A 57671-nucleotide genomic window follows, 5' to 3' on the forward strand; every position below is an offset into this window, starting at 1 on the left:
GGCCCGGTCCCGCGCCGGGTGGCCGCCCTGCTCGCCCCGACCCCGGCCGACCGCTGGCCCACCCCGTGGAGTCGCCCCGGCGCGGCCACCCTGGTCGCCCTCGGCGGCGCCGCACTGTCCACGTGGGCCACCTGGGACGCGGCCATCGACCTGCACGCCATCCTGCTGACGGCCGACCACATGTTGTGACGCATGCCGGACGCCCGGTCGGTACGTGGGAAGGTCCGCCGTCGCGATCGAGAAACCGAACCCCGGTAGCGGTACGTCCCGGCCGAACGCGTAGGCCGCCCGCGCGGTGTATCGGCCGCCCTTCGGCTCGGAATCGACAGTGATCGTGCCCTGGCGCGGATCGATGATCAGGTGGACCGGGATACCCATGCGCGGGTAGTCACGCAGCTTGGCCTCCCAGTCGTTCTCCGGATTCGACCGCGACACGACCTCGGCGGCAAGCCGCAAGTGTCGACCGGCGTCCGCACACTGTCGGCGATGGCGGTCAACCGGTCGACTGCCGGTCCACATGTCGGTATGTGGTTGACCCGCATGGGCGTCTGTGGCCAGAATCCATCCCGTGGGGATCACGGGGACTACGCGGACAGCCGGCATCGCCGGTCATGTCGTCGCGTGCGTGATTCGTCGGCACCGGATCACCCACCTTTCCGTCCCGCCCGGCACGAGCTGTCGCTAGGGCGTACGCCGCTCCCGGTTTCGTCGCCTCCGCCACATCCTGGTCGACGGACCGTCACAACGCCGGACCGCCGATGTGCTCGGCGGTCCGCGGCCGCGTGCGCCCGCTTCGGATGACGTCTTCCTCCATCTGAAGGTCGAAAGGGACACCCACTCATGACTGCCATCACCATCGCCGTATCGCCCGTCTCCGCCCGAATAGGGGCCGTGGTCGAGGGAGTTCGCCTAGGCGGCGATCTCGACGCGATCACCGTGGACACCATCCGCGGAGCACTGCACCGGCACAAGGTGATCTTCTTCCGCGGCCAGGACCACCTGGACGACGCCGGTCAGCTCGCGTTCGGCCGGCTCCTCGGGGACCCGATCGGGCATCCGACCGCGTCCGCCGACGGCGACCTGATCGTGCCGATCGACAGCGACCACGGCGTGGTCGCCGACCGCTGGCACACCGACGTCACCTTCGTGCCCGCGTATCCCCTCGCCTCCATCCTGCGCGCGGTGCAGCTGCCCGACGTCGGCGGCGACACGCTGTGGGCCAATACCGCTGCCGCGTACGAGGATCTGCCCGCGCCGCTCAAGGCGTTCGCCGACTCGCTGCGGGCGGTGCACAGCAACCGCTACGACTACGCGGCGGCCGACCCGGACAAGTTTTCCGAGGCACAGAAGGACTACCGCGAGCTGTTCGAGTCGACCGCGTACGAGACCGAGCACCCGCTCGTGCGCGTACACCCGATCACCGGTGAACGCACGTTGCTCGCCGGGGCGTTCGTACGTCGGCTGGCCGGCTTCGACGCCGAGGACTCGACGGCGCTGATCGAGTTGTTCCAGAACCACGTCACCCGGGTCGAGAACACCGTGCGGTGGCAGTGGCGCGCGGGCGACGTGGCGATCTGGGACAACCGGGCGACCCAGCACCGGGTGATCGGCGACTTCGTCGGTACGCGGCGGCTGTTGCACCGGGTCACCATCAACGGCGACGTGCCGGTGGGTGTGGACGGGAGCAGCAGCCGGGCGTTGCAGCCTGCGGCGGCGTAGCTGGACCTTGCCTGCGGCGTGGGTCGGCCATGCGGGGCGGCCATGCGGCATAGGTCGGCCATGCGGGGCGGCCATGCGGCATAGGTCGGCCATGCGGGGCGGCCATGCGGCATAGGTCGGCCATGCTCGGCTTGCCGTCCTCAGGCGCCGGACGGGCTGATTGCCCCGGCCTTCGGCCGAGGTGGCCTCAAACGCCGGCCGGGCTGGATTTCGGGCCCGGCCGGCGTTTCGGCGCGCGGGGCGTTTCGGCGCGCGGGGCGGTCAGTTCGTTTTCCGGGGTGCCGTCAGGCGGTTGCTTGCTCCGTCGAGGAGTCGACGCAGGTCCGCCTCGCGTGGCAGTGTCGCCGGCAGGCGTTCGCCGTAGGGCAGTCGGGTGCGGGCCTTGCGCCACAGGCGGTCCGGGAGGGTCTTCGGGTCTTGGTGGTAGCGGACCTTGGTGAGCAGTTGGCGGGCCTCGGCGTCGGCCGGGTTGAGGGCGAGGGTGACCGCCAGGTGTTCGGCGGCGGTGTTCCAGCGGCGGCTGCGCGCGGCTCGGACCGCGTCGTTGAAGTGCCGGTCGGCCAACTCGACGAGGCCCGCGAGCGCACCCAGGTCGCCGCCGCACGCCGGGCAGCGCTCGGTCAGGTCGGCGATCCGGCGGCGGCACAGGGGGCAGGTGATCGCAAACGCCATGTCATTTCTCCAGGGAGCTCTTCGGGAGCCGCAGCCCGATGTGCGGGGAGCCCTCCCGGATCTGTTCCATCCAGCGGTCGGCCCGGGCCCGCAGCGGCATGATCCGACCTCGATAGATCTCCACCAGCCGGCGATTGCCCGCCGCTTCGTCGCGCACGTCCACCTCGGCGGCGTCCTCGGCGATGGTGTCCAGTTCGCGCAGGTAGCCGTCCGCGTCGGCCCGATGCCGGCCGGCGGATGCCTGGTCCATCTCCTGGATCGAGCGGCGCAGGTACTCGACCTCCTGAAGCACCGCGACCTGGAACTCGGCGGCGGTGAACTGCTGCGGTGAGCGCCCGCCGTGCAGCATGCGCTCGGCCGCGTTGATCCGGTCCCGCACCGCCTCGTTGGCCAGGTGCCAGTCCATTTTGTTGCCCGCCGCGTAGGCGGCCCGACCGGTCGCCCGCAGGCCCGGGATCGCACCGCGAAAGCGCTCCGCCTCGGCCGGGTCGTGGTCCACCAGTCGGTCGGCCAGCCGGGCCAGAAAGGCCAGGTTGTCCTCGAACTCGCCGATCGCCGGATTCAGTGCGCTGCCCGCCGGGGTGGCCACCCGCAGGCCCTGGACCAGCGTCTCCGCCTCCAGAATCTTGTGGTGTGTCTTGCCCGCGTCGACCCGGTCCCGGACCAGTTCGGCGATCTCGGCGAGCAGCCGGTCCAGCGCCGGGCCGACCCGGATCGCGTCGGCAGCCGGGATCGCGTCCCGTTTCTCCGCCCAGCCGGTCAGCACCTGGCGGTGTCGCTCGGCCAGTTCCGGCCAGCCCGGGATCTCCCGACGCGGGATGTCGATCACCGCGCTGCCCTCCGCGCCGATCTGCGGCAGCCGTGCCTCGGCCCGGATGCTCCAGCCCGCCTCGAATTCGAGCATCACCTCGACGGTCGAGCCGACCGGCACATCCGTCGGCAGATCCCGGATCGAGACCTCGCCGATCGGCACCAGGCCCTCGACCAGGCCGACCCGCAGGCTGGACCCGTGCGACGCGGTCTCCAGTCGGAAGTCGGTGCGGTAGGGCACCATCGTCCCGGCCCGGACCACCACGTGCAGGCCGTCCACCAACTCGACCGAGAAGTCGTGCGCGAGCACGTCGCCGGTCGCGTCCGAACGCGGCTTGCCGTCGGATTCGATCAGCAGCTGCCGGGCCTCGATCTCTTGCCCGTTCACCACCACCTGCACCGTGAAACCGTTCTCGCCCTCGCGCAACGGCACGTCGGCGAACAGGAATCGGCCCTCGGCGTCGGCCGTCTCGGCCAGCTCTACGCGTCCGTCGTGCGAGCCGAGCAGTACCTGCGCGCCTGCCGGCGAGGCCAGGCCCGGGCCGGCCAGCACCCGACCGCCGATGTCGGTCTCCGGCGGCAGCGCCTCGGGCCGGTCCAGCTCCAGATGTCCGCTGCGGCTGGGCACGTTCGCGGCCTTGAGCGCGGCGCCCAGCGCGACGCACAGGTCGGGGTTGAGCAACCGGGGCCCGCGCCCGAAGTGTTCGGTGAGCATCGTGGCCACCAGCGGAATCCGGGACGAGCCGCCGACCATGACGATCTCGTCCAGGTCGGCGGCGGTCATCCCGGCTCGCAGCAGCGCCCGGTCGCAGTCCTCCAGGGTGCCGCGGATCCGGTCCGCGATCATCTCCTCGAACTCCTCGCGGCGGATCGGCAGTCCGATGTTCATCGGAGTGCCGCGCCGGTCCTCGCAGTACTGGCTGACGATCTCGGTCTCCGGATAGCGGGACAGGTCGTGCTTGGCCCCCTCGGCGACCGAGAGCAGTTGCGCCTCGACCTTCCCGTCGGCGGGGTTCTCGGTGTCGATCGCGAGGTCGTACTCGGGCAGTTGGGCCGCGATCCAGGACACGATCCGGCGGTCGAAATCGAACCCGCCCAGGTAGCGGTCGCCGCTGAACGAACGGTTCTCGAAGCCCACCTCGGGATCCCAGGTGACCACGGAGGTGTCGAACGTGCCGCCGCCGAGGTCGTAGACCAGGAACGTCTGCGGCTCGGTCAGCTCACGGGCCCGCTCGTGGGTGTAGGCAAGAGCCGCGGCCACCGGCTCGATCAGCGTCTCGACCACTTCCAGGCCGGCCGCCTGTCCGGCGCGCGTGGTCTCGTTCTTGGCCCGGGTCTCGAAGAACGCCGGCACGGTCACGATGGCGCGCTCGACCGGCACGCCCAGGGTCTCCTCGGCCACCTGCTTGAGGTGGCGCAGGATGTGCGTGGACGCCTCCAACGGGGTCAGTCGCCCGTGTCCGGCGGTGACCACCTGGTCGGTGCCCATGTTCCGCTTGAAGAACATCGCCGGCGGCGCACCCGGCAGCCGGGCCTTGTTCTTGGCCAGCTGGCCGACGATCGCCCGGCCGCTCGGATCGATCCACACCGCCGACGGCGTGGTCGGCGAGCGGTCCGGGTTGGCCACGATCAGCGAGTCGCCGACCGGCCGCAACCGACGAGCCGCGATCAACTCCTCCTTCCCGGGGATCTCCGCGTCGGCCGGTATGGCGATGCACGAGTTGGTCGTGCCGAGGTCGATGCCGACCACGATGCTCATCTGGTGGTACCGCCTTCGTCGTTCGCGTCGTTCGCGTGGTTCGCATCGTCCGAGGAGTCGGGATGCGGTGGGGCCGGCTCGGATGCCGCCGGGTCGGGCGCGTCGGCCGAGTGCTCTGCGTCGGCCGACGAGCGCGGTGCGGCCGACGCTCCGGACTCGGCCGTCCCCTCCTCGGCGGAGCCCCGCTCGCCGCGCACCGCTCCCTCGCGCCGGGCCGGGATGGGCACGAAGCCGAGGACGACCTGGGCACGCCGGATCACCTCGCCGTCGTCCAGGAGGACGCCCGGCCGCAGCGTCTTGGCCACGATCATCGCGCTCTCGTCGCCGCTGTCGGGCGCGTGCGCGACGTCCACCCGAGGGCCCACCGCCGTGTACGCCTCGCCCACCGGGTCGTCGAACCGCACGCCGGCCCGGTCCAGGGCGGTGGCGAACCGCCGGGCGATAGAGGCGAGTACGGCCGGCACCGGCTCGCCCTCCAGGCTGCCGCGCAGTTCGTGCAGCGCGACGGCGGCATCCGCCGCCAGCCCGGTGTACCGCTCGTGCGTCGACTCCAGCCGCTTGCGCATCTCCTCACGGCCCGCCTCGCGTTCGCGCGCCGCGCGCCGCACCACGTCGTAGACGAGCGCGAATGGCGGGTCGAGCGGGCGCTCGGGGACCGGCCGTTCGCTCTCGGTGATCGCCATCGGGTCCGCCGCGGGATCCGCCGGATCCGCCGCCGGGTCCGCCACGAGGGGGCCCCGCTCGGGTGTCGCTGCCATCAGTGCGCCCCTTCTTCCGTCCACAACGGTACGAACTCGCGCGGCGCGGGCGCCGGCACCAGGCCCGCGAGCACGCGTCGATCGATCCCGATCCTGGCCGGGCCGGTCGACTCCGGCGGGTCGATCTCGGCGAACTCCTCGGCGAACTCGGCCGGATCCGGCCCGGGCTGCTCGGGCCGATGGGTGAGCAGTTCGGCGAGCAGCCGCCCGGCCGGGTCGGCCAGCGTCTCCTCCGCCGCGTTGACCTCGGCCGCACCGAGCACCCGCCCGTGCACCGGGAAGCGGTCCGCGCTGCGGGCGATCCGCTGTCTACGCTTGCGCACCCGGGCCTTGATCGCCGCCCGACCGGCCAGGTCCGGATCCAGGTCCAGGATCTGAAAGACCGTGCCCCGGTAGGGATTTCGACCCGCCTGCCAAGCCCAGGGGTTTTCCCGGGCGTTCTCGTTCGCACTGCTGCCCATCGGCGCTCAACTCCATTCGGACGTGCGCGCCGATGCCAGGGACAGCACGACCCCGCGGAGCGCGTTGACGATGTCGGCATGGTTCGCCTCCGGATCGGCTGCCACCTCGTCCGCGAGTCGGCGGGCGGTGGCCAGGTCGTCCGGCAGCACGGTGTGCAAATTGATCAGCACCCGCGCCATGAACAGCCGCCCCCACGGCCCCGGCGCCGACATCGCCAGCGCCCGGCGCAGCGCGTCCCGGACGTGGCCGTCCGGCAGGCCCTGTCGCTGTCGGGCGGTGGCGGCCAGGGCCCATTCCTCGGCGGCGAGCTGCTCCACGTCGCGGTACATGTTCTTGACCGCGAGGTCGCGGTCGAGTTCGAGCGCGCGCAACAGGTGCCGGCCCGAGCGCAGTGCGGCCGCTTCCAGCGCGGCGGGCTCGGTCGCCGGGCCGGATTCCAGCTCGCGCACCACGATCCCGCACCAGTATTCGTGCCTGGCCAACTCGACCGCGAACGAGCCCTCGGGGGTGCCGATCTCGTCCCAGGCCGGGAGCACCAGCCGGGCCACCCGCTCGACCAGCGGCTCGATCTTTCGTGCCCAGCCCGGCGCGGCGACCACGATCTCGATATGTCGCCGGGCCGCGTACAGCAGGGCCCGGGCCAGCCCGAGGTTGCCGGGGTCCACCGCCAGCCACGAGGCGAGCAGCTCGATCACCTCGTCGAAGCGGCCCTCCTCCACGTCGCGGGATGCCTGCGCCAACACCTCACGCACCAGGTCGGCCCGGGCGCCCAGGATCGCCGAGCGCGGGAAGCCGGACTCGCGGACCAGGTCGACGTGCGAGCGTGCGCGCAGCGGATCGTGGACGCGGTGCTCGGCGGCCAGCGTCAGGTGCGGCGCGAGCAGGTCGCGAGGCAACCGCTCGCGCACCTCCTGCACGGTCGCCGCCGGCACCTCGCTCCCGCCGACCGCCTCCAGGTGCTCGTGCATCCGGTCCCAGAACGCGCTGTCGTGATAGAGCTCGGCCCAGTGCGCCAACGCCCGCTTCCAGTACGGGAATGCGGCCTCCGCATCACCGGCCGTCTCAAGGTCGTAGGCCCGCGCGTGCAGCGCGACCGCGAGATGGTGGGTGCGCCACGAGCCGCCGCCGCTCGTCCACAGTTCCTCGGCCCGCGCGCTCCAAGGCTGCGCGTCGCCGCCGCTGCCCAGACTCGCGTACGCGTCGCCGTCCACCGCGTCCGCGCCGACCCCGTGGGCGCGTAGCCCGGCGGCGAACGCGCGCAGCGTCGCCCGGTCAGTCATCGCCGCTCCCCACCACGAGCGTGTCCGCCGCGACCCGGACCCGGACCGAGGTGATCGACCGGCCGGCCGCGTCACCCTCGTCGAGCAGCCGCAGGATGCTCGGGACCACCGCGTTGACACAGCGGTTGACTCCGCGCGCGGCCTCCTCGGGCCGGCCGCGCCAGGCCACGGTGGCGATGTGCGCGGCGGCCTCGTCGGTCCAGCCCAGTTCGACGCCGATCTGCTCGCGCAGCCGAGACGCGAGCCGGACCAAGCCGTTCTCGGCGATTCCGCGCAGTTCGGTGGGACCGAACGGCGAGTACAGGATCACCTCGTCCACGCGGTTGAGGAACTCGGGCCGGAAGAACCCCTCCATGGTGCGCCGCAGTCGCGCGCTCGCGGCGGTGTTGCCGGTGGAGCCCTCAGCCAGGATCGAGCCGATCAGGTTCTCCACGCTGTCCACGTCGTCCTCGACCGCCTCGGCCGCCGAGTGTGTCGCACCCAGGTTGGTGGTCAGGATCACCACCGCGTCGTGCGCCTCGCGAACGGGGCCGGCCGGATCGCTGATCCGCCCCTCGTCGAGCAGCCGCAGCAGCGCGTCGAGAACACGTGCGTCGGCCTTCTCCACCTCGTCGAACAGGAAGACCCGGCGCGGGTTGTCCCGCAGTCCGTTGGTCAACTTCCCCTCGCCGAAGCCGACATAGCCGGGCGGCGCGCCGATGAAGTTGTTGATCGACTCGCGCGCGCTGAACTGCCCCATCTCGAAGACCAGGACGTCCTCCTCCGAGCCGTAGACGACCTGGGCGAGCAGCCGCGCGGTCATCGTCTTGCCCGATCCGCTGGGTCCGCACAGCAGCAGTGCCGCCCGCGGTCGGTCGTCCGGTCGGAAGCCGCGGGTCAGCGAGCGCTTGATCAGCTCGATGTGGAAGGCCAGTCGCTCGACCACGCTCTCCTGGCCGATCAGCCGGGAGCGGACCCAGCGCACCGCCTCCTCGGGGGAGAGCGGTTCGGCGGCTCGGGTCGGCTCGGGCTCGGCGGGTTCGCGGTAGTAGGTGTCGGCGAAGCGGCGCAGCCGGTCCAGATCCAGGCCGATGTCGCGAAAGAACCCGGCCGCGAGCCCGCTTGGGGTGTCCAGGAGCGCGGCGAGCAGGTCCCGCTCGGTGATCGGGCCGGCCGCGTCCGGGTCGGCGCCCGGATCGGCTCGGGTCGCGGCGAAGGTCGCCGCCCGGCGCAGGGTCGACCGCAGCGACTCGTCCGGCCCGACCGGGCCGGTGCCCGGCGCGGCGCGGCCCCGGGTGCCGGTGAGCGCGATGGTCTGTTCGCGCAGCGCCCGCACATCGCGGCGCAGGAACAGGAAGGCCTGTTCGAGCAGGCCGCCCGGGGTGGTGGCCAGCGCGTGCAGCAGCAGCGCGATGCCGCATCGTTCGTGGCCGAGACCGGCCGCCTCGGTCGCCATCATCGCCAGCACCCGGCGGGCACCCGGGCCGAACGCGGTGGGATCGATCGACCCGTCGGGCCGCAGCACCTCGACCGCCGGGCGCGGCACGGCCACCTCCGCCTGCCAGGCGGCCAGGTCAACCCGTCCGTAGCCGACCAGCAGGTCCACCGCGCCCACCTCCAACCGCGGCAACAACTCGGCGAGCAGCGCACGTTCGTCGACGTATCCGGCGTCGGCCGCGGCCGTGAATGCGATCCGCAGGTCGGCGGTGACCGGCAGGCCGCCCAGCAGGCCGGCGGCCGACCGGCCGAGCGAAGCCGACTCGGCACCGGCTCGGCCGGCGGGCCCGCCGCCGAGTCCACCGCCGCCGAGCAGGCCGGCGGCGAGCACGTCGGGCGGAATGCCCTGGCGGTCGAACAGGCCCGCCGCGCGCCCGCCGTCGATCCGGGCCAGCGCGATCAGCGCGTGCGCGACCTCGACGGTGTCCGCGCCGAGTTCGCGCGCCACCGCGGCGGCGCCGGCGAACCGGCGGGTCGCCGCGAGCAACGCGCTGTCGAACACCTGCTCCGGCACCCCCAGAATGTCCGTGTCCACGTCGTCTCCCCCGCCTCACTCGCCCGGCCCGCCATGCACGTCGCGCCGTTCACGCCTCATCGCCGTCGAGCAGTCGCTCGGCCAGGTCCGCCCGGGCCCGGGCCACCTCCGGCCTGCCCGCGCCCAGGGCGCGTACGCCCGAGGCCAGTATTCGGTACGCGGCGGCCGTCGAGACGGCTTGGCCGAGCCGCCCGGCGCGCAGTTCCGGCGGCAGCGACTCCACCAGCGCGGCGGCCAGTTCGGGGTCGGCCCGGGTGACGCGATGCAGCACCAAACCGGGGCCGAGCGGGGTGCGCCGGGACCAGGCCGTGCCGTACCGCTCGAACAGGTCGCGCGCGGCGCTCGCCACCATCGCGTCGTGGTCCTCCAACGCGCCGAGCAACAACCGCACGGGCCACGTGTCCGGGTGCGGCCCGCCGGTGTCCTCGGCCTCTCGCAGACCGCGCCGCAGCAGCCGGACCGCGCCCATGTCGTCGCCGCGCTCCAGCAGATCCGCCGCCGCCAGGACCAGGGCCGCCGGCGAGCCGGGTCGGGTGCCGGCGGCCGGCCGGCCGTCCCGGGCCGCGACGGCGGCCCGGTGCAGCTCGCCGTACTCCGCGTGGTCCGGATCCAGCATCGCCGCCTCGTACAGAAACCGGACCGCCCGGCTCGGGTCGCCACCGACCAGCTCCCGATGCCCCTCGACGGCGAGCCGACGGGCCAGGCGCGGGGCCGCCGCGGCGCACCCCTGCTCGAAGGCGAGCCGGTAGCACGTACGGGCCTCGGTCTCCTCGCCGCGCGCCGCCGCCCGATCGCCCAGCACACACGCCCAGTCACCGCGCCCGGTCGGCGCACCCGGCGGCGCGACCACCGGCAGCAGCCGCCACAGGTCGTGGTCGGGGTGTCGGGAGGGCTGCTCGAAGCGCTGTTCCAGGCATTCCAGCACGCGCGTGGTGGCGGCCACCCGCCAGTGCCGGACCGGCGCGCGGGGGTCCAGGGCGCCGAGTACCTCCAGGAGCGCGCGCTCCAGTGGACGCGGCCCGTTCGCCAGCGCCTGCTCCAGAGTGCTCCAGGTCTCGGCGAAGTTGTCGCCCGGCTGCACCACCCACCAGCGCAGCACCGCGTCCAGCGCGCGCGGGTACCGACCCTGCGGGTCGCGCGCGAGCACGTCCGCGAGCATCCGCGCGGCGGTCTCCGGCTGCTGGGTGGCGACCGCCTCGACCTGACTCTCGATCAGTCCCCGGTTGCGGGCCACCTCGGCATCGGAGGCGTTGGCCAGAAAGTCCCGCATCGCGACGAGTCGAGGCTCCACCCCGCCCTCCCGATGCGTGGCCATCCGGAACGCCCGCACCGCCCCGGCATCCGACATGGCGTCTCCCCCGCGAACACGACCGGCACGACGGCACCGGCCGCGACGACGTACAAGCAGCACGGTACTCGGCCACACCAACACCAGGGAGCGCACCCGGTGAACCCGTCCCCGTAACGTGATCGTCACCGATGGTGAGACCCCTCGCACCGGAAAACCCGGGTGAGAGCGGCCCCGAACATCGGGTAGTATTTCTCTCGCAGCAAGCGCCGCTAGCTCAGTTGGTTAGAGCAGCTGACTCTTAATCAGCGGGTCCGGGGTTCGAGTCCCTGGCGGCGCACAGCGGCAACAAACAGAAGGGCCCGCCGGTTTCCGGCGGGCCCTTCTGCTTGTCGGGCGGCTTCGCCGCCGGCTCGCGAGGCACCACTTTTTCTTTCCCCCGCTTCGCTCCTCCAAGAAAAAGCGGCCCCTCGCTCGGGACGGTGTGTCCCTCCGCTTCGCTCCGGGCCACACCGTCCATGCTTGCGGCTCCGCCGCTCTCCGCGCTGCGCGCGTCGATCACTTGGGTGGGCGCGGGTCGGGGGCGCTGACGCGCCGGGAGGGCTGCGCATCGTGGTTGGGGCGGCGTCGTGGGGTCGGGCCGTAGAGACCTGCCGGGCGGTCGATCGGGCGGTCAGCCGATGCGGCCCTTCCAGACCGACTCCCGGGCGCGCGAGATCGCCACGAACAGTTGCCTGCGCGCCAACTCCCGGTGTTCCGCCAGGACCGCCTCGCTCGCGTCGGCGAAGCCTCGGGCTCGGCCGGTCCGCACCGAGGCGTCGTACCTGGGCAGGAACACGTGCTTGAACTCCAGCCCCTTGGCCCGGCGATAGCTGCCGAGCTTGATCGCGTGCGCTTCCACGCCGTGGTAGCTCTCCAACGCCAGGACCGGCAGCCGGGCCTTGGTCAGGATGCGCCGGTAGTGCTCGATGTCCTTGCGGGACGGGCACAGCACGGCCGCGTCGCCGATCGCCCCGGCGTCCGCGAGCGCACGCAGTGCGGCCACCAGCGCGCCGTCGTGCTCGGCGCCGGTCGGCCACGTGCCCTCGAAGGTTTCGCCGTCGTGGTAGGTGAGTTCGACATCGCGACGCCCGGAGAGCCGATCACCGTCGAAGTCCTCGAAGTCGTCGTCGGCGACCACGGCCAACGCGCTCCGCAACACCCTCGCCCGGTTGCGATAGTTGACCCGCAACACCTGGCCTCGATCGCCTCGGATGTCGATGCCCGCGTCGGCCAACCGGAACCCGCCCGGATAGACCGCCTGTTGCCCGTCGCCGATCAACAGCAGACCGTTGGGGGCGTCACCCACCAGAGCGTGCAGCAGCCGCACCCCGACCAGAGTCAGATCCTGCACCTCGTCGACGATCACCGAGGTGTAGGGCGTGCGCCCCGGCTCGCGCCGCACCTCCTCCAGGGCCATCCGCAGGACGTCCCCGAAGTCGTGTACGTCGCGCTCGATCCGCAACTGCTCGTACAACCCGTACAGCGCCCAGAGCGCCTGACGGTCCGACCTGCGCAGCAGCGTCTTGCGGCCGCGCCGAGGCAGCGCCGCGTACTGCTCGAAGTCGGTGATGCCGCGGCCCTTGATCACGTACTCGATCTCGTCCTGCCAGTACTTCGGCGAGGGAGACAGGTCGGGGAGGCGGCTCTCGCGACGCAACCGCAGCCAGGCCAGGCCGAACGCGGTGTCCGCCGTGCCGCTGTCCAGCCGAACGCGGACACCGCGCTCGGCGAGCAGCTCCCGCGCCCAGGCATGCAGGCTCCGGAAGTCCACCCGCTCGGCGACCCGGGGCGCCATCACCCGGAACAGGGTGCCCTGCACGCGCGGCAGATTGTTGGCGAAGGTGACGTAGAGGATCCGTCCGGTGCTGCGCTGGGCGAGGTGCGCGGCGCGGTGCAGGCCCACCACGGTCTTGCCGGTGCCGGCGGGGCCGCTGATCCGCGCGGGGCCGGACCAGTTGCGCCGGACCAGACCGACCTGGTCGGGATGCAGCACCGTCATCCACTGCTCGATCGGGCCCCGCCGCTCGGCGTCGAGGGTGGCCGTCAGCAGCGCTTCCCCGTCGAACAGGGCCGGCTCCTCACCGATCCCGCGGACCTCGCGACTCTCCCGCCGATCGGGCTGCGGGATCGTCCACCGCCGGTGGTGCGGGAAGGCTCGGCCCAGATGCTCCGCGACGGCGCGTACGGTCGCGGCCGTCAGCTTGTGCGTGGCGCCGGCCATCGCGGGCGCCGCCTCACGTTCGCCGAGCAGCCGGACCCGGCCCAGTCGTCGATCGAAGGGGTGGCCGGCGAAGACGATCAGCGGTTCGACGGCAATCGGCGCCAGACCCAGCTCCTGGACGGCGGACTCGGTGCTCCGGGTGGCGGCGAGGAGGGCGTCCACCACGTGCTCGCGGCTTCGACCGTCGACCCGAAGACGTCCGTCGACCGGTTCCGGAGCCGCCGGCCCGTCCTCGACGTGGATCACGAACACCCCGCCGGGACCCACCGCCAACAGACCCGCGGGCGAACTCTCGGCACCGGGCCACCGCCGGTCGATCAGCAACCGCCAACCCTGGCCGGTCAACACGAGAAGTTGCGCGACGACCCGGCGTTCTCCATCCGAGCCGGCCGACTTCCGGGCCTCCCGCTGGGCCGCCGCGGACCGCTCACGAAGCTCCCGCTCCCGCTCGCGCCGCCGCATCACGTCACCGGATGACACACCGCACCCCCGTCCCCACGACGGGTAACGACTGTAGTCCGCCCCACGCCACCCCGGTAGCCGCCCGCCACCACGCGCCCCGCGACGCGAAGGACCGGCGCCGCCCGTCAGCCCTTGCGCAGCTCCTACCGAATACCCGTGTCTGCGCCGGGCGACCGATGCGGCCCGGCGGGTCGCGGCCGGCGAGCGCTCGATCCGGGTCCGGGCGGCGATCGGCGGCAGCAGTCGGGACGAGGCCGCCGAACTGGCCACGGCGGTGAACGCGATGGCGGGCGCGGTGCGGGCCCGACTGGACGCCGAGCGCCGGATCACCGCCGACATCGCGCACGAGTTGCGCACACCGCTGACCGGGTTGAGCGCCGCCGCCGACCTGCTGCCCTCCGATCGGCCGGGCGAGTGGGTCCGGGATCGGGTGCGGGCGCTGCGCTCACTCGTGGAGGACGTGTTGGAGGTCGCTCGGTTGGACACCGCGACCCAGCGCGCGGATCTGACCGAGGTACCACTGGGCGCGTTCGCCGCACGGCGGGTGGCGGCGACCCCACCCCCAGGCGCGTCATCGCCCCCACCCCACCCCCGCGACGCCGCCCTACCACTCCGGCCGCCCACCCCGGCGCGTCAGCGCCCCCGACCCGGCCTCACCCAAGTGATCGACGCGCGCAGCGCGGAGAGCGGCGGAGCCGCAAACTTCGACTTCGTGACCCGGAGCGAAGCGCAGGGACACGAAGTCACGAGCGAGGGGCCGCTTTTTCTTGGAGGAGCGAAGCGGAGGAAAGAAAAAGTGGTGCCTCGCGAGCCGGCGACAAAGTCGCCCAACAAGAAGGAGCGTCCCGTGAGTGGTGTGGTCGGGTTGTTGTTGGCGGCCGGGGGTGGGCGGCGGCTCGGAGGACGGGCCAAGGCTCGACTGAAGCATCAGGGGCGGCCGCTGGTCGAGTTCGGGATCGGCGAGTTGTTGCGCGGCGGGTGCGACCGGGTCGTGGTGGTGCTCGGGGCCGAGGCCGAGACCGTGTTGGCCGAGGCCGATCTGGCCGGCGCCGTCGTGGTGCGCAACGACGACTGGGCGAGCGGCATGGGTTCCTCGCTCGCCGCCGGAGTCGCCGCCCTGCCCACCGACGCCGAGGCCGTCGTGGTCACCCTCGTGGACATGCCCGGCGTGGGCGCTCCGGCCGTCGCGCGCCTGATCGCCGCGTCCGGCGCGCCCGAGGACCTGATCGCGGCGGCCTACGCCGGAAAGCGCGGCCATCCGGTCCTGTTCGGCCGCGCCTGGTGGTCCGAACTGGCCCGTACGGCCGAGGGCGACGCCGGTGCCCGGGCCCTGCTCGCCGAACAGCGCGCCCGGCTGCGGCTGATCGAGTGCGCCGACATCGCCGACCCCTTCGACATCGACACGCCCGCCGATCTGGACCGACTCGACCCCTGAACGGCGTACGGACCCGGCCCACCCGGGCCGGGTCCGTACGAAGTCTCATGCGCGGCGCCGACCACGCCCGGTCACCGCCCGTTGCCGGCCACGTCCCGCACCGACCACCCGGTTGCCGGCTACGCCTGGTTGAAGAACCCGTCGTGGTTCTGCTGGGACGGGTCGCCCGTCAACAGCCGGGCGTCGGCCGGCATCAGCAGGAAGACCCGCTTCGCCAGCCGCTCGATCGCACCGCGGCGGCCGAAGGTCAGCCCCGAGGCGAAGTCGACAACCCGCTTGGCGTCCGACTCGTCCATCGCCGTCAGGTCGATCACGACCGGAATGTCCTGCCGGAAGTACTCGCCAATCGCTCTTGCCTCGTGGTAGCTCTTCGGGTGAACGACCGCGATTCGCGTGCTCGGCCGAGCCGGTGCCTCCGAGGCGGCTGCCCGCGCGGCGAACACCTCCGACGCCGGCACCACGCTGCCCTCCAAGGCGCGCGAACGCGACTCCTCGGGCTCGTCGTCGTAGACCCAGTGCGATCCCGTGTCGTCGTCGTCTGCGTCGTATGTACCGGTCTCGTAGGCACCCGCGCCGGTGCGGTACAGGTCGTCGTCCACGTCCCCCGAACCGATCCCGAGCCACGAGCCGGCCTTGCGCAATGCGCCCATGGGCACCTCCGCGTCCGCTCGTCCCGGCCCCGTCCGGGCTATCTCGTCATCCTCCACTCGACCGAACTGTATGCGAGTGCCGCGTCTGGCGCGTCGAACGACGCGCCTATAAACGGACAGATCATCCAAGCAACCTCGAACGGGCGTACCCAGTGCGGCTTCTGACGTCATTTGAGGTCTTTATCCGCGCATTTCAAATCGAACCGCATCCAAAGTACGAGCGCACCACTCGAACACGGAATTCGTACTGACGTACGAATAAGCAAAATCAAGCCGCCCCGCCCCGAAGGAAACACGGCCGACCTTCGCAGTCGTGCGCGGGCCGCCGGTCCGCCGGGACAAACGGGGACGGACCTCTACCGGTGGAGCGGGGGCAGGTCGCACACTCGGATGCGACATCTTCGGAGGTGAGCATGGATTCGCCTTTCCGCATCGTGCGGCCCCCTCGTCCGCTCGAAGAGCCGTATCCCTCGCGGTCCCGCATCAACGAACAGGTGGGCGCCGTCTGGGAGTGGGGGATGCGCGAGGATCCCGCGGCGGCCATCCGGCTCTACCGGCAACTCGGCGAGGTCGCGAGCCGGGTGCTGGGCAACACCGATCGCGACACGCTCAACATCCGCCGGGCATATGCCCACTTCGTCGGTCTGGACGGCGATCCCCGGCGCGCCGCCCAGTTGCTGGCCGGCCTGATCCCGGTCGCCGCGCAGCATCTGGGTCCCGGCGACTGGGTCACCCTGGACATGCGGCTGTGTCACGCCAGGTTCACCGGTGAGGGCGGCGAACCCCCGCACGCGGTCGCACTGTTCACCAAGCTCGTGGCGGACATGACCCGCGCGCTGGGCGCCGAGGCGGAGAGCACGCTGACCGCGCGCAGCTTCCAGGCCCGGTTCACCGGCGAGTCCGGCGATCCACTCCGGGCCGCCGCGATGTACGGCGCGCTCGCCCTGGATTCGATCCGGATCCTGGGCGCCGACTGCCTGGAATCGCTGGTCGCGCGAGCCGGCCACGCGGTCAATCGCGGCCTCGCGGGCTACCGCAGCGAGGCACTGGCCCTGTACGGCCCGCTGATCGTCGACTTCGCCCGGGTGCTGGGTCCGGATCACTCCGAGACCCGACAAACCCAGGTCTGGCAACAGTATTTCCGAGGGGGAAGCACCTGATTGCCCCTTCCGGGCGGTGGCTGAAGTGGCCACTCCCGTACGACCGGAACGGGGAACGGTGGTCATGGAAGCACTGCGCGACGGGGATCCGACGCGGCTCGGGCCGTATCGGCTGCGCGGCCGGTTGGGCGAGGGCGGGATGGGCGAGGTGTTCCTCGGCACGTCCCCGAGCGGGGTTCGGGTCGCGGTCAAGACCGTGCGCGCGGAGTTCACGACGGACCACGGCTTCCGGGACCGCTTCCGGCGCGAGACCGACGCGACCGGCGACAACGCCGCCCACCTGTTCGCACTGCGGGTGAAGACCGGCGAACCGGCCTGGCAGGTCACGCTGCCGGCGCCGGTGTCGTCCCGGGTGGTGTCGGCGAAGGGCAACGTCTACCTCGGGCAGTGGCAGCGCTCGGACGCCCCGAAGCCGGCGGCGTCGGTGGTCGCGTACGAGGGATGAGCCCGGGGGTCGGCGGAGGCGGGGCACGCGGGGAGGGGGCTTGCGGCCGAGGAGCCGGGGGGCGTGGCGACACATGAATGCGCGCGAACCGGGAACGGGCACGAAGTTGCGAGCATGCTCACTTCCTCGCCGCACCTACCTTTCACCGCCGCACCTACCCCCCGAGACGAGGAAGCATGGCCGAGTTGGGACCCGTCGACGCCATCGTGTTGGGATTTCCGGGCCAGCGGCTGACCTCGGCCGTGCTGGACGCGTTCGAGTCGGTCGAGGAGCGCGGCGACGTGCGATTGATCGACGCGCTGATCGTGGTCAAAGACATGGCGGGCGAGGTGAGCAGCCACGAGGCCGGCGAGTTCGAGGGGTTGCGCGACGTTGCGGCGGAGTTGGCCGCGCGCGAGATGCCGGGCCTGGCCGGGGACGAGGACGTCGACCAGATCGGGCAGGTCATGCCACACGACTCGCTGGTGGTGGTGCTGTTCGTGGAGAACATCTGGGCCCGCGAGGTGGCCGCCCGGATCCACGATTCGGGCGGCCGGTTGCTCTCCTACACCCGGTTGCCGCAGGCCGTGCTGGACGATGCGGAAGAGACCCTGGCCGGGACGCCCGACGGCACCTGAAGAAAACGAATCGTGCCGACCCGGTCTTGCGCGCAGAACACACCACAGAGCCGCGAGGTCCACTACGAGGGCAGCGGCGCGGGCAACGCAACGGTGATCGTCACCGAACGTCTGGTACCGCTTCCCACTGGCCGGCGGCCGAATCACCGACCTGAAGGACCACCCCGGTAGCCGCCGCGCGACGATTGTGGCCACCGCGCACCCGTCGGGCCATGACGCACCGTCACGAGGGCGCCTTCGCTTCGGCAAGGCGCCCTCGTCGCACGTCCACCCAGGTCACGGGCACCCTCATGACGGGCGGGCGAGCAGCCGGGAGCACAATGCGACCCGGGCGGGTGCGCCGGCGGGGAGGGACTGCAAAATGGTCGCGGAAGCGGAATTGCCCGTAGCCACCGAGGCGGCTCTGAAGGACCTCACGACGCACGGTTCGCATGAGGACCCACGCCTGAACACCGAATGGGGTGACCCGGACTCGCCGTTCCACTACGAACTCCGCAGGACCGAGAAAGGGCCGAGGCCGGTCTCTCGTTGACCCTCCCGCTCTCCTCCGGGCCCGCTCCGGCGAAGGGGTACAGCGTCACGCGGATTCGGTCGGGAGGCCCGCGTTCGTCCAGTCCTCGATGCCCTCGGCGTACTTGCGGACGTTGGTGTAGCCGAGGTGGGTGAGGCGGTCGGCGACTTGGCCGCTGTTCGGGCAGGCGGGGTTGGAGCAGTACGTGACGATCACCGCGTCGTGATCGGGCAGCAGGGTCGGGGCGAGAAACCTCGTCCCCCGGCGCCCGCTACCGCATCGGCGCCTACCGCTTCTGGAACCCCCACGTGACGAGCCCGCGCCGCGGCGCACCCCGAGCGGGACTGACGGGCCCCACCGGCGCCACCCCTCGGGCATCGGCCCTCGGGCCGGAGAGGCGATTCGTCAGCGGCCGACCGCCGTCGCCGAGCGCGCCCGCCAACTCTCCTCGTACGGGATCCGCGTGCCAGGCGTGTGACCCGCGTCGAGGTGCGCGAGCAGAGCCTCGATGTACAGGTTTTGCCCGTCAGTACGCATCGGGGCGACCTTCGCACCGGAGAACTTACGGACGATGCCCGCGTCGGCGTCCGTCCACAGTCGGTCGACGGCGAGCGCCAACCGATGGAGGAGGTACTCGAACGTGCGTCGAGAGAACTGGAGTTGCGACCCGGCGGGCGGTTCGAGGGTGGGGTGGGCCGTGAAACCGCGCAGCTTGACCAGGGCGTCGACCTCGGGGATGACCTCACCCTCCTCGGCCGTTTCCAGGTTCTCCAGATGGCTCAGCCCGTTGCGCAACCGCTGCGTGACACCCTGCTCGGTGCGCTCCGAAACGCACCGCCCGACGAGTTCGGCACCGTTGAGCGACAGCGACGCGGCGGCGAGATACTGCCCGTGGCTCACCAACAATCCCGCCGATGTGACGAATTCGCGCAACACACCGGCGGTGTACAGGTACTTGCAGGCGTACGGCGGTATCCCGTACCGCACGGAGGCCGGTGCCCAGACCTCGGCCTCACCTCGCGGCAGCGCGTGCCGGGTACGGCGAATCGATGACTTCATGGCCACATGGGTACCGGTGCGCGCAATCCCCGGACAACCGGATTTCCCCACCGGACCACCACCGGGACAGCCGATTCGGCCATGCCCGACAGAGCCGACTCGGGCCCCTTCGAGGGTCACCACCTCCGCCGGTGCTTCCGGGGTGCAACCACGAGATGGGACCGCCGGCCCCCGGGGCCCGGCCGCAACGGCCGACGGTCCAGTCGTGGTGGACCAGCTCGGCGACGAGCCCCAGGCCCCGGCCGCGGTCGAAGCGGCGTGCGGGGGCGAGTTGAGGGCCGTAGCCCGGCGCTGATCATCGAGCTTGAACGCTGAACCGAACTCGGTCCGGAAGATCTTCATTCGCCCGTCGGCTCGGTGGGTTGGCTCACCGGTGGGGCCGGGTGCGTGGTCGGCTCTACCGGCTGTTGGCGCAAGAGGATGGGTGCCGCAGCCAGGGACACCAACAGCGTCCCCACGCCGGCCAGTTGGAGTGCACCGGCGCCGCCGAGTGAGGTTGCGGCCGGGCCGGCGAGTGCCGTGCCGGTCAGGTTCGCGCCGTTGAGGGCCGCGCTGGAGGAGGCGAAGGCGCGGCCTCGGCTCTCGCGTGGGACGCGGGCGTGGATGAGGTTGCGGATGGCGAGATTCTGTAGCGCGTTGGCCACCCCCGTGAGTACGAACGCGGCGAAGGCGAAGGCGAATACGGGCACGGTCGCACTGCCGAACAGGGCCCCGCCCATCATCACCCCGGCCCCGGCCAGGACCCGGGGTTGCCAGGCCAACGGGATGCGCGCGGCCAGGAACGCCGCAGCGAGGAGCATCCCGACGGTGTGCCCGGTGACCAGCCAGCCGTACCCGGCGTCCGAAGCACCCAGGTCGTCCCGGATGAAGAAGACCCGCGCCACATTCATCATCGCGGTGAACACGATCGCGGTGGCCAACGCCGGAATCGCCACCCGCAACAACCGATCACCCCCGAGCACGTCCACCCCTTGCCGCACCTGACCGAGCCACCCGAGTCGTGCGTCGCCGGCCGCCGCCGGCTCCCGGCGGATCCGCAGTACGAGAAACACACCGGCCACCACCGCGAAAGACCCCGCGTTGCCCAGCAGAACGGCCCGATCACCGACCCCGGCAACCAACACCCCGGCCAGGGCCGGCCCCGCGACATTGCCTACCGAACGAAACGTCTCCAAGCGCGCGAACCCTCGTGTCGTGTCCGCGTCGCCCACGATCTCCGGTACGAGCAGTTGCAGCGTCGGGGAAACCACCGCCAACCCGGCACCCAGCAGCGCCAGAAGCGCGATGGTGGCCACCACGTCCCTGGTGAGCGCCAACCCGAGCGCGACCACCGCCTGAAGTGCGGTCACCGCCACGACCAGCCGACCGCTCTCCACCCGGTCGAGCAACGGACCCGCCAACGGACCAACCACCACGATCGGCAAGACACTGCCGATCACCAGCGCCGAGATCACCGCCCCGGACCGCCCCTGATCGTGTAATCGCAGGGTCAACGCGACCATCGCCATCTGGTCACCCATCGAGGACAACCCGTAGGCGGCGGCTATCACGGAGAGCACAAGATTCGGATTTCGGCGCATCAAGCGATGCTGCCGGCCCCCGGTGCTCTACGGCGGAAGCACCGCAGCCGGGGCCGAACGCCTTTGCCGGGCGGCGGCAACGCGCGCGGCGAGGTGGGATCGGGCGCGGGCGCTGCTGACGCGGGTCCCGATCCGACCGGTGCGGACCTCCCGGGCCGCGCCCCTGCCCGAGGCGTGAGCCGACCCGCCCAGTCGCAGTGTCCGTAGCGGCCCTGACGTGGCGACTTTCGCGCGGCGGACTGCGTCTGCTGCCGATGGCTGCCCGCTCGGGCTCCTGTGGTGGCCGGCGTGTTGCGGGTGGGGGATTAGCGAGGGGCACGGACGATGTTGTCGCAGTGATCGCATGGGGCGGTCATGGGATCGGTTCGCGGTCTCGGTGATCGTCCCGGTCTCTTCTCCGGACGCCCGGACAGACAGCAGGAGTTGACGAAGATGGCGGAGCGAGCTCGTATCGGTGTGACCGGACTGGCCGTGATGGGGCGCAATCTGGCCCGCAATTTCGCGCGGCACGGGCACACCGTCGCCGTGCACAACCGGACCTCGGCCAAGACGCGTGCCCTGGTCGAGGAATTCGGCGGCGAGGGTACCTTCCTACCCGCCGACACGGCCGAGGAGTTCGTCGCCCTACTGGAGCCGCCCCGGCGGCTGGTGATCATGGTCAAGGCCGGCGCACCCACCGACGCGGTGATCGACGAGTTCGCCGCGCTCCTCGAACCCGGCGACATGATCGTCGACGGCGGCAACGCGCACTTCGCCGACACCCGCCGCCGCGAGGCCGCGCTGCGCGAGCGCGGCATCCACTTCGTCGGTACCGGGATCTCCGGTGGCGAGGAGGGCGCTCTGCTCGGCCCGAGCATCATGCCCGGCGGCTCCCCCGAGTCGTACGCCGTGCTCGGCCCGATCCTGGAGGACATCGCCGCGAAGGTCGACGGCGTACCGTGTTGCGCGCACATGGGTCCGGACGGCGCCGGTCACTTCGTCAAGATGGTGCACAACGGCATCGAGTACGCCGACATGCAGCTGATCGCCGAGGCGTACGACCTGCTCGATCGCGCGCTGGGCATGCAGCCGGCCCAGATCGCCCAGGTGTTCAAGACCTGGAACCTGGGCCGGTTGGAGTCCTACCTGATCGAGATCACCGCCGAGGTACTCGCGCACACCGACGCGGCCACCGGCAAGGCGTTCGTCGACGTGGTCCAGGACCGTGCCGAGCAGAAGGGCACCGGTCGGTGGACCGTGCAGACCGCGCTGGACCTGGGTGTTCCGGTCAGCGGTATCGCCGAGGCGGTGTTCGCCCGGTCGTTGTCCGGCCACGCCGAACTGCGCGCGGCGGCCCAGGGGCTGCCCGGGCCCACCCGAGGCACGCTCGACGGGGCAGCGGCCGATCGTTTCGCCGACGACGTCGAGCAGGCGCTGTACGCGTCGAAGATCGTGGCGTACGCGCAGGGCATTCACCAGATTCAGGCAGGCAGTGCCGAATACGACTGGTCGATCGATCCCGGTACGGTCGCCGAGATCTGGCGGGGCGGCTGCATCATCCGGGCCCGCTTCCTGAATCGCATCCGTGAGGCGTACGGGGCCGACCGCACGCCCGACTCGTTGCTGACCGCCGACTACTTCCAAAACGCGATCGCCGGCGCGCAGGACGCCTGGCGTCGGGTGGTGGCCACCGCCGCCGAATTGGGCATCCCCACCCCGGGCTTCGCCGCCGCCCTGTCCTACTACGACGGCCTGCGCTCGCCACGGCTGCCGGCCGCGCTGATCCAGGGGCAGCGGGACTTCTTCGGTGCGCACACCTACCGCCGGGTGGACCGCGAGGGATCCTTCCACACCGAGTGGTCCGGCGACCGTACGGAACACGCGGTCTGATCGGGCCGACAGCCACACGCCACCAAACGCCGCCCGGCAGGGACCACAGCCCGGTCCCTGCCGCCGCGGGGGGCGTCTGCACCCGGCCGCCGGAATCCTTCGGACAGTACTCGCAGTGCATGGCGCCTCCCCAGGGACGACATGCCGCAAGCCGGCGTGCGCGAGGTCGCGGCCGCCGGCACAAGTCCGGCCGACAACCACCGGAAAATCACCACTTGTGCGGCCGAAGGGACTCGAACCCTCATATCCTCTCGGACGGCAGGACCTAAACCTGCTGCGTCAACCAATTGCGCCACGGCCGCGCGCGACCGACCCGCGCGACAACGCCCCGAGGTCGACCAGGCTTCATGCTAGTGCCCGTCGCATCGAGCGGCCGGCACATATCCCCCGCGACCAACCATCCGGCCGAGCCCGGGCCGACATCGAGGCGGCCCGCGACGCCCATCGCTCAGCGGACCAGCCGCCCGGTCGCCCGCCGCGCCATCGCCAACGCGCTCTCCCGAGTCGTCCCGCCGAGTCCGAGCACGGTGCGCGTGCTCAACCCCTCCAGCAGCGCGAGCAGCTCCGACGCGACCGCATCCGGGTCGTCGATGAGCAGTACGTCCCTGTCCGCACCCCGGACCAGGATCGTGACCAGGTCGGCCTGCCAGCCGAGGTCGATCTCGTCCTGCGCCACCCGCAGTTCCGCGTTGCCGGCCGTCCTGGCCCACAGCTCCAGCCACAACATCCAGCGCGGATCACGCGGGCCGACCGGCAGATACAGCCCCAGGAACAGGTCCAGCTTGCGATCGGCCGCGACCCGGCGCGCGAGCAGCCGGGCACGCTCCTCGGCCAGCCGGTCCTCGCTCCAGCGCAGCGCGGCCAGCAGCAGCTGATCCTTGCTGCCGAAGTAGTACAGGATGTGCCCGCCGCTGGTGCCCAGACGCTCCGCGAGGCCGGACATCGTCAGCTTGGCCAGGCCGTGCTCGGCAATCGCCGCCACGGCCTCCTCGAGCATCCGGTCCTGGGCGATTCGACCGTCGCTCCGCCTCGTGGCCACCACCGACACCCGCCTTTCGACCGCGCGGCCGAGCCGCTCGCGCAACGGCTAGACCCTATCCCTCCGCCGACGCGGACCTTGAACGACAGTCAAATTCCGGTCGGGTTCGTCACGAACTCTTGACACCTTCCTCGCTCGCAGCGCACCTTGAGTGACGTTCAAAGTTCTTGAATGTCATTCAAGGTCTCGGTGCGGTCCCCATGCCCGTGCAGCCGAGCCGCACACCACGAAGAGGAGGTCCGGTGACCCAGCCCCGCACGGACTCCGCAAGCGCCACTGTGAGCGCCGCCCCGAGCGCCGCCCCGCCCGGCTTCGGTACGGGGGTCGCCTCCGACGAGCTCTTCCAGGTGGAGACCCACGGGATCGATCCGATCCCGGACGACGAACGGCACGGCAGCGCCAAGGACGTCTTCTGGCTCTGGTTCGGCTCGAACCTGTCGTTCACCTTCGTCATCAACGGCACCCTCGCGGTGATGTTCGGCCTCTCCTTCTGGGCCGCCATCGCCGTGGTCGTGGTCACCGGCCTGGCGTTCTTCGCGGTCGGCGCGCTCGGCCTCGCCGGGGTCCGCACCGGCACCGCGACCCTGGTGATCTCGCGCGCCGCGTTCGGCGTACACGGCAACTTCCCGGCCGGCCTGCTCAACTGGGTCGTCGGGATCGGCTACACGATCCTCAACACCGTGGTCGGCACGTTCGCGCTGGAGGGGCTGTTCGCCAAGCTCGGCTGGGCCGGCGGCGACCTCGCCCGGGTGGTCGCGCTCGCGATCACCCTCTCGCTCACCTTCGCCGTCGCGATGTGGGGTCACGCCACCGTGCAGGCCGCCGAACGCTGGATGGCCTACGTACTGGGCATCGGCTTCGGCCTGCTGATCCTGTTCGTGGTCCCGGGTCTGGAGACCGGAGCCGCGCCGGAGACCTCGAACACCTTCCACGCGATCTCGCTCGCCGTGCTCGTCCTGGTCGCGGGCCCCATCTCCTACCTGCCGATGCCCTCGGACTACACCCGCTACCTGCCCCGGGACACCTCGCTGCGCTCGATCACCCTGTGGGGCGCGGCCGGCGGGATGCTCTCCTCGGTCCTGCTCGGCGTGGTCGGCGTGGCCGCGGCCACCCAGGCGGACATGACCGACCCGGTGGCCGGTGTCGCCGACCTGGTGCCGAACTGGTTCGAGGCGCTGTTCCTGCTGCTCGTGGTCGGCGGCTCGATCACCAACTCGATCCTGACCCTGTACTCCTCCAGCCTGAACCTCCAGGTGCTCGGTATCCCCTGGTCGCGCTCCAAGGGCATCCTGGTCAGCACCGCGTTCATCCTGGTCGGCTCGTTGTGGGCGCTGTTCAACGGCAACTTCACCGACAACCTGACCAGCTTCCTGTCCGTGCTCGTGGTGGTGTTCGCGCCATGGGGCGGGGTGTTCATCGCGGACACGCTGATGCGCCACTGCCGCTACGACGCCGACGGCCTGCACGACATGCGCGGCGGCGCCTACTGGTACCGCAACGGCTTCCATCCCGCCGGGATGATCGCGCTCGGCGTCGGCATCGTCTTCGCGTGCCTGACCGCCGAGTCCGCGCTGTGGACCGGCGCGCTGGTCGAGACCTTCGACGGGGACTTCACCCTGCTCGGCGCGGTCGTCTCCGGCGTCCTGTACTGGGCGCTCGCGCGCCGCGAACCGCAGTTCGCCGAGCACTGACCCTTTGACGACCCATCCCACGACTCACCCCATCCGACCGTCCCCCGGCCCACCCGGCCCCACCCGCACCACGTTTCCGCACCACCCCTGGAGTCACCGTGTCCCACATCGCCGATCTGGTCCTGCGCAACGCCCGCATTCACACTGTCGACCCCGACCTGCCCGAGGCCGAGGCGCTCGCCGTGCGCGCGGGCCGGATCACCTGGGTGGGTGCGGACGCCGACGCCGCGGCCTGGATCGGCCTGGACACCACCGTGCTCGACGGCGCCGGGCGGCGCGTGTTGCCCGGCTTCATCGACGCGCACAATCACGTGCGGCTCGGCTCGGACGACGCGTGTGTGCAGTTGGCGGGCGTGCGCACGCTGGCCGGCATCCACGAGCGGATCGGCGCCTGGCTGGCGGCCAACCCGGATGCCGAGTGGATCGAGGCCGAGGCATTCGACTACTCGGCGATCCCGGACGGCCGGATGCCGCGCGCGAGTGACCTGGACCCGGTCACCGGCGCGGTGCCGGCCTTCGTCCTCAGCTACGACGTGCACACCGCGTGGCTCAACAGCGCCGCGATCAAGCGGCTCGGCATCACCCGGGACAGCGACATCCTGCCGTTCGGCCGGGTGGACAAGGACCCGGAGACGGGCGAGCCGACCGGCTTCATCAAGGACTTCGCGATCCGCGGCCTCTCCCGCGACGGGCACCGGGCGCTGCGCGAACTGGGTCTGCCGTGGGCCTCGGCCGACCGGCAGTACGGCCGGCTGGCCAAGAGCCTGGACGACGCGATCCGGTTCGGCATCACCACGGTGGTCGAGCCGCAGAACTCGCTCGACGACCTGGCCCTGTACACCCGCGCCCGGCACGAGGGTCGGCTGCGCTCGCGCATCGTCGCGGCGCTGTTCCACCCGCGCGGCACCACCGCGGCGGACCTGGACGAGTTCGCCGAAGCCGCTCGTACGCACGGCGACGACCGACTACGAGTGGGCCCGCTCAAGCTCTACATCGACGACGTGGTCGAACCGCGCACGGCCGCGCTCCTGGAGCCGTACCGCGGTTGTGCGCACCACCGGGGCGAGACGTTCTACCCGGCCGAGGAATTCGCCGACCTGCTGGCCGAGTTGGACGGTCGCGGTTTCCAGTGCTTCGTGCACGCCACCGGCGACCGGGGCATCCGCACCGTCCTGGACGCGGTCGAGCACGCCCGTACGGTCAACGGCGAGCGGGACGCGCGGCACCAGGTCGTACACGTGGAGTGCCTGGACCCGGCGGACGTGTCGCGCTTCGCCGAGTTGGGCGTGGTCGCGTGCATGCAGCCGCGGCACTGCGCGCCGGAGATCGCCGGGCCGGGCCAGGACTGGGCGGAGAACGTCGGCGAGGAGCGCTGGCACAAGGCGTGGCCGATGCGGAGCCTGCACGCGGCCGGCGCGGTGTTGGCGCTTTCCAGCGACTGGAACGTGGCCGAGATGGACCCGATGGTCGGCGTGTACACCGCGCTCACCCGCGCGCCGCTGGCCGGGGGCCCGTCCTGGATCCCGGCCGAGACTCTCGATATCGAGACCACCGTGCACGGCTACACGATGGGCTCGGCGTACGCCAACTTCCTGGAGCACGAGCGCGGTTCGCTCACCGTCGGCAAGCTGGCCGACTTCGTCGTGCTCTCCCGCGACATCATGACCATCGCCCCGGCCGACATCCCCGGCACGGTCTGCGACGTGGTCGCGGTCGGCGGCGAAATCGTGCACACCGCCTGACCTCGATCCCCGGCCGAGTTCGTGAACCCCGGCGACTCCGCCGGCCGCAACCGCAGGTACGGCCCGATCACGCTCCAGGTCGGGGCAGCCGGTCGCGCGCGAGGGGACACGACACAGGGTTTCGCGCGAAGAGCCCCGATTCACCCTAAAAGTCGGGTGAATCGGGGCTGCCGGAATCCCGAGCGGAGCGGCGGGGTGACCTCAGGCCGTTTCGAGCTTGAGGTCCTTGATCAGCTTGGCGACGTGGCCGGTCGCGCGCACGTTGTACAGCGCCCGCTCGACCTTGCCGCTCTCGTCGACGACGAACGTCGAGCGGATCACGCCCTTGACCGTCTTGCCGTACATGGTCTTCTCGCCGAACGCGCCGTACGCCTCCAGCGTGCTCTTGTCCGGGTCGGCGAGGAGCGTCACCGTGAGGCTCTCCTTCTCCCGGAACTTGCCAAGCTTTTCCGGCTTGTCCGGCGAGATGCCGACCACGTCGTAGCCCGCGCCCGCGAGCAGGTCCAGGTTGTCGGTGAAGTCGCACGCCTGCTTGGTGCAGCCCGGGGTCAGTGCGGCCGGGTAGAAGTACACGATGACCTTGCGGCCCGCGTAGCCGGACAGCGAGACGTCCTTGCCGTCGGCGTCGGACAGGGTGAAGGCGGGGGCGGTGTCGCCCGCCTGGAGGCGGTCGCTCACGAAGAACTCCTCGGATCGCTCGGCAACGTACGTCGCCACGCTAGCGCTGTGGTCCGACCGATCCGGGCCCCGAACCCTCCGGCGCGGTCGCGCGTCCGGGGGGCGCCCCATTCGTCAATCCCAGGCAAAGAACGATGCGCGCGCACCACTGTTGCAACTATCACCCAATTGCGAGGCTTTTGCAATTAAGGCCGGAAGCCATAAAATCCCACAGCCGAATCCGGCATTTCGGGAGGGGCCACATGCACATACCCAACGGGTTCATCGACGGCCCCGCGTCCGCGGGAGCCGGAGTGGTCGCCGTCGCCGGGATCGCCGTCGGCCTGCGCGGCGCGCGTCGGGAGCTGGACGAGCGCACCGCGCCGCTGGCCGGCCTGGTCGCGGCCTTCGTCTTCGCCGTCCAGATGCTCAACTTCCCGGTCGCCGGCGGCACCAGTGGCCATCTCCTGGGCGGCACTCTCGCGGCGATCCTGGTCGGCCCGTACACCGGCGTGCTGTGCGTGGCGGTGGTGCTGCTGATGCAGGGCCTGTTCTTCGCCGACGGCGGCCTGACCGCGCTCGGCCTGAACATCACCATCATGGGCATCGTGACCGTCGTGGTCGGCTACGGGCTGTTCCGCCTGACGCTGGGCCTGCTGCCGGCGCGGCACTCGTCCGTGCCGATCGCCGCGTTCGTCGGCGCGCTCGTCTCGGTACCCGCGGCGGCCTGCGTGTTCACCGGCTTCTACGCGATCGGCGGGACCACCGACGTGTCGATCGGCAAGGTGGCCGGCGCGATGATCGGTGTGCACGTCCTGATCGGCATCGGCGAGGCGATCATCACCGCGGCCACCGTCTCCAGCGTGCTGGCGGTCCGGCCCGACCTCGTCCACGGTGCGCGCGGCCTCGCGCGCCCGCTCGAACTGCGCTCGGCAGGAGGAACCCGATGACCCGCGTCCGTACCCGCACGCTGCTGATCGCAGGCGCCCTGCTCGCCCTGGTCCTGGCGGGCTTCGTGAGCTACTACGCGAGCCAGAGCCCGGACGGCCTGGAGAAGGTGTCCGCCGACAAGGGCATCGACGCCAAGGAGCAGGACCACCAGATGAAGGACGGCCCACTGGCCGACTACAGCGTCAAGGGTGTACACAACGAGCGGCTCTCCGGCGGCCTGGCCGGCGTAATCGGCGTGGGCGCCACCCTGCTGGTCGGCACCGGCGTGTTCCGGCTGGTCCGCAAGCGCTCCACCGGCGCCGACCCGGCCGGCGACGTGGACTCCGGCGCGGGCACCGGCGCGGGCACCGGCGCGGGCACCGGCGCCTGATCATGTCGGCAGGCCACGGGCATCGGCTGTACCGGCCCGGCGACTCCCCGGTCCATCGGCTGCCGCCGCACTGCAAACTCCTGGCGCTGGTCGGCTTCGTGCTCGCCACGGTGTCCACGCCGCGCGAGGTCTACTGGGCGTTCGGCGCGTACGCCGTACTGCTCGCCGGGGTCGCCGCGCTCGCCCGGGTGCCGGCCGGTTTCCTGCTGCGTCGCATGCTCGTGGAGCTGCCGTTCGTGGGCTTCGCGCTGCTGCTGCCGTTCGTCGCGAACGGGCCGAACGTCGAGGTGCTGGGCCTGTCGGTCAGCCGTGACGGCCTGCTCGGCGCCTGGAACATCATGGCCAAGGGCACCCTCGGCGTGGTCGCGGGTGTCCTGCTCGCGGCCACCACCGAACTGCGTACCCTGCTGCTGGGCCTACAGAAGTTGCGGATGCCGCCGCTGCTGGTCCAGATCATGTCGTTCATGCTGCGCTACGGCGCGGTGATCACCGCCGAGATGGGCCGGATGCGGATCGCCCGCGAATCACGCGGCTTCGTCGCGCGCGACCTGCGGCAGAGCCCGGCGGTAGCCAAGTCCGCCGGAGCACTGTTCATCCGCTCCTACGAGCGCGGCGAGCGGGTGCACCTGGCAATGCTCAGTCGGGGCTACACCGGATCCATGCCGGTGATCCTGGACACGCGGGCCACCGGTGCCCAGTGGGCCGCCACCGCAGCGCTGCCGGCGGCGGCGCTCGTGGTGTGGGCGGGTGCGCTGACCCTATGAACGGAGTACCCCACATGAGTGAAGCAACCGGTGACGCCGCCCCCTCGCTGGCCGTCCGTGGTCTCGCCTACGCCTACCCCGACGGCCACCAGGCCCTGTACGGCGTCGACCTGACCATCGCCCGCGGCGAACGGGTCGCACTGCTCGGCCCCAATGGCGCCGGCAAGACCACCCTGGTGCTGCACCTCAACGGCATCCTGACCGCCGGCGCCGGCACCGTCGAGGTGGCGGGCCTGCCGGTGGCGAAGGAGCATCTGCGCGAGATCCGCCGCCGGGTCGGCATCGTCTTCCAGGACCCGGACGACCAGCTGTTCATGCCCACGGTCCGCGAGGATGTCGCGTTCGGCCCGGCCAACCTGGGCCTGCGCGGCGCCGCGCTGGAGGAGCGAGTCCGGCACGCCCTGGCCCGAGTGGGCATGGCCGGCTTCGCCGATCGCCCGCCGCACCACCTCAGCTACGGCCAGCGCCGCCGGGTCGCGGTGGCCACCGTGCTCGCGATGGAGCCGGAGATCCTGGTCCTGGACGAGCCGTCCTCGAACCTGGACCCGGCGAGCCGGCGCGAGCTGTCCGAGGTACTCCGTTCGCTCGACGTCACCGTGCTGATGGTGACCCACGACCTGCCCTACGCGTTGGAGTTGTGTCCGCGCGCGCTGGTGCTGGCCGGCGGCGTCGTGGTCGCCGACGGGAGCACCCGCGATCTGCTCCTGGATCGCGACCTGATGGCCGCCCACCGGCTGGAACTGCCGTACGGATTCGACCCCTCGTCGGTCCCGGCCTGACCGCTTCGCCCCCGGCCGTCGGCGCCACGGCACCCGGTTGACGCGGGTGCGGGGATGTACCTGACAGACTTGGGGAACACACGAGCGCAGGGGCCGGAGAGGACGGGTTGTGAGCGACCACGGGCGGGAACTGTCTCCGGCGGAGTTGGAGCGGCAAGGCCGGGCGGCGTTGGGCCGTCCGGTGACGGCACACGCTGAGCGGAGTCGGGTGGAGTCGGTGGACGGTGCGCACAAGGCCGACGTGGCGAACGTCGGGCACAAGGACGGGAAAGCCGTCGACAAGCACACGAACGGCGACCAGCCGGACCGACGCTCGCCGCAGCAGATCGAGCGGGACATCGAGGCGGCCCGGGCCAATTTGGCCGTGACGCTGGACGAGATCGTCGACCGGGTGAAGCCGGCCAATGTCATGGCACGCGCGAAGGACAAGGTCCGGGCGCAGTTCATCGACAGCGACACGGGCGCACCGCGCAAGGAGCGGATCGTGCCGCTGGCGGGCGGTGTCGCGGGGCTGTTCCTGCTGGTCGTAGTGGTGAAGAGCCGGGGCAAGGGCGACAAGAACGTCAAGACCGGCAAGACGGGTAGGACCGGCAAGAAGCGCTGAGACCGGCCGCAGTGCGACGCCGGGCGGACCTCGTGAGGCCCGGCCGAGGCGGAATCGGATCGGGACATCACACCTCCCGGTGACGCACGTTCGGCGTCGGGCGGGTAGCTTGTCGAAGCGTGAGTTCCGACAGGTCCCAGTCTTCGAGCAAAAACGCCCACGACCTCGGCGAGAAGCTGCCCATCCGCATGCTGCACGACCGTGTCCTGGTCCGCCAGGACGCGGCGGAGGGTGAGCGCCGTTCCGGCGGTGGCATCCTCATCCCCGCGACCGCGCAGGTCGGCAAGCGGCTGGCGTGGGCCGAGGTGGTCGCGGTCGGCCAGAACGTCCGCACCGTCGAACCGGGCGATCGTGTCCTGTACGACCCCGAGGAGCGCGCCGAGGTCGAGGTGCGCGGTGTTCCGTACGTCCTGCTCCGCGAGCGCGATCTGCACGCGGTCGCCGCCGAACGGATCGAGGTCTCCGGCGAGGCCACCGGCCTGTACCTCTGACCTCGGACCGACCGCCGAGAGATCCTCGTATCGCCGTCAACGCCGGGTGGTGAGCCGTTCACCACCCGGCGGCTTCGCATGCCCGCGGCCGATCGGCGGACCCGGACGGACCGGGGCGGGTCGGGCGCCTCACTCCTGCGGATGAACTCTTCTGCCAGGATGACCCGATCCGCACGAAGAGCCGGCCAAGAGGAGAGGGACAGATGCCGCGACGTCGGATCTGGATAGCGGCGCTGTGCGCGGTCGCGCTGGTGGGTTTCCTGGGCGGCGGCCTGGTCGGGGTGTTCGGCGGCGGTGGCGGTGGCGATGGCAAGTCCGCCGCGGCGACGTCGCCCGGACCGAGCAGCCCCACCCCGCCCGCGGTGGTCGCCGCACAGGTCAGTTCGCCGCCGACCACCGCCCCGCCCACCTCGGCGTCCCCATCGGCGTCCAAGAGCCCGCCGGCCAAGCCGGCCCTGACCGTGGGTGCCCGCTACGTGCTGACCCTCGGGGACGGCCGGGCGATGGACGTGAGCGGTGCCAGCGACCGGGATCGGGCGCCGGTGATCGCGTACCCGGCGGGAGCGGGCAAGGCGAACCAGCAGTGGGTGGTGCGCGACGCGGGCGGCGGCTTCGTCCGGCTGGAGTCGGTGCTCTCGCACAAGTGCCTGGAGGTGTCGGGCGGCCGGGAGTCGCGGGCGTATCAGGACGACTGCGGGCGCGCCGAGAACCAGCTGTGGAAGCCGCAGGCCAGCGGCTCCGGGGTGGTACTGATCGCCCGCAACGGCTCGGCACTGGGGCTGGGCGACCAGGTCAAGGGCCTACAGGGCCTGGGCCTGGTGCCGGCGGGCTCGGGCGCGGTGTGGCAGGCCGGCGGCGCCTGAGCGGGTTGTCGCCGGGCACGCGTCCACGCCCACCCGACGGAACAGCGCGCGATGCCCCGCGGTTGCAACCTCAGAGCGATCGCGGAGCACAAGCACGAGTGCGAGTGCGCGATCGGGCGGGCGAGAAACGGGCGAGGAAGAGGGACGCGGAGTGGACGCTGTGAAGCTGTCGGTACTGGACGTGGCGCCGGTGGGGACCGGGTATTCGGCGACCGAGGCACTGCGCACGAGCACCGAGTTGGCCCAGCGGGCCGAGCAATGGGGCTTCCATCGGTTCTGGGTGGCGGAGCACCACAACATGCCCGGCATCGCCAGCTCGTCGCCGCCGGTGCTGCTCGCCCACCTGGCCGCGCACACCTCCACCCTGCGGCTGGGCTCCGGTGGCGTGATGTTGCCCAATCACGCCCCGCTGGTGGTCGCCGAGCAGTTCGGCACACTCCAGGCGCTGCACCCCGGGCGGATCGACATCGGCATCGGCCGGGCTCCGGGCACCGACCAGGTCACCATGCGCGCGCTGCGGCGCGGCGGCGGCGCCGAGTCGGTCGAGGAGTTCCCGCAGGCGCTCGGCGAGCTGATCGGGTTCGTCACCGGGTCGTTCGCCCAGGACCACCCGTACTCGCGGATGCACGCGGTGCCCGGTCCCGCGTCCGGGATCGAGGCGGGCGGCGAGTTCGCGTCCTCCGAGGCGCCGGTGTGGCTGCTCGGGTCGAGCGGCTACAGCGCCCAGCTGGCCGGGATCCTGGGCCTGCCGTTCGCGTTCGCGCACCACTTCAGCGGGCAGCACACGCTGCCCGCGCTGGAGTTGTACCGCGAGTCGTTTCAGCCGTCCGAGGCGCTCAAGGAGCCGTACTCGATGATCGCCGCCGGGGTGATCGCGGCCGACACCCACGAGCAGGCCGAGCGGCTCGCGCTGTCCCAGGCGTTGTCCATGTTGCGGCTGCGCGGCGGCAACCCGGGCCGGATGCCCTCGCCGGAGGAGGCCGAGGCATATCCGTGGACGCCTGCCGAGCGGGAGTTCGTGTCGAACTACCGAGGCCGACACATCAGCGGCGACTTGGCCGAGGTGCGGGCCGGCATGCGGGAGTTGCGCGAGCGCACGCAGGTGGACGAGCTGATGGTGATCAGCAACGTGTACGGACACGATGCGCGGATCCGGTCGTACGAGTTGATCGCCAAGGCGTGGGGGCTGATCGAGGAGTGATCCGCCGCCGGGCCGTGGGGCGGCCCGGCGGCATCCGGGTCCTTCCCCGACTCGGAGCGGTTCAGCACATCGAATCCGCCGCCGGGCGGACGGAGCCGGGCGAGCGGGGCTGCGTGAACGGGACTCGGTGGACCGGTCTCAGCGCACCGTGACCTCGATGTGGTGGTAGCCGGTGGCGCCGTCCGGCACCACGTCCGCGTTCTTGGCGGTCTGCACCGCGCCGGTGCCGTCCGTGGCCCGGACCCGCAGCGTGTGCCGGCCCGGTGTGGCGTCCCACATCCACCGGTACTGGCGCCACGTGTCGGTGGTGGTCTGCGGCGCGAGCTCGGCGGGCTGCCACGGGCCGTCGTCGACCTGGATCTCGACCGCGGCGATACCTCGGTGCTGGGCCCATGCGACGCCGGCGACCGGGACCCGGCCGGCCTTGACGGTACCCGCGTCCCTGGGCGTGTCCAGCCGCGACTGGGTCTTGATCGGGGCCTGCCGGGCCCAGCCGAGCCTGACCCAGTAGGCGCTGAACGCGTCGAACCGGGTCACCTCCAGATCCACGATCCACTTGCACGCGGACACGTATCCATACAGACCCGGCACCACCATCCGGACCGGGAAGCCGTGCTTGATCGGCAGCGGCTCGCCGTTCATCGCGTACGCCAGCATCGCGTCGCGCCCGTCCAATACCTCGCGCAGCGGCGTGCCGATGCTCATCCCGTCCGACGACCTGGAGACCAGTTGGTCGGCGCCGGGCCGGATGCCGGCCTCGCGCAACAGGTCGGCCAGCGGGGTGCCCAGCCAGCGGGCGTTGCCGACCAAATCGCCGCCGACCTCGTTGGACACGCAGGCCAGCGTGATGTCCCGCTCGATCGCGAAGCGCTCCCGCAACTGCCGGTAGTCCAGCCGGATTTGCCGGTCCACCAGGCCGTGGATGCGCAGCTCCCAGTCCTCGGCCCGCAGTTGCGGCACGGTGAACGCGGTGTCGATCCGATAGAAGTCGGCGTTCGCGGTCAGGTACGGGGTCAGGCCGGGTTCGACCAGGCCGGGGCCGGCCGGTGTGGCGGAGCTGATCGGCGTGGGCAGGTTCCCGGCGACCGCGGCACGGGACTTCTCCGCGTTGAACCGGGCGTGCTGGAGCATCCGGCCGCCGAAGCCGGCCACCGCGGCGACTGCGGCGGCGCCGACCAGAAGCACCGTGCGGCGCGAAGTGTCCGGGGCCGGTTCGCTCACCTCGTCCTCGGGCGCGCCCGGCAGCGGGCGGGCCGGCGGCCGGCGGTCGACCAGGTCGGGCCGGGTCAGCAGGACCAGCGTCAGCACCCCAAACAGCGTGCCGACCGACACCGGGGCCAGATCGGCGGCTTCGAACGAGGGCCGGTCGGCGGCGGTCCACGCGGCGAACCCGCCGAGCGCGAGCACCCCGGCGATCCCGTAGCCGAGCCGGCGGGCGGCGAGTACGCCCAGTCCGGCGGCGATCAGGGCGAGCAGCAAGGTAATCACGGTCAGCAGGAACGCCTTGTCGCCGGTCCCGAAGGTGCGGATCGCCCACTCGCGCGGTCCCTCCGGCGCACGATCGGTGACCGCGCCGCTGATCGTCACGAACGGAGTGGCCTCCGGCCGCACGAATGCCGCGACCGCCTCGGTCACCCCGAGTGCCACCGCCGCCGAGACCACACCGATCAACGCGGCACCGGACCGACCAGAACGCCGCACAGCACACCTCATGCTCGCAAGGACTCGGAAAGGAGTCGGAAACGACTCGGCGAACGGCTCATGGAACAGCTCGCGGAACAGGTCCTTCCATCGTCGCCGCACAGCGGCCCGGAGGGGCGAGTCCGCTGCTTACCGTTGTGTGACGAAGCACCCGCAGCTTATTGCGAACATCCTGCAATAAGCTTTCCGGGTCGAGTCGCCGAGCCACCGGGGGAAGTCGTGACCACCGTCGTCCGCGAACACCTTCCGTTTCCCGCCGCCGAACTGGTCCGGGCCTGGGTCACCGGCTGGGCACCCGCCCGCGAGCTGCCGCCGCCGGTCGAGGTCGCCGGCGGATTCCGGTTGCACGTGGGCCTGCCGGGCCATCGGGTGCGGTACGTGCTCTTCGACGTCGATCGGGTGGCCGAGCTCGCGCGGACCCGGACCGCTCCCGGGACCTGGATCAAGGTCCTCGCCCCGGCCGAGCGGGTACGGCAGGACCTGACGCCCGCGTGGATCGTGGGCGAGCCGGAGTATCCGATGACCGGGCCGCTCCGGCGGGCGACGGCGAGTGCACCGAGCGGCTACACGATCGAGGTCGAGTCGACGGGCGAGGTGATCCTTGTTCGGCTGCGCGCCGCCGATGGCGACGTCGCCGCCTACGGGCGGATCGCGGTGACCGGGGAGACCGCGGTGGCGGACCGGATCGGGACCGAGGCGGCGCACCGGCGTCGGGGCCTGGGCAGCGTGGTGATGACCGCCCTCGGTGACGCCGCCGCCGCGCGGGGCGCCCGGACCGGGGTCCTGGTGGCGAGTTCGGACGGGTTGGCCCTGTACAGCACGCTGGGCTGGACGCGGCACGGCGTACTCACCCCGGCGTGGATCCCGGAGCCGGAGCCGGAGTCGACCTCGGCACCGGCTCAGCCCCGGCCCGCCAGGTAGGCCCGCTTCACCTCCGCCCAGCGCAGTTCCCGGGCGGGGGTCAGCCGGCCGCGCAGTTCGGCCAGTTTGAGCAGGTTCGCCTCCGCGTCCGTGGTCAGCGTCTGAGCCTCCGCTGCGTAGTGGTCGTCCACCAGCGTCTCGACCTCGGCCTCGTCCAGCACCGGCAGGAGCCGCTCGGCCAGCCTGTTGGTGTCCCGGTAGGAGCCCTGGAGCCGGAACGGCGGTTCGGTGCGGGCCGACTCGGACTGCGCCGCCGAGGCGATGTAGGCCCGGTTGACCGCCAGGACCGTCTCGCCCACGTGCAGCAGTCGGCGCAGCACGGCCACGATGCGATCCAGTTCGGTCGGATCGTACGGGTGGGCGAGCCGCTCCGGGCGCGCCGCGACGTCGCCGCGGGCGAGCCGGACCAGCAGTTCCAGGTCGCCGCGCTCACGACCGGCGATCGGGGCCAGGATCGGGTTCGCGGTCAGTGCGTTCTCGATGTGACTCAGCGCGAACAGCTCCTGCCTGCCGCCGAGCACGTCGCCCAGGTTCCACACGTCGGCCCGGTTGGCGAGCATGTCCGGGATCCGAAAGCGGGCGCCGGACTCGGTGTACGGGTTGCCCGCCATGCACACCGCGAACCGCTTGCCGCGCAGGTCGTAGCTGCGCGCCTCGCCCGCTCGAACGCCCTCGATCCGGCGTTGCGCATCGCACAGCGAGACGAATTTCTGCAGGAGTTCGGGCGAGACGTGCTGGATGTCGTCCAAGTGCAGCAGCACGTTGTTGCCCAATTCCAGCGCGAAGCCGATCTTCTCGATCTCGCGCCGCGCGGCGGCGTCCGGTGCGGCGGCCGGGTCCAGGGACGTGGTGCCCGGCCCCAGGGCCGGGCCGTCGATCCGGATGAACCCCAGGCCCAGGCGGGCCGCGACGTACTCCAGGAGCGTGGTCTTGCCGTAGCCGGGCGGCGACAGCAGGAGCAGCAGGCCCTGGCTGTCGGTGCGCCGTTCGTCGCCGGCCGCACCCAGTTGCCTGGCCAGGTTGTCGCCGATCAGCGGCAGGTAGACCTCGTCGATCAGCCGGTTGCGGACGAAGGTCGGCAGCACTCGGGGCGTGTGGGCGTCCAGCCGCAGCCGCTCGCGCTCCGCGGCGAGCAATCGCGCGCGAGTGCGCTCGTAGGCTTGCCGGGCGGGCACCCTGACCCGGCGGAACTCGTCGGTGCGCAGCAGGAATTCGTCCAGTCGCAGGTCCAGCGTGCCGCCGCGGGCCAGGCGCGGGTGGCTGCCGAGCAGGCCGGTCACGGTGGTCGTGAGCAGCGCGTCAACGGGGTGTCGGTCCAGCGCGTTGCCGCACACCTCGATCGCGATCGCCTCGGGCAGGTCCGCGGGCGGGCCGGCGTCGAATCGGTCGGTGTAGGCGCCGAGCCATCCGGAGACCAGTTGGTGGCGGGCTGCGAGGTCGTCGCCGAGGGCGCGCAGATCCTCGGCGAAGTCCTTGGCGGCTGGTGAGCCCGCACCGCCGAGCGCCGAGCGGAAGTCGGCGAGCAGGGTCCGGGCCGCGGCGCCGGTGGCGAAGCGCGGTCCGCCGGCCGCGAGTTCCTCGACGAGGTAGGTGCCGACCGCGTCGCCGGCGACGATCGGTGCGGCGAAGGTCGTGGTCAGGAACTCGGCCGCCCGCTCACCGAGTTCGGTGGCCAGATCGCGCACGGCCGGCACCGGGCCGAAGGTCTCCCGGGCCCGGGCCAGCGATTGTGCCCGGACGGTCCACGGACCCCGGGCATCCTCCCGGGCGCCGTAGGCCCAGAACAGCTGAGCCGCCGCCCGGACGTCCGGCGTGAAGCGCAGCAGTCCGGCGCCGGCCCGCAGCCGCAGTACGGCCGCCAGCAGCGCCGCCGCGTCGTGGTCGTGCACTCCTCGGTCGTAGCCCTCGCCATGCCGGGGCAGCGCGATCCGGCGCACCTCGGCGAGCAGATCCTCGGCCGACGGGGTGGCCGACGGTGGGAGGTGGGTCTCGGCCAGCACCAGCGCCGCGAGGTATTCGGCCCGGTAGACCTGCGGCGACTCGGAGCCGAGCGGCTGGCCCACAAAGGCCCGGTGTGCGGCGGGCAACGGCTCGCGCAGCGGCGCGCGATAGTCGGTGCCGGTGATCGCGAAGGCCAGGCCGTCCGCATCCGGGACCAGGGTCAGCTCCATCGGCCGCTCGTGCACCGCGAACCGGTGCCGACCCAGTCGTACGGTGCCCGCCGCGTCGTAGAGTTCGGCCCGGTCGCGCAAGGCCCGGGCGGCCTCCTGGCGAGCGGCCTTGAGCCGACCCTCCAACTCGCCCGCCCGGACCGGGTCGCCGAGTCGGCGCAGTTCCTCGGCGGTCGAGCGGACCTTGCCGACCAGCGCGTCGGAGGCGAACCAGGTGTTGATCTCGTCGGTGCTCGCCAAACCGGTGACCCGGCGGCCGATCGTGGTCAGGATCCGCTGCGCCGAGTCGATCAGCCGGGCACTGTGCCGGGCGCGCTCGTCCAACCGGGCCTGCTTGCGCGCGGAGAACGCGTCGTGGACGCGCTCGCGCTCGGTGTCGATCCGGGCCAGGTGCTCGTCGAAGGTGCCGAATCGGGCCTCCAGGTTCTCGATCCGGGCCAGCAGCCGGCCGAGTTGTTCGTCGCAGTCCTCGGGATCGACGGCGGCGGACAACGCGCCGACCACGGTCTGCTCCAGGAGCGCGATCTCGGCGGCGAATTCGGCGCGTTGTTCGGCGTCGAGCAGCTCGCGTCGGCGGGCCTGGAGCGTCGCGCGGGCCCGGTTGATCCCGCCGAGCACCTCGCCGATCCGGGTCAGGATCGCGGTGCGCACGGTGGCGTCGGTGCCCTCCAGCGTGCCGACCACCTCGGTGACGATCCGCAGGCCGTCGGCCTGTTCGTCGATCCGCTCGGTCAGTGCGGCCGATGCGGCGACGGTGCTCGACACGGCGGCCTCGGCGGCCAGCTCGTCGACGGTCCGGTGGGTGTCGGCGAACGCGTCGTCGTCGGCCAGGAAGGCGACCGCACGCCGGCCGGTCGCGGCAAGCTCCTCGACCAAGGTCGCGTCGAGGTCGTCCAGGGCGCCGGCGTCCACGTAGCGAATGTCCCGAAGGGTGGCCAACCGACCCTGTTCACGCCGGAGTTCGGTGAGCTGCCGGACACACGCCGAGGCGCTGTCCGGGTGTTCGCCACGCACCCGCCGGGTCAGCGTGGTGGTGTTCGCGGCGGCCTCCTCGACCGCGTCGGCGGCGATCCGCCGCTGGTCGAGCACCCGACGGAACTCCTCGACCACATCGCCCGCAGTGCTCCGGACGGCGGCCAACGGCAGGGCGAGCAGTCCGAGTTCGGGATCGGCGAGCCAGTGGTGGGTGTCCTCGACCCGGGCCGCGGCCGCGGCGATCGCGGCGAAGACCGCCGTGGTGGGGGCCATCTCCTCGGCCATCGCAGCGATCGAGAGGCAGTCGGCGATGCCGCGCACCAGCTCGGGGTTGCCGATCCGGGCCAGCGGGCCGGTGCCGGCGGGTCGGGCCGCCGCGTACGCGTCGGAGGTGTACGGCGTGCGCCACACCTGGAGCGGGTGCACCCGGCCGGGCTCGGCGCCCGCCACACGCAGCACCGCCATCGTGCCGTCCGGAAAGAGCGCCCGGCCGTGTCCGACGATCGGGGCGGCGGCCTCCTCGCGGATCACGTTGTAGGACAGCAGCACGGTGCGACCCTCGGCGCGGGCGTGGAACACGTACAGCACGTCCTCGCCGTTGGGCGAGCGCACCGTCGACTCGAACTCCAGGTCGGTGGTGTCGATGTCGAACGTGCGCGCCGTGCCGGTGCTCAGGTAGTAGCCGCCGGGGAAGACGAGGCCCTGCCCGTCGGGCAGTCGCCGGCAGGCCGCCCCGACGCCGTCCAGGCGCAGCACCTCACCGGTGCGGGTGTTGTGCACCAGATGCCGCCACGCGTCCTCGTGGTACGGGCGCACCCGCACCAGCAGCAGCGGGCCGACCCGGGCGTACTCGACGTCCGCGTCGGCCAGCGCCTGGAGCGGATCCTCGACCGGTTCGGCGTACACGCCCTCGGCGCTCTCGGTGTCGTCCACCAGCTTGACCGTGAGCCGGCCGTCGAGGGTGGACACATACAGCGTGTCCGCGACCGCGATGTGCGGATGCCGGCCCGGGGCGTGGTCGGCGCGGGTGCTCGCGGTCCAGGCGAAGTCGTATGCCGGCGGGAAGACGTGCTCGCGCTCGCCCTGGGCGTCCAGGTAGGTCGGGCTGCCGTCGGAACCGATCCGCCAGCGCAACACCCGGATGTCGGTCAGCCGTTCGCCGACCCGGAAGACCGCGAGCAGGTGTGTGCCGGTGTCGCGCAGTTGCAGCAGTCGGGCGTCGCGGAAGTAGCGGAAGAGCTCGGTGAAGTCCTGCCGGAAACGGGCGTCGTCGAGCAGACCCGGCACCGCGTCCGGCGGCGCCGGGGCGAAGCCGTCGGGTGTGCGCCGGTGCAGCGCGAACACGTCGGCCGGCCGGACCGGTTCGCCCGGATCGCCGCCGGCCTGGTAGCCGATCAGGAGCAGGCCGCCGACCTGGACGATGTCCCGGGCCGAGGTGGCGCGTTCGGTGTGCACCCGGTGGGTGTCGGTCAGGTCGAGCGTGCCGGCGCCGTAGGTGTGCACCCGGCGCTCGTTCAGTGCCCCGGCCCGCGCCCCCAGGTCGCGGGCCGCGCCCAGGAGCCGGTCGCGCAGGACCTCGTACGTCCCGGGCTCGGTCTCGGGGCCGCCCACGACCGGGGCTGGGCTGCTCACGTTCGGGTCGACTCCTCTGTCGTCACGGGTGGTCGGCGGGTTCGGCGACTACTTGCCGGCACCGTTGAGCTGCGCGGGGGCCACCAGATCGGCCAGTCGGGTGTCGCCGAGTCCGCCGGCCCGCACCGATTCGAGCAGGCCCTTGAGCACGGCGGTCTGCGGGCCGCCGCCGGCGATCAGCGCGCCGAGCGCGCCGGCCAGGGTGAGGTCGCGCACGCCGCCCGCACCCAGGCCGGTGACCATCGTGCCGAGGTCGTCGGTGAAGGTGGAGGTGTTCGGGTCCAGCCAGGCGCCGGCCATCGCGCGTACCGTGTCCGAGCGGCCGACGAACGCGTCCACGCTCTTCCCGGCCGCCATCGCGCCCATGATCCGGTCGAAGAACATGCTGTCCCCGCCGACGATGTCGATCCTGGCGTTCTCCAGGCCGGTAGCCAGCACCGTCGCCTGTGCCTCGGCGATCTGCCGGTCCACGTCCAGGCCGGCCAGTCGGATCTCCTTCTCCGCCTCCAGACGCAGCCGGTATTCCTCGTGCACTCGGCTGGACTCGTCCAGAGCGGCCATCGCGGCGGCCTTCTCGGTCAGGCCCTCGGCCTCGCCCTTGAGTCGCTCGCGCAGCCCCTCGGCACTCGCGAGTGCCTTCCTGCGGGTCACCTCCGCCTCGGCGTGGCCCAGCTTGGCCACCGCCTCGGCCATCCGCTCCTGCACCTCGGCCTCGGCCAGGCCGACCGCCGCCGCCTCGGCGCGCTTGCCCTCGGCGCCGCGGATCGCGGCCTGGGTGTCCAGTTCGGCGGACTTGCGCCGGGCCTCGGCCAGGGTGAGCTGCTCGGCCGCCCGGTGTCCGGCCGCCTGCTCGGCGGCCTCGGCCGCCTTGATGTCCTTGACCAGCCGCTCCTGCGCCTCGGCTTCGGCGCGGATGACCAGCGCCTGGCGCTCGCGCTCGGCCTCCTCCACCAGTCGCAGCTTCTTGATCTCCTCCTCCTGCGCGGCGACGGTGCGCTCGACCGCGATCCGCTCGCGGATCACCTCGGCGATGTCGCGCTTCTCCGCCTCGACCTCCTTGTCGCCGGCGATGCGGCGCAGCTGGGTCTCCCGCTCCCGGGCGATCACCTCCAGGAGGCGGTCCTTCTCGATCCGCTCGTTCTCCACCGCGATCACCCGCTCGCGGTTCTTCTGCGCGACGGCCACCTCGCGTTCGCGGTTCTCGTTCTGAACCCCGATCGCCTCCTCCGTCTTCATGTGTGCACTTTGGGCGCGCAGGCGCTCCTCGGCCTGCACACGCGCGGTCTCGGCCTCCTCCCGGGCCCGGCTGATCTCGATCTCGCGGCGCTGCTTGATCTCCGCGTCGGCCTGCCGGCGCTCGAGTTCGAGCACCGTCTCCCGGGCCTCGACGTTCTGCCGGGTCATCTCCTTCTCCTCGGTGCGCTGGTACTCGTTGGTGCGCACGTGCTCGATCGCGGTCAGCTCGGTGATCTTGCGAATGCCCTGGGCGTCCAGGATGTTCGCGGCGTCGAGCTGGCTCATCGGGGTCTGTTCGAGGAAGTCGATCGCGGCGTCGTCGAGGTGGTAGCCGTTGAGGTCGGTGCCGATCACCGCGAGGATGCGGTCCCGGAACTCCTCGCGCTTGGTGTACAGGTCGACGAAGTCGAGCTGCTTGCCCACGGTCTTGAGCGCCTCGGCGAACTTGGCGGCGAAGAAGTCCTGGATCGCGGCCCGATCGCTGGCCCGGTCCGCGCCGATCGCCTGGGCCACCTTGATCACGTCCTCGACGGTCTTGTTGACCCGGACGAAGAAGTAGATGTGGATGTCCGCCCGGATGTTGTCCTGACAGATCAGGCCCTCGCGGCCGGTCCGGCGAATCTCGATGGTCTTCACCGAGATGTCCATGGTCTCGGCCCGATGCAGCACGGGCAGCACCACGGCGCCGGTGAAGGTGACGTCGACCGTGTTCGCCTTGGAGATGATCAGGGCCTGGCCCTGTGACACCTTGCGGTACAGCCGGGTCACGGCCAGGAACACGACGAGCACGACGAGCAGGACGACGGCGACGAGCACACCGATGCCCACGGTGATGGCATCCATCAGTGAAATCCCTTGGTAGAACGGGACGTTGGTTGGCGAGCAGGCGGCTTCGCGAAAGGCTGGGTCGTGGCGGTCCGCACGGTTTTCGGGCCGCCACCGGGGGGCCGGGGTGTCGTGGCCCGGGCCGATCAGCGTGCCGTGCGGTCCGGGTCCAGCGCGCTGTCGAAGCGGGTGACCCGGAAGAACTCGCCGGCCGCGTCGTAGTCGAAGATCAGCGCGGTGCTGCCGGAGACCAACCCGCTCTCGTCCGTGCGCACCTGGAGGATCGCGGTCGAGCCGTCCTCGGCCCGGACCTCGGCCTGGCCGAAGTCCAGACCTACCCGACCGGTCCGGATCAGGCAGGTTCGGCCGACGAAGTCGGCCCGTACGGAGGGGCGTTCGGGCGGCAGGAAGCGCCGACCCAGGGCCCGCACGAGGCGCGCGGTGAGCAGGCCGAGACCGAGCGCCGCAGGAAGCGCCGCAGCGCGCAGCCACCAGCGGTCGGTCAACGCGGTCCCGACCAGACACACGAACCAGGTCACCGCGATCGCGAACGAGATGGTCACGGTGATCGGTACGCCGGCGGTGTCGCGTGGGTCGTGGCCTCCATGACCCACGTGGCCACCGTGACCGTCATGGCCCCCGTGGGCCCAGGGCCCGCCATGATGACCACCCCCATGGCCCCCGTGGCCCCCATGACCCACGGCGACACCGCCGAGCAGCACCAGCAGCCAATAGGCCGCCACCACGACGAGCGCGAAGCTGAACAGAACGGCTGGAAACGCCAGTGCCGCCCGCACGAAATCCCCCACCGTTCCACCCCCTCGGCCCGCCGTGCGCCGACATCGTGGCACCGGCGGCAAGGCGTGCGCATTGCCGGATGCCGGCAGTGTTGACGCCTGCTTGATATCCGGCACCGGACCCAGGGCAGGCATGATCGAAGCGGGGCGCGATCGAAGCGGGGCGCGATTAAAGCGGGGCGCGATTAAAGCGGCATACCCGGCCAGCCCAAGAGCCGGGCGCCCAGGGCTGCGGTCTCCAGGGTGTAGCGCTGGAGCGCGTCGCCGGGGTCGTATCCGGTCAGCGTGCGAATCCGCTCCAGTCGATAGGACAGCGTGCGCACGCTGATCCGCAACCGGCGGGCGGCCTCGGCATTGACGTAACCCGCCCCCGCACACGCGGTGATCGTCTCCAGGAGCGGGCCCGCGCCGCCGCGCGCGTGCACCAGCGGACCGAGCGCGCTGCGGACCAGGTCGGCCATCGCCGCCCGGTCGCGCATCAGCACCGGGAAGACCAGCAGGTCGCCGGCGTCCAGCACGCTGCCCGGCAGATCCAGCCGCGCGGCCAGGTCGAGCGCGCCCAGCGCCTCCTCGTACGACGACACCACGCCGCTCGCTCCGGAGTGCGGTCGGCCCAGCGCGACCCGCTTCGCGCACTCGTGGCCGGTGCCGGTCCGGGTCGCATATCGGGCGAACGCGGTGAGCACCGACTGCTCGTTGTCCGCCGCGATGCACACGAGCCGGCCGTCCTTGGTGGTCAGCAATACGTCGCGCTCGCCGAACCGACCGATCAAATCGCGCTCGACCCGGCGGACCAGCGGATGCACCTCGTCGTAGTCGCTCGTGCCCACGGCCACCGCGACCGCGTGCGCCCGGGCCAGGCGCAGCCCGAACCGCTCGGCGCGCTCGGCAAGCCGTCCCGGGTCGCTTCGGCCGTAGAGCAGGTCGTCGATGAACTCGCGACGTGCGGCCTCCTCCTGGCGAACCGCGAGCCGGCGCGCGTGCGCGTGCCCCACGCCGAGAGCGGCGATCGCCGCGTCCAGCGCGGCCAGCACCGCGTCCCCACCCCGGACCGCGTCACTCACACTCGGCGCACGCCCGATGCCCGGCAGCGTGCCCCACGCGCGGCGCGTCTCGCGCAGGTACAGCCCGACCAGGGGACGCCAATCGTGCCCGGCCTCCGCCGCCCGCTCACCCGACGCCGCCAGCGCGTCCAACTCGGCCCGACGCAGCAGCCGCCCGGTCCCGGAGACCTCGCCGAGCAACTCGGCCCACCCGTCCGCGAACTCGACGGATATTCCGTCGCCGCTCTCCACTCCCGGTCCCCCCGAAGCCCCACCACGTTGTCGAATATCCGACGCCGAAACGCTACCAACATTGCCGATTCCCGGCAGCGACCGGGCTCGAGTCATGGTGTGGTCGCGGCTGGGCACCCAGCGCACCGAACACGACGTGCCCGCCTGCTCGGCTCCTATCCGACGCCGCGTAGACGGCTGTTCGCCGAGTGGACGGCCGGCCTGCTGCCGACCGTGCCGGTCGGACTCGCCTCGGCCATTCGCATGGTGGTCGCGGTCGACTCCCCGGGTCCGGCCGCGTGGGCCGCCCGGCGCAATGCCGATCCCGTCCCTCAGCCGATCAGTTCGGAGACGATCGGCACCAGGGCGCGAAATGCCTTGCCCCGGTGGCTGATCGCGTTCTTCTCGGCGGCGCTCAGCTCGGCGGCGGTACGGGTGTCGTCGGCGACCCGGAGGATCGGGTCGTAGCCGAAGCCGCCGGTGCCGCGCGGTTCTCGGGTCAGGGTGCCCTCGAATCGGCCCTCCACCACCCGCTCGGTGCCGTCCGGCAGGGCGAGCGCCGCCGCGCAGGCGAACCACGCGGCACGGTGCTCGTCGCCGATGTCGGACAACTGCGCGAGCAGCAGCCGCAGGTTGGCCGCGTCGTCGCCGTGCGTGCCGGCCCAGCGCGCGGAGAAGATGCCGGGCATTCCGTTGAGTGCGGCCACGCACAGGCCGGAGTCGTCGGCGATCGCCGGAAGTCCCGTGGCCTGCGCGATGGCGTGCGCCTTGAGCAGGGCATTGGCCGCGAAGGTGAGACCCGTCTCGGGCACGTCGGGGACATCCGGATAGGCGTCCATGCCGACGAGTTCCACATCGAGCCCGGCATCCTTGAGGATCTGCTGGAGCTCGACGACCTTGTTGGCGTTGCGTGTGGCGAGTACGAGACGGCTCATGCGGCCAAGCCTAGGCTCGCGGCGGCCGCGGATCGAATCCGGACCGCCCTGCGGGCCTGCTACTTCACACAGATCGTGGTCAGGTTCTTCGCGCCGTTGATCAGCGGCTGCAAGTCGCTCGCACTCAGACTCCCGCCGTTGGCCGCCTTGGTGCTGAGCTGGGTGATCACGTCACCGAGGCCGTTCGCCGCGTTCTTCGCGTCGTTCGAGTCCAGGTCCTTGGTCTTGTCGTTCAAGGTCTTCTGCAGCTTGTCGAGCGCCTTGCCGGCGGCAGCCGGGTCGTTCAGCACATTGCCCAGCGTGGAGATGTCGTTGGTGAGGTCGGTGGCCAGTTCGGCACACGAAATGGCCTGCTGCGCCTGTTCACACGCGGCGGTGGCGAACAACGCGCCCGCCATGACGGTGGCCGCGATCGTGGTGCGCAGGACCCGGCGGGAACGGTACGTGGCGCGGAACATGGAGCTCCTCGTCAGGGACGGGCCGATCGGCCCGGTCGTGGCTGCCGCTGATCGGGATGATCAGGTGCCATGACCGTACTGGTGTCCGGCCCCGCGACGGGCCGACGGTGGCACACCCGATGCGTGCCGGTTGCGCGTACGTGACACTCGCAACCGGCACGTGACCACCATGTGCGGTGGTATGCCGGGGAAACAACCACCGGACCCGATTCCGGACGCTTCGGCGGATTCGTCACCCGCTCGGCGGTGGCGCTCAGGACTCCAGGGCGAGTTGCTGAAGCATCGTCAGTTCCTCGCAGCCCCGCGCGCCCAGGTCGAGCAGGCTGTTCAGCAGCGCGCGGTCGAACGGCTCCTTCTCCGCGGTGCCCTGCACCTCGACGAAGCGCCCGTCACCGGTGCACACGATGTTCATGTCGGTCTCGGCGCGGACGTCCTCCTCATACGGGAGGTCGAGCATCGGCACGCCGTCGATGATGCCGACGCTGACCGCCGCCACCGAGCCGATCAGCGGGTTGGCGCCCTTGCGGGTGAGCTTGCGCTCACGCGCCCAGGTCACCGCGTCGGCGAGCGCGACGTAGGCGCCGGTGATCGCCGCGGTCCGGGTGCCGCCGTCGGCTTGGAGCACGTCGCAGTCGAGGTGGATCGTGGTCTCACCGAGCGCCTTGGTGTCGATCACCGCACGCAGCGAACGACCGATCAGCCGCGAGATCTCGTGCGTACGCCCGCCGATCCGGCCCTTGACCGACTCGCGGTCGCCGCGCGTGTGGGTCGCGCGCGGCAACATCGAGTACTCGGCGGTGACCCAGCCCTCTCCGCTGCCCTTGCGCCAGCGCGGCACACCTTCGGTGACGCTCGCGGCGACCAGGACGCGCGTACGACCGAACTCGACGAGGACCGAGCCCTCGGCGTGGTCGAGCCACTTGCGCTGGAACGTGACCGGGCGGAGCTGGTCGGGGGTACGGCCGTCTACTCGTGACATGGACCCAGCCTAAGCGGTGCCAGGCGCGGTTTCGGACCGCCCGCCCGGCGCGCCTCAGACCGTGTGCGAGGCGTCCGGCAGGGCCAGCTCGACGGCGCCGGAGAAGGTCTTGCGGGCGTCGTCCAGATTGCGCCCGCGGCTCGTCCACGGCGGGATGTGGGTGAGCAACAGCCTTCCCACGCCCGCCCGTTCGGCATGCTCACCGGCCTGTCGGCCGTTCAGGTGCACGTGTGGCAGGTCCTCCCGACCGTACTCGAAGGACGCCTCGCACAGCAGCAGGTCGGCGCCGCGCGAGATCCGTACCAGGTCGTCGCTGACACCGGTGTCGCCGGAGTAGACGAGCGATCGGTCGCCGACCTCGATCCGGTAGGCATACGACTCCACGGGGTGCGGCATGCGGTCCGCGGTGATCCGGAACGGGCCGACCTCGAACGTGCCGGTGACCACCGTGCGGAAGTCGAACACGTCGCCCATCCGCCCGTTGTCGATCGCGCCCTCGACGTCGTACGCGCGCGCGATCCGCTCGTGCGTGTCGGCCGGTCCGTACACCGGCAGCCGAGGCAGTTCACCGGCCGGGCAGTACTTGCGGGCCACGAAATAGCAGGCGAGGTCGAGGCAATGGTCCGCGTGCAGGTGGCTGAGCAGCACCGCGTCGACCGAGGCGAGCGTGGTGTGCCGTTGCAGGGCGCCGAGTGCGCCGTTGCCCAGATCGATCAGGATCCGGACCCCGTCGGCTTCCAGGAGGTAACACGAGCAGGGGCTGTCCGGCCCGGGGAAGCTGCCGGAGCAGCCGACGACGGTGAGTTTCACGTGAGGGCTCCGAGCGCGTCGACGTGCGCGAGTTCGGGGCCGAGGAACCGGCGACCTACGTCGCGGAACTGGGCGGGATCGCCCGTGGTGAGGAATTGGTGGTCGGGCGCGGCCCGCCCGACGTCGCGCATCAGGCCGCCGGCCGCGAGTGCGCGGTAGACGTCCTTGGCGGTCTCCTCCGCGCTGGAGATGAGCGTGACCTGCTCCCCCATGACGTAGGAGATGACACCGGTGAGCAACGGGTAGTGCGTGCAACCGAGGATCAACGTGTCCACGCCCTCGGACACCACCGGATCGAGGTAACCGCGGGCGGCCTTGAGCAGTTCGTCGCCCCCGGTCACCCCGCGCTCGACGAACTCGACGAAACGCGGGCACGCCTGGGTGGTGAGCCGGATGTGCGGCGCCGCCGCGAACGCGTCCTCGTAGGCCATCGAGGTCTTGGTCGCCTGCGTCGAGATCACCCCGACCCGCCCGTTGCGGGTGGCCGCCGCGGCCCGCCGGGTGGCCGGCTTGATCACTTCGATCACCGGGACGGCGTACCGCTCGCGGGCATCCCGCAACATCGCGGCGGACGCGCTGTTGCAGGCTATGACGAGGATCTTGACCCCCTCGTCCACGAGCCGATCCAGGCATTCCAGCGCGTATCGGCGCACCTCCGCGATGGGCCTCGGCCCGTAGGGCTGCCGCGCGGTGTCGCCGAGATAGCGGATCGGCTCGTTCGGAAGCTGGTCGAGCACGGCCCTGGCCACGGTGAGGCCGCCAAAGCTGGAGTCGAAGATTCCGATCGGCGCGTCGTTGGATGCGAATGCCACTCCCCGAGAGTACGCAGTGGAGGGGTACGTCCCGGTGCACAACGGGCATGGGGGTGACCGACGTCATATATATGAAGGCGGCCTCCGGCCGCTCTCCTCGCAGGCTCGTCGATCACTGGTCGACGATCAAGTCGTGGGCGCCGACGCGCCGAGGGTGGGCCGAGTCGGCGTCGCGGTCGGGGCCGGCCGAGCGTGTGAGCGGTCGGCCACGCCGTCGATTTGGCGTCGCCGTCGGGCAACGGGGTGGGCCGGTAGGCGAGTTGGCGCGGCGCTCGTGACGGGCCGCGGCGGCGCGGCCGGCAGGCCCGTGGTCCCGACGCACGGGAGGGCTCAGGCGGCCTTGATCGGGCCGGTGGCGAGCGCGCGGGCCGCCGGGCGCGAGAGCCACCACGCGGAGGCCAGGTGCACGGTCGCACCCATGGCGCCGCCGATCGCCAGAGCAGGCGGGTTCGTGCCGGGCGACGGGTACGCAACGCCCTGGTCGGTGCCCTGCCGCACGCCCCGACCGATAAGACCCCGGGCAGCCGCTCCGCCTGCCCACCGGATCGCGAGCGTGCCGCATCGCGGCCCCGAAAACCGATCGCCCCCGGCGCCGGGAATCGGCACTCGGGGGCGACGGACGCTCGGGGCGAGGAGAGGGAACCCGTTCGGGGCGACGGAATGGGCCCCGCTCGAAGCTCAGGCCCGCAGGCCGACCCACACCAAACTCAAGCCCACAACTGACCCTGCAGGCCCTCGACCGCAGCCTCGGTGGTCTCGGCCGTGTAGATCCCGGTGGACAGATACTTCCATCCCGCGTCCGCGATCACGAACGCGATGTCCGCGGACTCGCCCGCCTTGACCGCCTTGCGCGCGATCCCGAGGGCCGCGTGCAGCACCGCGCCGGTCGAGATGCCCGCGAAGATGCCCTCCTTCGCCAGCAGTTCCCGGGTACGCCGAACCGCGTCGGCGGAGCCGACCGAGTAGCGCGTGGTCAGCACGTCGGCGTCGTACAACTCCGGCACAAAGCCCTCGTCCAGGTTGCGCAGGCCGTACACGACGTCGTCGTAGCGCGGTTCGGCCGCGACGATGGTCACGCCCGGAACCTTCTCCCGCAGGTAGCGGCCGACGCCCATCAGCGTGCCGGTGGTGCCCAGACCGGCCACGAAGTGGGTGATCGTCGGCAGGTCCTCGAGCAGCTCGGGCCCGGTCGTGGCGTAGTGCGCATCCGGGTTGGCCGAATTGCCGTACTGGTACAGCATCACCCAGTCGGGATTCTCGGCCGCGAGTTCCTTGGCCACCCGTACCGCGGTGTTGGAGCCGCCCGCCGCCGGCGACCCGATGATCCGTGCACCCCACATGCGCAGCAGCTCGCGGCGCTCCTCGGAGGTGTTCTCCGGCATCACGCAGACGATCCGGTAACCCTTGAGCTTGGCCGCCATCGCCAGCGCGATGCCGGTGTTGCCCGAGGTCGGCTCCAGGATGGTGCAGCCGGGGGTGAGCAGCCCGTCCCGCTCGGCCGCCTCGATCATGTGCAGGGCCGGGCGGTCCTTGATCGAACCGGTCGGGTTGCGGTCCTCGAGCTTGGCCCACACCCGCACGGTCGGTGACGGCGACAGATTCGGCAGACCGACCAACGGGGTGCGGCCCACCGAGTCGAGCAGCGATTCGTAGCGCATCAGATCGAGCCGCCGGCGACCGCCGGAAGAATGGTGACCGTGTCGCCGTCGTCCAGCTTGGTGGTGAGCCCGCCGGTGAACCGCACGTCCTCGTCGTTGAGGTAGACGTTGACGAAGCGGCGCAGTTCGCCGTTCTCTTCCACCAGGCGGGCGCGCACGCCCGGGTGCCGGGCCTCCAGGTCGACCAGCAGGTCGGCGATCGTGTCGCCGGAGCCGGGTACGGCCTTGGCGCCGTCGGTGTAGGTGCGAAGGATGGTCGGGATGCGGACCTCGATGGCCATGGATGCGCTCCTCTGGTGGTGACTCGAACGGAGAGAACGCAGTCCGGACGCGGGCCGCGCCCCGGCCGCTCCGGCGGAGACGGTGGAGACCGTGGGGGCGGGGGGATCGTTCGCATGCGCCGGTGCTGCGGGCTTGCCTGCTGCCTGGGGTGCCTGGGGTGCCGATCCGAAAGCGGGATCAGCCCACGCGCGCAGCGCGACAGAGGGCGCTGGAGAGTCGGCACAGATCGACGTGCAGGCGCGCGACGAGAAGCACGCCCGGGGCACCGCCCGGCACCGCTTCCGTCGTATTCACGCCCGCATAACGCATATGGTCATGCTAGCCATTCCCCCGGTCCGCTCCGATGTGATCTCGCATACCGGAACAGGCCATACCGACAGGTGAGACGCGGCGATCGCGAACGCCCACCATATCGGTCACACTCTCCCGAATCACCCGACCCGCGAAGCCGCCGACCGGATCAACCGGGCGGCGTCGGCCCGGAGCGTCGGCCCACCGGATCAATATGCCTCCACCACGCTGACCTCCTCCTCGGTGATCACCCCGTCGACGATCCGGTACGACCGGAACTCGTACGTCTCCTCGTCCCGCGTCGACACCAGCACGTAGTGCGCGTTGGGCTCGGACGCGTACGACACGTCCGTGCGCGACGGGTACGCCTCGGTCGCGGTGTGCGAGTGGTAGACGATCACCGGCTCCTCGTCGCGGTCGTCCATCTCCCGGTAGAGCTTGAACAGGTCGGCCGAGTCGAACTCGTAGAACGTGGGCGACCGCGCGGCGTTGAGCATCGGGATGAACCGCTCGGGGCGGTCGGTGCCCTCGGGCCCGGCAACGACGCCGCACGCCTCGTCGGGGTGGTCGGCGCGGGCGTGGGCGACGATCCGATCGCGCAGGGCTGCGGTGATGGTGAGCATGCCCCGAGCGTACTGAGCGCCTCCCGGACCCGCGCGACACCTCGGCCCCACCGCCCGTGACCCGGCCGCGGATCAGATCTTCATCGGCTTCCCGCGCCGCGCCGGGATGTATGCCGCCACCAGGAACACCACCCAGATCGGCACCACGTACAACGCGATCCTGGTGTCCGCGGAGAACCCGAGCAGGACCACCACCATCGCCAGGAAGGCCAGCACCACCCAGCCCGTGTACGGCGCACCCGGCATCCGGAACCCGTGCCCCTCCAGCCGACCCCGGTCCACCGCACGCCGGTAGCGCATCTGGCAGGCGACGATCATCCCCCACGTCCACAGCGCACCCACGGTGGCCACCGAGGTGATGTACATGAACGCCTTGTCCGGCACCAGCGCGTTGATCAGTACGCCGGCGCCCATCACGATCGCCGACACGGTGATCGCCATCGCGGGCACCCGATGCGAGCTGAGCCTGCTCACCTGCGGCGGTGCCTGCCCCTCGACGGCGAGCGTGCGCAACATCCGGCCGGTCGAGTACAGACCCGAGTTGCACGAGGACAGCGCGGCGGTGAGCACGACGAAGTTGATGATCGCGGCCGCGGCCGGGATGCCCACCCGGTCGAAGACCAGCACGAACGGGCTCTCCTTGGCGTGGAAGTCGGTCCACGGCGCGAGCGACAGGATGATCACCAGGGCGCCGATGTAGAACAGCCCGATCCGGAACGGGATGGTGTTGATCGCGCGCGGCAGCACCCGCTCCGGCTCCTGCGCCTCGCCGGCGGTGACCCCGACCAGTTCGACGCCCAGGAAGGCGAACATCACGATCTGGAGCACCATCAACGTCTCGCCGACGCCGTTGGGCGCGAACCCGCCGTCCGACCACAGGTGCGAGACGGACGCCTGGTCGCCGGCCTCGCCGAAGCCGAACATCAGCACGCCGATGCCGACCAGGATCATCCCGATGATCGCGGTCACCTTGATCATCGAGAACCAGAACTCGAACTCGCCGAACAGCTTGACCGAGATCAGGTTGGCGGCGAACAGCACGACCAGGACCACCAGCGCGGTGACCCACTGCGGAATCGAGGGCCACCAGTACTGCACATAGACGCCCGCTGCGGTGATCTCGGCCATCCCGGTGACCACCCACATCACCCAGTACGTCCAGCCGGTCACGAAGCCGGCGAACGGCCCGAAGAACTCCCGGGCGTACTCGGCGAAGCTGCCCGCCACCGGGCGATACATCAGCAGTTCGCCCAGCGCGCGCATGACGAAGAAGATCAGTACGCCGGCCACCGCGTAGGCCGCGATCAGCGAAGGTCCGGCCTTCTCGATCGCACCACCCGCGCCCAGGAAGAGCCCGGTGCCGATCGCGCCGCCGATCGCGATCATCTGGATCTGGCGGCTGTCGAGTCCCCGTTCGTACCCTTCTGTGTCGACACTCGGTTCGGCCGTACTCGCGTTCGATTCGGCCTCGGTGTCCGTCATGATGTCTCCCGTTCGTTGGTACGCAGGCCGTATTACCAACGAACACGAGGGGAAACCCGGATTCCGATCGATCCGGCGTGTCCCTTTTCGACGGATACACCGCGATCACCGGTGCGCACCACACGGCCTCGACCGCGACTTCGCGCTGTGCGGCCCCGGGCCCGCCGCAGCGCCGCGTGCCCGGCACACCGATCGCTACAGCGCGTCGAGCAACGAGTCCTGCAATCCGCCCAGCCAGTGGAAGACCGCGAACAGCCAGCGCCGCGGATCGTCGTCGGCCAGCTTGGCCTCGAACGCCTCCATGTCCTCGGTGACTTCGAGCCGGGTGCCGATCACCAGACGCAGGTCGTTGAGCGTGCCCAGCCAGGCCTGCACGCCCTGTGGGTCGAGCACGACGCGGTGTTCGCCGCCCTGCACGCGCAACTCCTCGGCGTCCGCCGGTTCGGTCAGGTCGACCAACTCGGCCAGGTCGGCCAGCACGATCCGCGCGTTGTCCCGCTTGCGCAGCCGCAGGTCGGTCTCGGTGTAGCGGCGGAACTCGGCCGCCGCCTCGGCGTCCTCGGCGTAGGCGTCCGGCAGCAGCCGGGCCAGCGCGGGGTCGTCGGGGGTGACCGGCGCGTCGGTCGAACCGAGCCCGGTCAGGCCCAGCTCGGCGGCCAGCGGATCGGTCGCGTCATCGTCGGGCGAGACCATCTCCACCAGTTGACCGCACAGATCGGCCAGCACTCGCACGTGCATGTCCTCCAGGACGATCTCCGGTCGACCCGAGCGTCCGCGCATGAAGAGGCCGTTCACAGGCTGTGCAACTCCCGGAGAGTGTGGGGCGGGAACCGGAGGGGCCGGCGGGACGAGCGAACCGAGCGAATCGAGCGAATCGAGCGAATCGAGTGAGTGTCACTAGTCGTGCTGAATGGTGGCCCACAGGCCGAAGCCGTGCATCGCGGTGGTGTCCCGCTCCATCTCCTCGCGCGTCCCCGCCGAAACCACGGCCCGACCCTTGTTGTGCACGTCGTGCATGAGCTTCTCGGCCTTCTTCTTCGGATAGCCGAAGTAGGACTGGAAGACGTAGGTCACGTACGACATCAAGTTGATCGGGTCGTTCCAGACGATGCACACCCAAGGGGTCTCCGCCCGGACGTCCTCGTCGGGCTTCTGCTTCTCGACCTCGATGGGAGCGACACTCATGGGTCCCATGCTGCCATCCGGGCTGAGCCCGGGCGAACCGGCTCGACGAGAGCGATCGGGCCCGGATGTGACCCGGGGCGTACCCGTCACCCCTCCCGTACGGCAAAATCCCGCCCATGTCCTCTGCACCCGCACCGGGTTGGTACCCGGATCCGGAGATCACCGGCCACATCCGTTACTGGGACGGCGGTGCCTGGGTGCCGGACAGCAGTCGGCCGGCCGAGGAACCCGGCCGGCCCGCCGCCGAACAACCGGACCGGGACGCACAGTCCGACACCCCCGAGGCGATCGAGCAGGGCGGCCGGGTGATCCGAGGCGAGGTGCTGTCCGCGCGTACCGGCGGGTTGTACGACATGTCCTCGACGGGCATGTACGCACCGCCGCCGACCACCGCGCCCGGACCCGCCGGCCCGAACGACGCGGGTGCGGCACATTCCGGCCCGACCGGTCCCACCGGCCCGACGCCCGGCACGACCCCGTCGGACGCCGGGGTGCCGCCGCAGCGCGCGGCCGAGGAGCCGGGTCCGTGGCGACCGGTCCAGGCCGACATCTTCGGCAGCAACGAGCGACGTCCGGCGAACCTGGGTCGGCGACTGCTCGCCCGGATCGCCGACGCGCTGGTGCCGCTCGCGGCCGGTGTCGCGGTCGGCATCCCGCTCGTCCCGGACGCGATCGAGCACATCCGCGACAAGATCGACCGGGCCCGCTACGAGGGCCGCGACACCACCATCTGGCTGATCGACGGCACCACCGGAACCGCGCTCGCCGTGGTGCTCGGCACCGTGCTCGTGGCCGCACTGCTGTACGAGGCGCTGCCCACCTGGAAGTGGGGCCGCTCGCTCGGCAAGACCCTGTTCGGCCTGCGTGTAGCCGATCTGGACAGCCACGACACCCCGTCACTGTGGCAGTCGGTGCGGCGATGGTTGGCGCTCTACGTCCCGGGCGTGTTCGTGGTCGGGGTGTTCGGCGCGCTGTGGGGGCTGTTCGACCGGCCGTGGCGACAGGGGTTGCACGACAAGGCGGCACGCACGTTCGTCGCCCGGGACTGAGCGGCACCTGTCGCTCGGCGCCGTCACCAGTCCCCCGCCCCATCCACCACCCGTCACCCATACAGACGCGACACGCCCTGGTTGCCGGACACGTCACGCTTACGTCAGCCTTTGTCCGCTCTACTCAGATATATGACAGGTAATGCGCCACCTCCGCCGCCGGGCCCGTACGGTGACGACCCCTCGGGCAACCCATTCGGGCAGCAACCGCCGCCCGGTCAACCTCCGCCGGGGCAACCGCCGTACGGGCAGGACCCGACCGGGCAGTATCCCTACGGTCAGGGCGGCCCCCACGGTCAGGACCCCTCCTACGGCGCCGGTCCCGGGGGCGGGGGCGGCGGTTACGGCGCGAGCCCCACGCTCGGCAGTCCGCTGCGGCGACTGCTCGCGCGGATCATCGACAGCCTCATCGTCGGCGTGGTCGCGGGCCTGATCTCGTGGCCGGTCACCGACAACGACTACAACGACGTGTCGTTCGGCGCGCAGTTCACCTCGGGGCTGATCTTCTCGCTGCTGTACTTCGTCTACGACGGCTTCCAACTCGACCGGTTCGGCCGCACGCTCGGCAAGCGGGCGTTGGGCATCCGGGTGGTGCGGGTGGCCGACGGCGGGCCCATCAGTGGATCGATGGCATGGACCCGCGCCGGCGTATACACGTTGCCCTTGATCGTGCCCTGCGTGGGCACGATCTTCTGGCTGGTCAACGTGTTGTGGCAATTCTGGGATCAGCCGTGGCACCAGTGTCTGCACGACAAGGCCGCTGGGACCACCGTCATCCGCGGGTCGTGAACCGGGACGGGTGATGCCGTGCGCGTATGCCGAGCACTGCCGTCGTCGTGCCGAGCGCGACCCCGATGCCCATGGCGACGGCAGCTCCCGCCACGGTGCGCGGCTCCCAGGTCGCCAATAGTGAGACCGTCAAGACGATCGTGACGAATACGCCGTAGCCGAGTCGGAAGAAATCTCCTCTTGCCACGACGCACCACCTCCCCTGCACCCCTTTGTGCACGCCCCCCGCTCTCACGCTACTGCTCGACCGGCGCAATGTAACCATTCGATTGCGATCGGGATTTATCGGTCTCGACTCCGGGCACCTTCTCGCGACCGGCCGAAGCGGTGATTTCGCCCAGGAGCGCCCGAGATCCGGAGAGCCCACGTGAACCCCAGGCACGTCACCCCTGCCGTCGTCGTCGCGCTGTGCGCACTGCTCGTCCTGTCCGCCGCACCGGCCGCGCCGAGCCGGGCAGCCGATGCCCCGCCCGAACACACCACCGACTCCGGGTCCTTCCTCGAACGCGACGACGACCTGCCGCATCCGTTCACCGAGCGACGCAGACAGCGGCGCGACGCGGCGGTGCAGGCGATCACCGAGAAGCCCGGACTCACCACGCGCACCGTGCCGGCGGGCAAGGCCGGCATCGCGGAGGCCCGCCCGCCCGCCGACGCGCGGGTGTTCGTGATCCTGGTCGAGTTCGGCGATCGCCTCGACGCGCCGAACGGGCAGCGGCACAGCACCCGGCCGGGGCCTCGGCACGGCACGATCCCGGCGCCGGACCGGGCCCAGGACACCACGACGATGTGGCGATCGAGCTACGAACGCGACCACTACCGGG

At 71.4% G+C, this 57671-nt stretch carries 51 protein-coding genes, 2 tRNA genes and 4 pseudogenes (1 of these 57 running past the window's edge); 22 read left to right on the forward strand and 35 right to left on the reverse strand.

Translation table 11 applies throughout. The features are described from left to right. Nucleotides 1–189, forward strand: a pseudogene (locus ABZS54_RS13145) (M56 family peptidase); the annotation flags it as partial. A 54-nt stretch (nt 190–243) separates the two neighbouring features. Here ABZS54_RS13145 and ABZS54_RS13150 read toward each other — a convergent pair. Further along, nucleotides 244–603, reverse strand: a pseudogene (locus tag ABZS54_RS13150) (Uma2 family endonuclease); the annotation flags it as partial. A 237-nt stretch (nt 604–840) separates the two neighbouring features. Between ABZS54_RS13150 and ABZS54_RS13155 the strand changes: the two are divergent. Further along, on the forward strand, nt 841–1719 hold the full coding sequence (locus ABZS54_RS13155) for a TauD/TfdA family dioxygenase (protein ID WP_355534218.1): 879 nt from the start codon (nt 841–843) through the stop codon (nt 1717–1719). Nucleotides 1720–1980: 261 nt separating this feature from the next. On the opposite strand, the gene ABZS54_RS13160 is transcribed toward ABZS54_RS13155, so the two are convergent. The 7 genes from ABZS54_RS13160 to ABZS54_RS13190 are packed head-to-tail and all read right to left on the reverse strand — an operon-like array spanning nt 1981 to nt 10819. Then, nucleotides 1981–2391 carry a hypothetical protein gene (locus ABZS54_RS13160; protein ID WP_355534220.1) on the reverse strand — a complete coding sequence of 137 codons (411 nt, stop codon included), beginning with the start codon at nt 2389–2391 and terminating at the stop codon, nt 1981–1983. A gap of 1 nt (nt 2392) precedes the next feature. Continuing rightward, complete coding sequence (locus tag ABZS54_RS13165) at nt 2393–4960, reverse strand: Hsp70 family protein (RefSeq protein ID WP_355534222.1); 2568 nt, start codon at nt 4958–4960, stop codon at nt 2393–2395. Continuing rightward, complete coding sequence (locus ABZS54_RS13170) at nt 4957–5718, reverse strand: hypothetical protein (protein WP_355534224.1); 762 nt, start codon at nt 5716–5718, stop codon at nt 4957–4959. The genes ABZS54_RS13165 and ABZS54_RS13170 overlap by 4 nt, the downstream gene beginning before the upstream one ends. Next, nucleotides 5718–6179, reverse strand: a complete 462-nt coding sequence (locus tag ABZS54_RS13175) for a hypothetical protein (RefSeq protein WP_355534226.1) — start codon at nt 6177–6179, stop codon at nt 5718–5720. Before ABZS54_RS13175 ends, ABZS54_RS13170 begins: the two co-directional genes overlap by 1 nt. A gap of 6 nt (nt 6180–6185) precedes the next feature. Then, nucleotides 6186–7460: a hypothetical protein gene (locus ABZS54_RS13180; protein WP_355534228.1), complete on the reverse strand. Its 1275-nt coding sequence runs from the start codon at nt 7458–7460 to the stop codon at nt 6186–6188. After that, on the reverse strand, nt 7453–9471 hold the full coding sequence (locus ABZS54_RS13185) for an AAA family ATPase (RefSeq protein ID WP_355534230.1): 2019 nt from the start codon (nt 9469–9471) through the stop codon (nt 7453–7455). The genes ABZS54_RS13180 and ABZS54_RS13185 overlap by 8 nt, the downstream gene beginning before the upstream one ends. 49 nt (nt 9472–9520) lie before the next feature. Then, nucleotides 9521–10819: a hypothetical protein gene (locus ABZS54_RS13190; RefSeq protein ID WP_355534232.1), complete on the reverse strand. Its 1299-nt coding sequence runs from the start codon at nt 10817–10819 to the stop codon at nt 9521–9523. A 206-nt stretch (nt 10820–11025) separates the two neighbouring features. On the opposite strand from ABZS54_RS13190, the gene ABZS54_RS13195 reads away from it, so the two are divergent. After that, nucleotides 11026–11099, forward strand: a tRNA-Lys gene (locus ABZS54_RS13195). A gap of 333 nt (nt 11100–11432) precedes the next feature. Here ABZS54_RS13195 and ABZS54_RS13200 read toward each other — a convergent pair. Further along, nucleotides 11433–13502, reverse strand: a complete 2070-nt coding sequence (locus ABZS54_RS13200; protein ID WP_355534233.1) for a UvrD-helicase domain-containing protein — start codon at nt 13500–13502, stop codon at nt 11433–11435. Between the two features lie 142 nt (nt 13503–13644). On the opposite strand from ABZS54_RS13200, the pseudogene ABZS54_RS13205 reads away from it, so the two are divergent. After that, a pseudogene (locus ABZS54_RS13205) lies at nt 13645–13959 on the forward strand (histidine kinase dimerization/phospho-acceptor domain-containing protein); the annotation flags it as partial. Between the two features lie 372 nt (nt 13960–14331). Further along, the gene (locus ABZS54_RS13210; protein WP_355534329.1) at nt 14332–14919 is read left to right on the forward strand and encodes a nucleotidyltransferase family protein; all 588 of its coding nucleotides are present in this window, start codon (nt 14332–14334) and stop codon (nt 14917–14919) included. Nucleotides 14920–15038: 119 nt separating this feature from the next. On the opposite strand, the gene ABZS54_RS13215 is transcribed toward ABZS54_RS13210, so the two are convergent. Beyond that, nucleotides 15039–15569 carry a cell division protein SepF gene (locus ABZS54_RS13215; protein WP_355534235.1) on the reverse strand — a complete coding sequence of 177 codons (531 nt, stop codon included), beginning with the start codon at nt 15567–15569 and terminating at the stop codon, nt 15039–15041. Between the two features lie 413 nt (nt 15570–15982). On the opposite strand from ABZS54_RS13215, the gene ABZS54_RS13220 reads away from it, so the two are divergent. The 3 genes from ABZS54_RS13220 to ABZS54_RS13230 all read left to right on the forward strand — a co-directional run bounded on the left by ABZS54_RS13220 (nt 15983) and on the right by ABZS54_RS13230 (nt 17791). Next, entirely contained in the window at nt 15983–16729 is a 747-nt protein-coding gene (locus tag ABZS54_RS13220) for a hypothetical protein (protein WP_355534237.1), read from the forward strand. A 64-nt stretch (nt 16730–16793) separates the two neighbouring features. After that, on the forward strand, nt 16794–17174 hold the full coding sequence (locus ABZS54_RS13225) for a hypothetical protein (protein WP_355534239.1): 381 nt from the start codon (nt 16794–16796) through the stop codon (nt 17172–17174). Nucleotides 17175–17350: 176 nt separating this feature from the next. Continuing rightward, entirely contained in the window at nt 17351–17791 is a 441-nt protein-coding gene (locus ABZS54_RS13230; protein ID WP_355534241.1) for a DUF6325 family protein, read from the forward strand. Nucleotides 17792–18368: 577 nt separating this feature from the next. On the opposite strand, the gene ABZS54_RS13235 is transcribed toward ABZS54_RS13230, so the two are convergent. The 3 genes from ABZS54_RS13235 to ABZS54_RS13245 all read right to left on the reverse strand — a co-directional run bounded on the left by ABZS54_RS13235 (nt 18369) and on the right by ABZS54_RS13245 (nt 20941). Continuing rightward, nucleotides 18369–18518 (reverse strand): rhodanese-like domain-containing protein, encoded by a 150-nt coding sequence (locus ABZS54_RS13235; protein WP_355534243.1) that lies wholly within the window; start codon nt 18516–18518, stop codon nt 18369–18371. A gap of 189 nt (nt 18519–18707) precedes the next feature. Continuing rightward, nucleotides 18708–19361: a hypothetical protein gene (locus ABZS54_RS13240; RefSeq protein ID WP_355534245.1), complete on the reverse strand. Its 654-nt coding sequence runs from the start codon at nt 19359–19361 to the stop codon at nt 18708–18710. Between the two features lie 338 nt (nt 19362–19699). Next, on the reverse strand, nt 19700–20941 hold the full coding sequence (locus tag ABZS54_RS13245) for an MFS transporter (RefSeq protein ID WP_355534247.1): 1242 nt from the start codon (nt 20939–20941) through the stop codon (nt 19700–19702). Between the two features lie 432 nt (nt 20942–21373). On the opposite strand from ABZS54_RS13245, the gene gndA reads away from it, so the two are divergent. Then, nucleotides 21374–22810: an NADP-dependent phosphogluconate dehydrogenase gene (gene gndA, locus ABZS54_RS13250; protein ID WP_355534249.1), complete on the forward strand. Its 1437-nt coding sequence runs from the start codon at nt 21374–21376 to the stop codon at nt 22808–22810. Nucleotides 22811–23028: 218 nt separating this feature from the next. On the opposite strand, the gene ABZS54_RS13255 is transcribed toward gndA, so the two are convergent. Beyond that, nucleotides 23029–23112: transfer RNA gene (locus tag ABZS54_RS13255), tRNA-Leu, on the reverse strand. 146 nt (nt 23113–23258) lie between these two features. Continuing rightward, nucleotides 23259–23807, reverse strand: a complete 549-nt coding sequence (locus ABZS54_RS13260; protein ID WP_355534331.1) for a TetR/AcrR family transcriptional regulator — start codon at nt 23805–23807, stop codon at nt 23259–23261. 284 nt (nt 23808–24091) lie between these two features. Between ABZS54_RS13260 and ABZS54_RS13265 the strand changes: the two genes are divergently transcribed. Together ABZS54_RS13265 and ABZS54_RS13270 are read left to right on the forward strand one after the other, a co-directional pair. Beyond that, nucleotides 24092–25540: a cytosine permease gene (locus ABZS54_RS13265; RefSeq protein ID WP_355534251.1), complete on the forward strand. Its 1449-nt coding sequence runs from the start codon at nt 24092–24094 to the stop codon at nt 25538–25540. A 98-nt stretch (nt 25541–25638) separates the two neighbouring features. Beyond that, nucleotides 25639–27282 (forward strand): amidohydrolase, encoded by a 1644-nt coding sequence (locus tag ABZS54_RS13270; RefSeq protein ID WP_355534253.1) that lies wholly within the window; start codon nt 25639–25641, stop codon nt 27280–27282. 201 nt (nt 27283–27483) lie between these two features. Here the strand turns inward: ABZS54_RS13270 and bcp are convergent, their stop codons facing one another. Continuing rightward, nucleotides 27484–27960, reverse strand: a complete 477-nt coding sequence (gene bcp / locus ABZS54_RS13275) for a thioredoxin-dependent thiol peroxidase (protein WP_355534254.1) — start codon at nt 27958–27960, stop codon at nt 27484–27486. A 242-nt stretch (nt 27961–28202) separates the two neighbouring features. Between bcp and ABZS54_RS13280 the strand changes: the two are divergent. The 7 genes and pseudogenes from ABZS54_RS13280 (at nt 28203) to ABZS54_RS13310 (ending at nt 33962) form a co-directional block, all read left to right on the forward strand. Beyond that, nucleotides 28203–29260, forward strand: a pseudogene (locus ABZS54_RS13280) (energy-coupling factor ABC transporter permease). A gap of 2 nt (nt 29261–29262) precedes the next feature. Continuing rightward, entirely contained in the window at nt 29263–30024 is a 762-nt protein-coding gene (cbiQ, locus tag ABZS54_RS13285; protein WP_355534256.1) for a cobalt ECF transporter T component CbiQ, read from the forward strand. 14 nt (nt 30025–30038) lie between these two features. Further along, complete coding sequence (locus ABZS54_RS13290; protein WP_355534258.1) at nt 30039–30803, forward strand: ABC transporter ATP-binding protein; 765 nt, start codon at nt 30039–30041, stop codon at nt 30801–30803. A gap of 109 nt (nt 30804–30912) precedes the next feature. Then, a complete protein-coding gene (locus tag ABZS54_RS13295) occupies nt 30913–31407 on the forward strand; it encodes a DUF3618 domain-containing protein (protein ID WP_355534260.1) in 495 nt (164 codons plus the stop codon). A 188-nt stretch (nt 31408–31595) separates the two neighbouring features. Continuing rightward, nucleotides 31596–31898, forward strand: coding sequence for a co-chaperone GroES (locus ABZS54_RS13300; RefSeq protein ID WP_052173837.1), 303 nt, complete (start codon nt 31596–31598; stop codon nt 31896–31898). 203 nt (nt 31899–32101) lie between these two features. Then, nucleotides 32102–32761: an RICIN domain-containing protein gene (locus ABZS54_RS13305; protein WP_355534262.1), complete on the forward strand. Its 660-nt coding sequence runs from the start codon at nt 32102–32104 to the stop codon at nt 32759–32761. Between the two features lie 151 nt (nt 32762–32912). Continuing rightward, the gene (locus tag ABZS54_RS13310) at nt 32913–33962 is read left to right on the forward strand and encodes an LLM class flavin-dependent oxidoreductase (protein WP_355534264.1); all 1050 of its coding nucleotides are present in this window, start codon (nt 32913–32915) and stop codon (nt 33960–33962) included. A gap of 138 nt (nt 33963–34100) precedes the next feature. Here the strand turns inward: ABZS54_RS13310 and ABZS54_RS13315 are convergent, their stop codons facing one another. Beyond that, on the reverse strand, nt 34101–35663 hold the full coding sequence (locus ABZS54_RS13315; RefSeq protein ID WP_355534266.1) for a molybdopterin-dependent oxidoreductase: 1563 nt from the start codon (nt 35661–35663) through the stop codon (nt 34101–34103). Between the two features lie 219 nt (nt 35664–35882). On the opposite strand from ABZS54_RS13315, the gene ABZS54_RS13320 reads away from it, so the two are divergent. Continuing rightward, a complete protein-coding gene (locus tag ABZS54_RS13320) occupies nt 35883–36584 on the forward strand; it encodes a GNAT family N-acetyltransferase (RefSeq protein WP_355534268.1) in 702 nt (233 codons plus the stop codon). Here the strand turns inward: ABZS54_RS13320 and ABZS54_RS13325 are convergent. The 17 genes from ABZS54_RS13325 to clpS all read right to left on the reverse strand — a co-directional run bounded on the left by ABZS54_RS13325 (nt 36563) and on the right by clpS (nt 55009). Further along, nucleotides 36563–41362 (reverse strand): DNA repair ATPase, encoded by a 4800-nt coding sequence (locus ABZS54_RS13325; protein ID WP_355534270.1) that lies wholly within the window; start codon nt 41360–41362, stop codon nt 36563–36565. The two genes, ABZS54_RS13320 and ABZS54_RS13325, sit on opposite strands and share 22 nt — an antisense overlap. A gap of 48 nt (nt 41363–41410) precedes the next feature. Beyond that, on the reverse strand, nt 41411–43441 hold the full coding sequence (locus ABZS54_RS13330) for a flotillin family protein (protein ID WP_355534272.1): 2031 nt from the start codon (nt 43439–43441) through the stop codon (nt 41411–41413). 128 nt (nt 43442–43569) lie between these two features. After that, nucleotides 43570–44037 carry a hypothetical protein gene (locus ABZS54_RS13335; protein WP_355534274.1) on the reverse strand — a complete coding sequence of 156 codons (468 nt, stop codon included), beginning with the start codon at nt 44035–44037 and terminating at the stop codon, nt 43570–43572. Nucleotides 44038–44405: 368 nt separating this feature from the next. Then, complete coding sequence (locus tag ABZS54_RS13340; protein ID WP_355534276.1) at nt 44406–45515, reverse strand: helix-turn-helix domain-containing protein; 1110 nt, start codon at nt 45513–45515, stop codon at nt 44406–44408. A 311-nt stretch (nt 45516–45826) separates the two neighbouring features. Further along, nucleotides 45827–46429: an RdgB/HAM1 family non-canonical purine NTP pyrophosphatase gene (gene rdgB / locus ABZS54_RS13345; RefSeq protein ID WP_355534278.1), complete on the reverse strand. Its 603-nt coding sequence runs from the start codon at nt 46427–46429 to the stop codon at nt 45827–45829. 59 nt (nt 46430–46488) lie between these two features. Beyond that, complete coding sequence (locus tag ABZS54_RS13350; RefSeq protein ID WP_355534280.1) at nt 46489–46887, reverse strand: hypothetical protein; 399 nt, start codon at nt 46885–46887, stop codon at nt 46489–46491. A 253-nt stretch (nt 46888–47140) separates the two neighbouring features. Then, the gene (gene rph / locus ABZS54_RS13355) at nt 47141–47866 is read right to left on the reverse strand and encodes a ribonuclease PH (RefSeq protein WP_355534282.1); all 726 of its coding nucleotides are present in this window, start codon (nt 47864–47866) and stop codon (nt 47141–47143) included. A gap of 54 nt (nt 47867–47920) precedes the next feature. Next, on the reverse strand, nt 47921–48676 hold the full coding sequence (locus tag ABZS54_RS13360) for an MBL fold metallo-hydrolase (RefSeq protein ID WP_355534283.1): 756 nt from the start codon (nt 48674–48676) through the stop codon (nt 47921–47923). After that, nucleotides 48673–49488, reverse strand: coding sequence for a glutamate racemase (murI, locus tag ABZS54_RS13365; protein ID WP_355534285.1), 816 nt, complete (start codon nt 49486–49488; stop codon nt 48673–48675). Before murI ends, ABZS54_RS13360 begins: the two co-directional genes overlap by 4 nt. A gap of 330 nt (nt 49489–49818) precedes the next feature. Continuing rightward, nucleotides 49819–49986, reverse strand: a complete 168-nt coding sequence (locus ABZS54_RS13370; protein ID WP_355534287.1) for a hypothetical protein — start codon at nt 49984–49986, stop codon at nt 49819–49821. A 209-nt stretch (nt 49987–50195) separates the two neighbouring features. Beyond that, nucleotides 50196–51146, reverse strand: a complete 951-nt coding sequence (locus ABZS54_RS13375) for a cysteine synthase (protein WP_355534289.1) — start codon at nt 51144–51146, stop codon at nt 50196–50198. Continuing rightward, on the reverse strand, nt 51146–51427 hold the full coding sequence (locus ABZS54_RS13380) for a ubiquitin-like small modifier protein 1 (RefSeq protein WP_355534291.1): 282 nt from the start codon (nt 51425–51427) through the stop codon (nt 51146–51148). The genes ABZS54_RS13375 and ABZS54_RS13380 overlap by 1 nt, the downstream gene beginning before the upstream one ends. A gap of 178 nt (nt 51428–51605) precedes the next feature. Beyond that, nucleotides 51606–51704, reverse strand: a complete 99-nt coding sequence (locus ABZS54_RS13385; protein WP_321184084.1) for a putative leader peptide — start codon at nt 51702–51704, stop codon at nt 51606–51608. Between the two features lie 224 nt (nt 51705–51928). Then, a complete protein-coding gene (locus ABZS54_RS13390; RefSeq protein WP_355534293.1) occupies nt 51929–52342 on the reverse strand; it encodes a M67 family metallopeptidase in 414 nt (137 codons plus the stop codon). A gap of 72 nt (nt 52343–52414) precedes the next feature. Then, entirely contained in the window at nt 52415–53824 is a 1410-nt protein-coding gene (locus ABZS54_RS13395) for an amino acid permease (protein ID WP_355534294.1), read from the reverse strand. 195 nt (nt 53825–54019) lie between these two features. Further along, entirely contained in the window at nt 54020–54619 is a 600-nt protein-coding gene (locus tag ABZS54_RS13400; RefSeq protein WP_355534296.1) for a DUF2017 domain-containing protein, read from the reverse strand. A 102-nt stretch (nt 54620–54721) separates the two neighbouring features. Next, entirely contained in the window at nt 54722–55009 is a 288-nt protein-coding gene (clpS, locus tag ABZS54_RS13405) for an ATP-dependent Clp protease adapter ClpS (RefSeq protein ID WP_355534298.1), read from the reverse strand. A 116-nt stretch (nt 55010–55125) separates the two neighbouring features. Between clpS and ABZS54_RS13410 the strand changes: the two genes are divergently transcribed. Next, nucleotides 55126–56058 carry an RDD family protein gene (locus tag ABZS54_RS13410; protein WP_355534300.1) on the forward strand — a complete coding sequence of 311 codons (933 nt, stop codon included), beginning with the start codon at nt 55126–55128 and terminating at the stop codon, nt 56056–56058. A 132-nt stretch (nt 56059–56190) separates the two neighbouring features. Beyond that, nucleotides 56191–56847 carry an RDD family protein gene (locus ABZS54_RS13415; RefSeq protein ID WP_355534302.1) on the forward strand — a complete coding sequence of 219 codons (657 nt, stop codon included), beginning with the start codon at nt 56191–56193 and terminating at the stop codon, nt 56845–56847. Here the strand turns inward: ABZS54_RS13415 and ABZS54_RS13420 are convergent. Further along, nucleotides 56831–57034, reverse strand: coding sequence for a hypothetical protein (locus ABZS54_RS13420; protein WP_355534304.1), 204 nt, complete (start codon nt 57032–57034; stop codon nt 56831–56833). The two genes, ABZS54_RS13415 and ABZS54_RS13420, sit on opposite strands and share 17 nt — an antisense overlap. A 180-nt stretch (nt 57035–57214) precedes the next feature. Here ABZS54_RS13420 and ABZS54_RS13425 point away from each other — a divergent pair, with 180 nt between their 5' ends. Next, a protein-coding gene (locus tag ABZS54_RS13425) for an immune inhibitor A domain-containing protein (RefSeq protein ID WP_355534306.1) crosses the window boundary here: on the forward strand, nt 57215–57671 show its 5' portion. The gene runs 1343 nt beyond the window's last position; only the first 457 of its 1800 coding nucleotides appear in the window; its start codon is at nt 57215–57217; its stop codon lies off the right edge, out of view.

The organism is Embleya sp. NPDC005575 (assembly GCF_040605455.1).
Lineage (GTDB): Bacteria > Actinomycetota > Actinomycetes > Streptomycetales > Streptomycetaceae > Embleya.

Bases quoted from the DNA above. Each gene is read 5' to 3' on its own strand.
- ABZS54_RS13380 (WP_355534291.1), bottom strand. From the start codon at position 51,427: ATGGCCATCGAGGTCCGCATCCCGACCATCCTTCGCACCTACACCGAC.
- ABZS54_RS13155 (WP_355534218.1), top strand. From the start codon at position 841: ATGACTGCCATCACCATCGCCGTATCGCCCGTCTCCGCCCGAATAGGG.
- clpS (WP_355534298.1), bottom strand. From the start codon at position 55,009: ATGAGTGTCGCTCCCATCGAGGTCGAGAAGCAGAAGCCCGACGAGGAC.
- gndA (WP_355534249.1), top strand. From the start codon at position 21,374: ATGGCGGAGCGAGCTCGTATCGGTGTGACCGGACTGGCCGTGATGGGG.
- cbiQ (WP_355534256.1), top strand. From the start codon at position 29,263: ATGTCGGCAGGCCACGGGCATCGGCTGTACCGGCCCGGCGACTCCCCG.
- ABZS54_RS13215 (WP_355534235.1), bottom strand. From the start codon at position 15,569: ATGGGCGCATTGCGCAAGGCCGGCTCGTGGCTCGGGATCGGTTCGGGG.
- ABZS54_RS13245 (WP_355534247.1), bottom strand. From the start codon at position 20,941: ATGCGCCGAAATCCGAATCTTGTGCTCTCCGTGATAGCCGCCGCCTAC.
- ABZS54_RS13375 (WP_355534289.1), bottom strand. From the start codon at position 51,146: ATGCGCTACGAATCGCTGCTCGACTCGGTGGGCCGCACCCCGTTGGTC.
- ABZS54_RS13240 (WP_355534245.1), bottom strand. From the start codon at position 19,361: ATGAAGTCATCGATTCGCCGTACCCGGCACGCGCTGCCGCGAGGTGAG.
- rph (WP_355534282.1), bottom strand. From the start codon at position 47,866: ATGTCACGAGTAGACGGCCGTACCCCCGACCAGCTCCGCCCGGTCACG.
- ABZS54_RS13330 (WP_355534272.1), bottom strand. From the start codon at position 43,441: ATGGATGCCATCACCGTGGGCATCGGTGTGCTCGTCGCCGTCGTCCTG.
- ABZS54_RS13410 (WP_355534300.1), top strand. From the start codon at position 55,126: ATGTCCTCTGCACCCGCACCGGGTTGGTACCCGGATCCGGAGATCACC.
- ABZS54_RS13180 (WP_355534228.1), bottom strand. From the start codon at position 7,460: ATGACTGACCGGGCGACGCTGCGCGCGTTCGCCGCCGGGCTACGCGCC.
- ABZS54_RS13390 (WP_355534293.1), bottom strand. From the start codon at position 52,342: ATGCTCACCATCACCGCAGCCCTGCGCGATCGGATCGTCGCCCACGCC.
- ABZS54_RS13175 (WP_355534226.1), bottom strand. From the start codon at position 6,179: ATGGGCAGCAGTGCGAACGAGAACGCCCGGGAAAACCCCTGGGCTTGG.
- ABZS54_RS13190 (WP_355534232.1), bottom strand. From the start codon at position 10,819: ATGTCGGATGCCGGGGCGGTGCGGGCGTTCCGGATGGCCACGCATCGG.
- ABZS54_RS13415 (WP_355534302.1), top strand. From the start codon at position 56,191: ATGACAGGTAATGCGCCACCTCCGCCGCCGGGCCCGTACGGTGACGAC.
- ABZS54_RS13350 (WP_355534280.1), bottom strand. From the start codon at position 46,887: ATGTTCCGCGCCACGTACCGTTCCCGCCGGGTCCTGCGCACCACGATC.
- rdgB (WP_355534278.1), bottom strand. From the start codon at position 46,429: ATGAGCCGTCTCGTACTCGCCACACGCAACGCCAACAAGGTCGTCGAG.
- ABZS54_RS13230 (WP_355534241.1), top strand. From the start codon at position 17,351: ATGGCCGAGTTGGGACCCGTCGACGCCATCGTGTTGGGATTTCCGGGC.
- ABZS54_RS13290 (WP_355534258.1), top strand. From the start codon at position 30,039: ATGAGTGAAGCAACCGGTGACGCCGCCCCCTCGCTGGCCGTCCGTGGT.
- ABZS54_RS13160 (WP_355534220.1), bottom strand. From the start codon at position 2,391: ATGGCGTTTGCGATCACCTGCCCCCTGTGCCGCCGCCGGATCGCCGAC.
- ABZS54_RS13165 (WP_355534222.1), bottom strand. From the start codon at position 4,960: ATGAGCATCGTGGTCGGCATCGACCTCGGCACGACCAACTCGTGCATC.
- ABZS54_RS13300 (WP_052173837.1), top strand. From the start codon at position 31,596: ATGCTGCACGACCGTGTCCTGGTCCGCCAGGACGCGGCGGAGGGTGAG.
- ABZS54_RS13220 (WP_355534237.1), top strand. From the start codon at position 15,983: ATGGATTCGCCTTTCCGCATCGTGCGGCCCCCTCGTCCGCTCGAAGAG.
- ABZS54_RS13305 (WP_355534262.1), top strand. From the start codon at position 32,102: ATGCCGCGACGTCGGATCTGGATAGCGGCGCTGTGCGCGGTCGCGCTG.
- ABZS54_RS13225 (WP_355534239.1), top strand. From the start codon at position 16,794: ATGGAAGCACTGCGCGACGGGGATCCGACGCGGCTCGGGCCGTATCGG.
- ABZS54_RS13260 (WP_355534331.1), bottom strand. From the start codon at position 23,807: ATGCTCGAGGAGGCCGTGGCGGCGATTGCCGAGCACGGCCTGGCCAAG.
- ABZS54_RS13170 (WP_355534224.1), bottom strand. From the start codon at position 5,718: ATGGCAGCGACACCCGAGCGGGGCCCCCTCGTGGCGGACCCGGCGGCG.
- ABZS54_RS13395 (WP_355534294.1), bottom strand. From the start codon at position 53,824: ATGACGGACACCGAGGCCGAATCGAACGCGAGTACGGCCGAACCGAGT.